This is a genomic window from Bradyrhizobium sp. CCBAU 53351 (assembly GCF_015291745.1).
Lineage (GTDB): Bacteria > Pseudomonadota > Alphaproteobacteria > Rhizobiales > Xanthobacteraceae > Bradyrhizobium.
This window is the reverse complement of the sequence record NZ_CP030059.1, coordinates 737608-795146: the sequence shown is the minus strand read 5'-3', so window position 1 is coordinate 795146 and position 57539 is coordinate 737608. Positions and strand designations below refer to the sequence as shown.

50 protein-coding genes (2 of these 50 only partly in view) are annotated in these 57539 nt (G+C 64.6%); 23 read left to right on the top strand and 27 right to left on the bottom strand.

All coding sequences use genetic code 11. From position 1 onward, the window contains the following. Both XH83_RS03755 and XH83_RS03750 read right to left on the bottom strand, forming a co-directional pair. A protein-coding gene (locus XH83_RS03755) for a phosphoenolpyruvate carboxykinase (RefSeq protein ID WP_194405741.1) crosses the window boundary here: on the bottom strand, positions 1–1228 show its 5' portion. It extends 389 nt beyond the left edge of the window; 1228 of the gene's 1617 nt are visible here — the first part of the coding sequence; the start codon lies at positions 1226–1228; its stop codon lies off the left edge, out of view. Positions 1229–1513: 285 nt separating this feature from the next. Beyond that, entirely contained in the window at positions 1514–4108 is a 2595-nt protein-coding gene (locus XH83_RS03750; RefSeq protein ID WP_194405740.1) for a CHAT domain-containing tetratricopeptide repeat protein, read from the bottom strand. 261 nt (positions 4109–4369) lie between these two features. Between XH83_RS03750 and XH83_RS03745 the strand changes: the two genes are divergently transcribed. Then, on the top strand, positions 4370–5722 hold the full coding sequence (locus tag XH83_RS03745; protein ID WP_194403708.1) for a transposase: 1353 nt from the start codon (positions 4370–4372) through the stop codon (positions 5720–5722). 165 nt (positions 5723–5887) lie between these two features. On the opposite strand, the gene XH83_RS03740 is transcribed toward XH83_RS03745, so the two are convergent. Next, positions 5888–7351, bottom strand: coding sequence for an adenylate/guanylate cyclase domain-containing protein (locus XH83_RS03740; protein ID WP_194405739.1), 1464 nt, complete (start codon positions 7349–7351; stop codon positions 5888–5890). A 405-nt stretch (positions 7352–7756) separates the two neighbouring features. Here XH83_RS03740 and XH83_RS03735 point away from each other — a divergent pair, with 405 nt between their 5' ends. Beyond that, positions 7757–9340, top strand: coding sequence for a hypothetical protein (locus XH83_RS03735; protein ID WP_194405738.1), 1584 nt, complete (start codon positions 7757–7759; stop codon positions 9338–9340). A gap of 16 nt (positions 9341–9356) precedes the next feature. After that, positions 9357–9749 (top strand): hypothetical protein, encoded by a 393-nt coding sequence (locus XH83_RS03730; RefSeq protein WP_194405737.1) that lies wholly within the window; start codon positions 9357–9359, stop codon positions 9747–9749. A gap of 362 nt (positions 9750–10111) precedes the next feature. Here the strand turns inward: XH83_RS03730 and XH83_RS03725 are convergent, their stop codons facing one another. Continuing rightward, a complete protein-coding gene (locus tag XH83_RS03725; RefSeq protein ID WP_194408154.1) occupies positions 10112–10849 on the bottom strand; it encodes a HugZ family protein in 738 nt (245 codons plus the stop codon). Between the two features lie 241 nt (positions 10850–11090). Here XH83_RS03725 and XH83_RS03720 point away from each other — a divergent pair, with 241 nt between their 5' ends. From XH83_RS03720 to XH83_RS03700, 5 genes are all read left to right on the top strand, one after another. Further along, on the top strand, positions 11091–11792 hold the full coding sequence (locus tag XH83_RS03720; RefSeq protein WP_008542552.1) for a response regulator transcription factor: 702 nt from the start codon (positions 11091–11093) through the stop codon (positions 11790–11792). Between the two features lie 202 nt (positions 11793–11994). Further along, positions 11995–13791 carry a sensor histidine kinase gene (locus tag XH83_RS03715; RefSeq protein WP_194405736.1) on the top strand — a complete coding sequence of 599 codons (1797 nt, stop codon included), beginning with the start codon at positions 11995–11997 and terminating at the stop codon, positions 13789–13791. 56 nt (positions 13792–13847) lie between these two features. Beyond that, complete coding sequence (locus tag XH83_RS03710) at positions 13848–14372, top strand: HPr kinase/phosphorylase (RefSeq protein WP_194408153.1); 525 nt, start codon at positions 13848–13850, stop codon at positions 14370–14372. A 133-nt stretch (positions 14373–14505) separates the two neighbouring features. After that, a complete protein-coding gene (locus tag XH83_RS03705) occupies positions 14506–14907 on the top strand; it encodes a PTS sugar transporter subunit IIA (protein WP_007597752.1) in 402 nt (133 codons plus the stop codon). Further along, a complete protein-coding gene (locus tag XH83_RS03700; RefSeq protein ID WP_097657200.1) occupies positions 14904–15221 on the top strand; it encodes an HPr family phosphocarrier protein in 318 nt (105 codons plus the stop codon). The genes XH83_RS03705 and XH83_RS03700 overlap by 4 nt, the downstream gene beginning before the upstream one ends. Before the next feature lie 76 nt (positions 15222–15297). On the opposite strand, the gene XH83_RS03695 is transcribed toward XH83_RS03700, so the two are convergent. The 3 genes from XH83_RS03695 to XH83_RS03685 all read right to left on the bottom strand — a co-directional run bounded on the left by XH83_RS03695 (position 15298) and on the right by XH83_RS03685 (position 19135). Next, on the bottom strand, positions 15298–16923 hold the full coding sequence (locus tag XH83_RS03695) for a glycosyltransferase family 39 protein (protein ID WP_194405735.1): 1626 nt from the start codon (positions 16921–16923) through the stop codon (positions 15298–15300). Between the two features lie 86 nt (positions 16924–17009). Continuing rightward, the gene (locus XH83_RS03690; protein ID WP_194405734.1) at positions 17010–17780 is read right to left on the bottom strand and encodes a M15 family metallopeptidase; all 771 of its coding nucleotides are present in this window, start codon (positions 17778–17780) and stop codon (positions 17010–17012) included. Continuing rightward, complete coding sequence (locus XH83_RS03685; protein ID WP_194405733.1) at positions 17777–19135, bottom strand: YARHG domain-containing protein; 1359 nt, start codon at positions 19133–19135, stop codon at positions 17777–17779. The genes XH83_RS03690 and XH83_RS03685 overlap by 4 nt, the downstream gene beginning before the upstream one ends. A gap of 218 nt (positions 19136–19353) precedes the next feature. Between XH83_RS03685 and lepA the strand changes: the two genes are divergently transcribed. Continuing rightward, entirely contained in the window at positions 19354–21165 is a 1812-nt protein-coding gene (gene lepA, locus XH83_RS03680) for a translation elongation factor 4 (protein WP_194405732.1), read from the top strand. A gap of 208 nt (positions 21166–21373) precedes the next feature. On the opposite strand, the gene XH83_RS03675 is transcribed toward lepA, so the two are convergent. From XH83_RS03675 to XH83_RS03660, 4 genes are all read right to left on the bottom strand, one after another. Next, positions 21374–21784, bottom strand: a complete 411-nt coding sequence (locus XH83_RS03675; protein WP_194405731.1) for an SRPBCC family protein — start codon at positions 21782–21784, stop codon at positions 21374–21376. A gap of 175 nt (positions 21785–21959) precedes the next feature. Further along, a complete protein-coding gene (locus XH83_RS03670; protein WP_194405730.1) occupies positions 21960–22490 on the bottom strand; it encodes a hypothetical protein in 531 nt (176 codons plus the stop codon). 58 nt (positions 22491–22548) lie between these two features. Next, the gene (locus XH83_RS03665) at positions 22549–23511 is read right to left on the bottom strand and encodes a tetratricopeptide repeat-containing protein (RefSeq protein ID WP_194405729.1); all 963 of its coding nucleotides are present in this window, start codon (positions 23509–23511) and stop codon (positions 22549–22551) included. Positions 23512–23624: 113 nt separating this feature from the next. Then, on the bottom strand, positions 23625–24878 hold the full coding sequence (locus tag XH83_RS03660) for a serine hydrolase (protein WP_246776411.1): 1254 nt from the start codon (positions 24876–24878) through the stop codon (positions 23625–23627). 233 nt (positions 24879–25111) lie between these two features. Here XH83_RS03660 and XH83_RS03655 point away from each other — a divergent pair, with 233 nt between their 5' ends. Next, on the top strand, positions 25112–26332 hold the full coding sequence (locus XH83_RS03655; RefSeq protein ID WP_194405727.1) for an MFS transporter: 1221 nt from the start codon (positions 25112–25114) through the stop codon (positions 26330–26332). A 26-nt stretch (positions 26333–26358) separates the two neighbouring features. On the opposite strand, the gene XH83_RS03650 is transcribed toward XH83_RS03655, so the two are convergent. The 3 genes from XH83_RS03650 to XH83_RS03640 all read right to left on the bottom strand — a co-directional run bounded on the left by XH83_RS03650 (position 26359) and on the right by XH83_RS03640 (position 29403). Beyond that, entirely contained in the window at positions 26359–27603 is a 1245-nt protein-coding gene (locus XH83_RS03650; protein ID WP_194405726.1) for an acyltransferase family protein, read from the bottom strand. 78 nt (positions 27604–27681) lie between these two features. Then, on the bottom strand, positions 27682–28818 hold the full coding sequence (locus XH83_RS03645) for a helix-turn-helix domain-containing protein (RefSeq protein WP_194408152.1): 1137 nt from the start codon (positions 28816–28818) through the stop codon (positions 27682–27684). Between the two features lie 60 nt (positions 28819–28878). Further along, the gene (locus XH83_RS03640) at positions 28879–29403 is read right to left on the bottom strand and encodes a GNAT family N-acetyltransferase (protein ID WP_371746257.1); all 525 of its coding nucleotides are present in this window, start codon (positions 29401–29403) and stop codon (positions 28879–28881) included. A 72-nt stretch (positions 29404–29475) separates the two neighbouring features. Here XH83_RS03640 and XH83_RS03635 point away from each other — a divergent pair, with 72 nt between their 5' ends. Further along, positions 29476–29904: an amidase family protein gene (locus tag XH83_RS03635; protein WP_194405724.1), complete on the top strand. Its 429-nt coding sequence runs from the start codon at positions 29476–29478 to the stop codon at positions 29902–29904. 70 nt (positions 29905–29974) lie between these two features. Here XH83_RS03635 and XH83_RS03630 read toward each other — a convergent pair whose 3' ends face one another. Continuing rightward, the gene (locus XH83_RS03630) at positions 29975–31756 is read right to left on the bottom strand and encodes an alkaline phosphatase D family protein (protein WP_194405723.1); all 1782 of its coding nucleotides are present in this window, start codon (positions 31754–31756) and stop codon (positions 29975–29977) included. Positions 31757–31791: 35 nt separating this feature from the next. Beyond that, entirely contained in the window at positions 31792–31929 is a 138-nt protein-coding gene (locus XH83_RS03625; protein ID WP_194405722.1) for a hypothetical protein, read from the bottom strand. Between the two features lie 45 nt (positions 31930–31974). On the opposite strand from XH83_RS03625, the gene XH83_RS03620 reads away from it, so the two are divergent. Further along, entirely contained in the window at positions 31975–33141 is a 1167-nt protein-coding gene (locus XH83_RS03620) for an acyl-CoA dehydrogenase family protein (protein ID WP_194405721.1), read from the top strand. Positions 33142–33147: 6 nt separating this feature from the next. Here XH83_RS03620 and XH83_RS03615 read toward each other — a convergent pair whose 3' ends face one another. Both XH83_RS03615 and XH83_RS03610 read right to left on the bottom strand, forming a co-directional pair. Then, the gene (locus tag XH83_RS03615) at positions 33148–33873 is read right to left on the bottom strand and encodes an RDD family protein (RefSeq protein WP_194405720.1); all 726 of its coding nucleotides are present in this window, start codon (positions 33871–33873) and stop codon (positions 33148–33150) included. Between the two features lie 77 nt (positions 33874–33950). Continuing rightward, entirely contained in the window at positions 33951–36113 is a 2163-nt protein-coding gene (locus XH83_RS03610) for a bifunctional diguanylate cyclase/phosphodiesterase (protein ID WP_194405719.1), read from the bottom strand. Positions 36114–36560: 447 nt separating this feature from the next. Here XH83_RS03610 and mepA point away from each other — a divergent pair, with 447 nt between their 5' ends. The 4 genes from mepA to modC all read left to right on the top strand — a co-directional run bounded on the left by mepA (position 36561) and on the right by modC (position 39851). After that, positions 36561–37505, top strand: coding sequence for a penicillin-insensitive murein endopeptidase (mepA, locus tag XH83_RS03605; protein ID WP_194405718.1), 945 nt, complete (start codon positions 36561–36563; stop codon positions 37503–37505). A 186-nt stretch (positions 37506–37691) separates the two neighbouring features. After that, positions 37692–38477 carry a molybdate ABC transporter substrate-binding protein gene (modA, locus tag XH83_RS03600; protein ID WP_194405717.1) on the top strand — a complete coding sequence of 262 codons (786 nt, stop codon included), beginning with the start codon at positions 37692–37694 and terminating at the stop codon, positions 38475–38477. Between the two features lie 13 nt (positions 38478–38490). After that, positions 38491–39186, top strand: a complete 696-nt coding sequence (modB, locus tag XH83_RS03595; protein ID WP_194405716.1) for a molybdate ABC transporter permease subunit — start codon at positions 38491–38493, stop codon at positions 39184–39186. A gap of 2 nt (positions 39187–39188) precedes the next feature. Then, on the top strand, positions 39189–39851 hold the full coding sequence (gene modC, locus XH83_RS03590; RefSeq protein WP_194405715.1) for a molybdenum ABC transporter ATP-binding protein: 663 nt from the start codon (positions 39189–39191) through the stop codon (positions 39849–39851). Between the two features lie 99 nt (positions 39852–39950). Here the strand turns inward: modC and XH83_RS03585 are convergent, their stop codons facing one another. Next, positions 39951–41744 carry a potassium/proton antiporter gene (locus XH83_RS03585; RefSeq protein ID WP_194405714.1) on the bottom strand — a complete coding sequence of 598 codons (1794 nt, stop codon included), beginning with the start codon at positions 41742–41744 and terminating at the stop codon, positions 39951–39953. Positions 41745–41950: 206 nt separating this feature from the next. Here XH83_RS03585 and XH83_RS03580 point away from each other — a divergent pair, with 206 nt between their 5' ends. Then, on the top strand, positions 41951–43267 hold the full coding sequence (locus XH83_RS03580; RefSeq protein WP_194405713.1) for a mechanosensitive ion channel family protein: 1317 nt from the start codon (positions 41951–41953) through the stop codon (positions 43265–43267). A gap of 122 nt (positions 43268–43389) precedes the next feature. Next, entirely contained in the window at positions 43390–44208 is an 819-nt protein-coding gene (map, locus tag XH83_RS03575; RefSeq protein WP_128920286.1) for a type I methionyl aminopeptidase, read from the top strand. A gap of 14 nt (positions 44209–44222) precedes the next feature. On the opposite strand, the gene XH83_RS03570 is transcribed toward map, so the two are convergent. Beyond that, on the bottom strand, positions 44223–44819 hold the full coding sequence (locus XH83_RS03570) for a bifunctional transcriptional activator/DNA repair enzyme AdaA (protein ID WP_194405712.1): 597 nt from the start codon (positions 44817–44819) through the stop codon (positions 44223–44225). A 128-nt stretch (positions 44820–44947) separates the two neighbouring features. Here XH83_RS03570 and XH83_RS03565 point away from each other — a divergent pair, with 128 nt between their 5' ends. Both XH83_RS03565 and radC read left to right on the top strand, forming a co-directional pair. Further along, positions 44948–45904 (top strand): DMT family transporter, encoded by a 957-nt coding sequence (locus tag XH83_RS03565; RefSeq protein ID WP_194405711.1) that lies wholly within the window; start codon positions 44948–44950, stop codon positions 45902–45904. Between the two features lie 40 nt (positions 45905–45944). Next, entirely contained in the window at positions 45945–46658 is a 714-nt protein-coding gene (radC, locus tag XH83_RS03560; RefSeq protein WP_194405710.1) for a DNA repair protein RadC, read from the top strand. A gap of 135 nt (positions 46659–46793) precedes the next feature. Here radC and XH83_RS03555 read toward each other — a convergent pair whose 3' ends face one another. The 6 genes from XH83_RS03555 to XH83_RS03530 all read right to left on the bottom strand — a co-directional run bounded on the left by XH83_RS03555 (position 46794) and on the right by XH83_RS03530 (position 51602). Further along, positions 46794–47168: a hypothetical protein gene (locus tag XH83_RS03555; RefSeq protein ID WP_194405709.1), complete on the bottom strand. Its 375-nt coding sequence runs from the start codon at positions 47166–47168 to the stop codon at positions 46794–46796. A 98-nt stretch (positions 47169–47266) separates the two neighbouring features. After that, positions 47267–47959, bottom strand: a complete 693-nt coding sequence (locus XH83_RS03550; protein ID WP_194405708.1) for an AprI/Inh family metalloprotease inhibitor — start codon at positions 47957–47959, stop codon at positions 47267–47269. Continuing rightward, positions 47959–48948: a 2-hydroxyacid dehydrogenase gene (locus XH83_RS03545; RefSeq protein WP_194405707.1), complete on the bottom strand. Its 990-nt coding sequence runs from the start codon at positions 48946–48948 to the stop codon at positions 47959–47961. Before XH83_RS03545 ends, XH83_RS03550 begins: the two co-directional genes overlap by 1 nt. Further along, complete coding sequence (locus XH83_RS03540; RefSeq protein ID WP_194405706.1) at positions 48948–49757, bottom strand: ABC transporter permease; 810 nt, start codon at positions 49755–49757, stop codon at positions 48948–48950. The genes XH83_RS03545 and XH83_RS03540 overlap by 1 nt, the downstream gene beginning before the upstream one ends. Next, the gene (locus tag XH83_RS03535; RefSeq protein WP_194405705.1) at positions 49754–50569 is read right to left on the bottom strand and encodes an ABC transporter ATP-binding protein; all 816 of its coding nucleotides are present in this window, start codon (positions 50567–50569) and stop codon (positions 49754–49756) included. The genes XH83_RS03540 and XH83_RS03535 overlap by 4 nt, the downstream gene beginning before the upstream one ends. Before the next feature lie 10 nt (positions 50570–50579). After that, positions 50580–51602 carry an ABC transporter substrate-binding protein gene (locus tag XH83_RS03530; protein ID WP_194405704.1) on the bottom strand — a complete coding sequence of 341 codons (1023 nt, stop codon included), beginning with the start codon at positions 51600–51602 and terminating at the stop codon, positions 50580–50582. A gap of 153 nt (positions 51603–51755) precedes the next feature. Between XH83_RS03530 and XH83_RS03525 the strand changes: the two genes are divergently transcribed. The 3 genes from XH83_RS03525 to XH83_RS03515 all read left to right on the top strand — a co-directional run bounded on the left by XH83_RS03525 (position 51756) and on the right by XH83_RS03515 (position 55335). Continuing rightward, on the top strand, positions 51756–52562 hold the full coding sequence (locus XH83_RS03525) for a creatininase family protein (RefSeq protein WP_194405703.1): 807 nt from the start codon (positions 51756–51758) through the stop codon (positions 52560–52562). A gap of 139 nt (positions 52563–52701) precedes the next feature. After that, positions 52702–52965, top strand: a complete 264-nt coding sequence (locus XH83_RS03520) for a hypothetical protein (protein WP_194405702.1) — start codon at positions 52702–52704, stop codon at positions 52963–52965. Between the two features lie 405 nt (positions 52966–53370). Continuing rightward, positions 53371–55335, top strand: coding sequence for a carbohydrate porin (locus XH83_RS03515; protein WP_194405701.1), 1965 nt, complete (start codon positions 53371–53373; stop codon positions 55333–55335). A 228-nt stretch (positions 55336–55563) separates the two neighbouring features. Here XH83_RS03515 and XH83_RS03510 read toward each other — a convergent pair whose 3' ends face one another. After that, positions 55564–57539, bottom strand: partial view of a methyl-accepting chemotaxis protein gene (locus XH83_RS03510; protein WP_194405700.1) — the 3' portion only. The gene runs 100 nt beyond the window's last position; only the last 1976 of its 2076 coding nucleotides appear in the window; the start codon falls outside the window, past its right edge; it ends in the stop codon at positions 55564–55566.

Here is a 57539-nt window from a genome sequence, read left to right as displayed (position 1 = left end):
CGCTGGGGTCGAGCGGCAGGAACGGCGAGCCGAAGCAGGTCGAGAATTCCGGCTGCGGCTCGTTGCCGAGGCCACGCTCGGTGCCGGCGACCTTGGCGGTGTAGCCGGACAGGAAGTGATACATCGCCTGCGCCGGCGAGAGCTTTGCGATCGGCGGCAGCACGCCGAACGCGTCGGCGGCGAGCATCACCACGTTCTTCGGCTGCGGCGCGCGGCCGGTTCGCGAAGCGTTCGGGATGAAGTCGAGCGGATAGGCCGAACGCGTGTTCTCGGTCTTGGAGCCGTCGTCGAAATCCACCACGCGGGTGTCTTCGTCGAGCACGCAATTCTCCAGCACCGCGCCGAAGCGGGTCGAGGCCGCGAAGATCTCGGGTTCGGCTTCCTGCGACAGCTTGATGCATTTGGCGTAGCAGCCGCCTTCGAAATTGAAGACGCCGTTCGGGCCCCAGCCATGCTCGTCGTCACCGATCAGCGTGCGGTTCGGATCGGCCGACAGCGTGGTCTTGCCGGTGCCTGACAGGCCGAAGAAGATCGCGGTGTCGCCCTTGGCGCCGACATTGGCCGAGCAGTGCATCGGCATCACGCCGCGCTCGGGCAGGTAATAGTTCAGCGTGGTGAAGACCGACTTCTTCATCTCGCCGGCATAATAAGACCCGCCGATCAGGACGATCTTGCGGGCGAAATCGATCGCGACGACGTTCTCCGAGCGGCAGCCGTGACGTTTGGGATCGGCGCGGAAGCTCGGCATGTCGATGATGGTGAGCTCCGGCACGAAGGTCGACAGCTCGATCGCCTCGGGACGGATCAGCAGCGTGCGGATGAACAGCGAGTGCCAGGCGAGCTCGGTGAAGACGCGCGTCTTGATCCGGTAGGCCGGATCGGCGCCACCGTAGAGGTCCTGCGCGAACAGCTTCTTGCCTTCGGCGTGCTTGAGGAAGTCCTGGTAGAGCGTCTCGAACTGCTCTGCGGTGATCGACTGGTTGCCGGCCCACCACATCTTCTTGTCGGTGGTGGCGTCACGCACCGTGAACTTGTCCTTCGGGCTGCGCCCGGTGAACTCGCCGGTGTCGGCGCAGAGCGCGCCGTCAGCCGACAGCACCGCTTCGCCCGCCGCGAGCGAATATTGATAGAGTTGCGGCGCACCCAGGTTCCAGTGAACCTGCTTGAGATTCTTTAAGCCGAATTTGTCGGCGCCGAAGGCACCGTTGCGCACGCCCGTCTCTTGCACGAAAAAATCCTCCTAGAACCCGCGACATTTAGCGGACCAAGCCTGGCGCCGTCGCAGTCACCGTGATGAATGGGCCATTCGGCCTCGGCTGAACGACCTAATAATCATGAACGCTGGCGTTGCCAAGCCGATCCCGCAGGATTTGGTTTATTCAAGGACCGCGCCAAACGTCGCGCATGTCAGCTCTGAACCGGCGCGACGAGAAAACGCAAATGATCGCGCAACCAAACGCGTGTTTGCGCGTTACATCAGGTTATTGCGCCGCACAATCCCTGTGTCGTCGGCTTATCTTACCTCACCTTCGCCGATCAGCGCGAACGGGCCCCACATTGCAGGGTAGGCGTTGCGTGGCGACGAGGCGTCGTCAACAAACGTTAACATCGCGCGGCGCAGGGCTTCGGCACGACCGATCTTTGGTTCGTTCTTGAGCAGCTCGAACGTCGATGTGGTCAAGCGGGTGGCGGCTTCCGAATCCACGGCCCAATGCGAGACCAGGAGCGCACGGGCCCCTGCGTAGAAGAACGAGCGCGCCAGCCCCGACAGCGCCTCGGCGCCGGGCTTGTCGCCGGCGATGGTGTTGCAGGCCGACAGCACCACCCAATCGGCATTGAGCTTGAGCTGCGCCACTTCGCTCGCGGTTAGAAGACCGTCGTCGAGCTCCGACGGCTGATCGGGAATGGACAACGCGAGCGAGGGCTCACCCAGTCCCTTGACGTCACCCGCAACGAGACCATGGGTGGCAAAGTAGATGATGCCGTATTGAGCAAGCGCTGCACGCTTCAGCGTCGTCTCGCTGGCATCACGTCCGAGATGGATGTCGGCTTCAGTGGCGCCGACGTCCCTCGCCACCGCGTTCAGCTCGTCGGCGGTGTCGGGCAGTTGCGGCAGCGCCTGTGCCAGCCGCGCGCGGTCGACGCCGGCGCCGCGCCAGAAATCGGTATAGGCGATCGTCGCGATGCTGCGCGCGGCGACCTTACCGCTTGCAGCGCGTCGGTCGGCCGGTCCTTCGGCTGCGGGATTGAAGACAGGATCGCCGAATCCGGTCATCGGCTTTGCGCCCTGATCCCTGCGCGCGAAGGCACGCAGCGATTTCAGGGAGATCACCGACGGCAGTACCGAGACGGCCTGACGCCGCAGCAGCCAGGCAGCATTGCGATAACCTTCGATCTTGTCCGGGATCGCAGCCCGCGGCGTCTCCGTCACCAGGAGGTGAAACGGCAATGCCGTCAGCGCCGCCGATGGCACCACCAGCAAATTGCGCTTGTCCTTCGTCAACGCCTCGACCGGGCCGAGCAGCGCGACATAGAGCTCGTTCGCGAGCGCGAGGTCGAACAGTCCCGATTTGCCGGAGGCATCGCGCGCCTTGCCGACATCCAGTCCCTTGCGGAAAGCCGCCACCTTCCGCGCCATCGCATCCGCGCCGAGCGGGATCTCCTTCCACTCAGCGCCATCGCGCGTGATCGCGACGACATAGCTCTGCTTGTCGACGACGGAATAGATCACCATCGCTTCGTCCGCCGACAGCAGCGGCTGGATGTCCTTCACTGCCAGCGGCAGCGGGTTGGAGAGCGAGGCGTAGTCGGGAAATTCGCGCACGAGCGTCTTCTGCAAGCCCGCACGCTCGCTCGCAATCGCAGCGATCCGGGCGCGGCTGCGCTGCTCGGCGGTGGCATCCCGCTGCGCCGACTGCTTCGACACCGCGGCGATGATCGCCTTGTCGAGCGCCTCGGCCTCGGCGGTAAGATCCTGGTCCCGGCGCACCAGCTCGGCGAGCCGATCGCTGCCGGCGGCCATCCGCACCGCGAGCTTGTTCACGGCGGAGGCGGCGGACGATTGCGTACCGCGCTGGATCGCGGCGAGCGCGTCATCGAGCGCCTTGTCGCTCGCCAGCAGCGCCTGCTGCCGCGCCGCGAACAGAACAGGCAGCACGACTCGCAGCTGCGCGCGATTGCCGGCAAGCGTCTTCTCCGCGAACGGCAAGGCGTCGGCGGTCCGGCCCGACATCTGAAGGAAGTTGGCGAGATTGCTGGTCGAGGTCGCGACATCGGGATGGTCGGGTCCGAGCGCACGCTCGCGGATCGACAGCGCGCGGCGATAGAGCGGCTCGGCCTCGGCATAGCGCTGCTGGTGCTCGTAGAGCCCGGCGAGATTGTTCAGCGAACGCGCCACGTCGGGATGATCAGGTCCCAGCACTTTTTCGCGGATTGCGAGCGAGCGCTTGATCGGCGCCTCGGCATCGGTGTCGCGGTTGAGGTCGCGATCGACCTGGCCGATATTGTTGAGGACGGTGGCGACCGCGGGATGCTCGGGCCCGGCGATCTTCTGATAGATCGCCAGCGCCCGCTGGAACAGCGGCTCGGCGTCGGCAAAGTGCTCCTGCTTCACGTAGAGCGTGGCGAGGTTGTTCAGGGCACGGCCGACATCGGGATGCTCGCGCGACAGGCCCTTTTCGCTGACGGCCAGCGCGCGCTTGAAGAGCGGCTCGGCCTCGGCGAAGCGGCCCTGCCGCTGATAGAGCGCCGCCAGATTGTTCAGGAGCGGCGCGATCTCGACGGTGCCCTGACCGGTGCCCTTCTCCATCAGCGCAATGGCACGCTTGTAGAGCGGCTCGGCCTGGTCGTCGTGGCCCTGGTCGGCGTGGATCTGCCCGAGATTGTTGAGCGCGGCGGCGAGATCGCGGTTGTTGCTGGTGTTCTCGAGAGAGGCCACCATGGCCTGCGCCAGCGGCAGCGCCTCCGCATATCTGCCGGCGCTGCGGAGCGCATTGATGCGCGCGCTTTGTGCTGACAGATCGCCCTTCTGGGCAAGGCCGGGCGTGGCAAGCGACGTGGTAATCGCGAGTGCCAGACCCGCAGCCAATGCCAAACGACGACGCGTCATAAACCCTCTCGCTGCGAGCCTTACAGACCTATCGTCTTGGGTCGCAGCGACGGGTCGCTACGTTCAAACGTTGCGTTCTAGGTTGTACTCATAATCCGGCGCTGGGTTTGAGCGCTCTCGGGTGTCCGCTTCCCCCTCAACAGCGGTATAGAGCCGGCCATCGCCGGACGTCGCTGATGGGCCGATTCTGTTGAAAAAGGCGGCGGTTGCGACGCAGAGGGATCAATGATTCAGTCAGTCTAATTGGCAGGACTGAAGATCATGATGGGACATCGGCAAGTCGAGCAGGCCGCGTTGTTCTATGAGTTCTCGCTGGAAAGGCATATCCCGGCCGACCACTTGCTCCGGTCGATCGATAGATTTGTCGACCTTGAAGAGGTCAGACAGGACCTGGCGCCTTTCTACAGTAGTATCGGTCGACCTTCGATCGATCCCGAGCTGATGATCCGGATGCTGCTGATCGGTTACTGCTTCGGCATTCGATCGGAGCGGCGCCTGTGCGATGAGGTCCACCTTAACTTGGCCTACCGATGGTTCTGCCGGCTTGGTCTAGATGGCGCAGTACCTGATCACTCGACGTTCTCCAAGAACAGGCATGGCCGCTTCCGACAGAGCGACCTCTTCCGGTGCGTGTTCGAGAGCGTTTTGCGTCGCTGTATCGAGGAGCGGCTGGTCGGTGGTGAAGGATTCGCCGTCGATGCGAGCCTGATCAAGGCCGATGCCAATCGGCAGAAGGGGATCGAAGGCGACAAGGGACTTCCACCGGAGGCTGCCGGCCGAGCGATCGACGAGTATCTGGCTGTCCTCGATGATGCCGCGTTCGGAGCAGCCACCGAAGTGACCCCGAAGTTCGTGTCGCCCTCCGACCCAGCGGCGCGCTGGACGGGAGCGCACGGCGGCCAAGCCTTCTTTGCCTACTCGACGAACTACCTGATCGACATCGAGAACGCGATCATCGTCGATGTTGAGGCGACGACGGCAATCCGGCAGGCGGAGGTATTGGCTGCCAAGCGCATGATTGAGCGCTCGCTGGAGCGGTTTGATCTCTATCCGAGCCGGCTCCTCGGCGACAGCGGCTATGGCTCGGCCGAGATGCTCGCCTGGCTGGTCTATGAGCATGGCATCGAGCCGCACGTTACAGTCTTCGACAAGTCGGCTCGCACAGACGGGATCTTCTCGCGCGACGACTTCACCTATGACCACGCCGGGGACGTTTATCGTTGCCCCGGCGGCAAAGTTCTTACCACGACCGGAACGCTGGTGAATGATGGCGCCACCATGCTTTACCTTGCCAGCAAGCACGATTGTGATCGCTGCGCATTGAAGTCCCGATGCTGCCCCAAGCAGCCATCACGGAGGGTGCCACGCTCGATCTACGAGGGCGCTCGCGACATGGCGCGCCAGATCGCAAGATCATGGGAGGGCCGCACCTCGCGTCGGCTCCGCAAGAAGATCGAGATGCTGTTCGCGCACCTCAAGCGCATCCTCAAACTCGACCGTCTACGCTTACGAGGTCCAAACGGTGCGCATGACGAGTTCATCCTGGCGGCCACCGCCCAGAACCTAAGAAAGATGGCCAAGCTGATCCCGATGTCCACCCCGAGGCTCGCATAGCGATCGGTAGAGCAGTTCGGCCACATCGCGACCGAGCCATTACAAGGAAATACTGCCCGCCTTTTTCAACGGAATCGGCCACAAGGCGACATTTGCACGGTTGAGAGGCCCCCTCTCTTTGACGCTCGCAACACCGCTGTCCTTTGAGCAAGGCGGGTAGCTAAGCTACGATCGGCCAGTGACCCGATAGACTCGCGCCTCGCCCTCGACGCCACGCAGCGGGGCGTCGAACTCTTCGACACCGTACCCCGTCAGGAGCTGGCGAACGGCGGGGGCCGTATGGAGCGCTTCCGTGAGACAGATTTCGCCGGCACCGGCGAATGATTGCACCCGAGCTGCGATATTCACGGTCTGGCCGAAATAGTCGAGGTTCTCATTGAGGGTCACGGCGATAGACGGCCCGCAATGGGCGCCCATCTTGAGAATGATCGCCGGCTGGCCATGATCCCGGTTGAACCGTTCGATGTCTTGCAGAATTTGGAGCGCCGCCGCCACGGCATCCGCCGGTTGGAAGAACGCAGCCATGACGGCGTCGCCGATGGTCTTCACAATGGCACCGGCATGCTGATGAGCGATTGCATCTAGGAGAGCGAAATGTTCGCGAACCAAGGCATAGGCATTGAGATCCCCGAGACGTTCGTAGAGCGCGGTCGACCCCTTCAAGTCCGTGAACAGGAACGTCACCTGCCGGACGCCGAGGCCCTCCTCTTCATCGACGCGCTCCGAACGGAAGAGCTTGCGGAACGTCTGGCGCGTCAGCAGCATGCCACCGGAGACGTAGGGATCGAATTGGAGCGTCGGCTTTTTAGGCATCGCCAGGATTTCAGGCGGCCAGTTGATCAGGAGCAGCGAACCGCGCCTGGGACCGGTGTTGCTGATCTCGAAGACCACGGAGCCCGAAGGGAGGGCCGAAACAGCTGGCGTGAACCGTTGCCCGTCATAGGCGATGCGAACGATCGTCTGAGTCTTCGGAACCTGCTCGGCAGAGGGAGCGAGCATGACCGGAAGCATGAAGCCCGCCTGCGTCTGGACGTTGACGCCGGAGAGGGCGCCCGGCTCGATCTCGGCCTGCAGCGTCGTCGTCAGGCCGGATGGCAGATAAGTCATTCCGCGGAGGAGGCCGCGCAGGAAATCGACAAATCGGGTTTGCCCGCCAGGCAGACGCCCGCTGTTGGCGAACTTGAGCTTCCAGTGCAGATCTTCAATCGAAAGATTATCGATGTCATACAAAGCGAGGGGTCGGACTTGCGGCGAGACAGAGAAGGAAACCTCGATGAAGTCGTCCAGCTCCGTCTCGCCCTCGATATCGCACAGCCCGCAGACAAAATGGCTCCGAAGCGCACGGAGCCTCCCAAAACTCTCCAGCACCAGGCCCGAGTGGGGGCAGAGAATGTCCCAATGCATGTCGACCAGCCCGACACGAGCGGCGTGGAGAAATAGATCGATCGACTCCGGCTCAGCCACGCTGCGGTCGCGGGCGAACGCGAGCGGATTGGCACGGTACAGGCTGACCTCATCACCGCTACGGATCAGCGTTTCGAACTTGGAGATGACGCGCGGGCTCCAACTGCGGGCCTGCTCGATCTGGGTCATCTTGCTTTCGAGAAGCCGTTCGTCAATCAATGTCATTGATCGGCTCCTGGCGATGCAATCTGCGCTGGGCCGTCTTGAGCAACCGCTGCCCACAGGACATTGTATGGCAAGACTTTTGATCCTTCCATGTCGCTTATGGGTCAAAATGCGAAGAACTCAGATTGAGCAAATCTAGTCCGCCGAGCACCAATGAGCGGACCTCCATTAGATGAGGCGCGACTTCGCTGATGGGCCACCTTCGGTCGTGGCGCGGCGGAGGCGCTAATATCGGTCTTGATCGTCTCGGCTTCTGAGCACAACAAGCGTAAATCTCGCTGACATGCCTTGGAGTCCAAGTAGACATGGAGAGTGCCAAATAGAAAAGGGTAGCTGGCCTCATGAAATCGGCATAACCTTTCAGTTCGCTCTGTTGGAATTCGAATGCTGCCATGGAGCTGGATCATGAAAAACAAATCATTCGCGGTTGCCGCCATAGCGGCGGCTGGACTTTCGCTCCCGCAACCAGCAATGGGACAATCGGACGACAAGCTCGGTACGGTGAATTTCGAAACATCGTGCAAACCGGAAGCGCAGAAGCTTTTTAGCCAGGGAATGTTGTACCAGCACTCGTTCTGGTACCGCGCCTCGCAAAAGGTTTTCGAAGATGCACTTAAGGCCGATCCCGAATGCGGCATTGCCTATTGGGGCATCGCGCTCAGCCTGTTGTGGAATCCGCATGTGCCGACGCCTGCGAAGAACCTCGCCGAGGGCGGGGCCATAATCGCGAAAGGAAAGAGTGTCGGCGCCAAGACTCAGCGCGAGCGCGACTACCTCGATGCGCTGGGCGTTATGTATGCCGACTACGACAAGGTCGATCACCGTACGCGCATGCAAGCTTACGCCAAGGCCATGGAGCAATTAGCACAGCGCTACCCCAATGATGACGAAGTGCAGATCTACTATGCGCTTGCCCTAAACACCTCGGCTTCGCCGGCCGACAAAACCTACGCCAACCAGCTCAAGGGCGCGGCAATCCTGGAGCCGATCGCAATACGCCAGCCGCAACATCCCGGCGTGGCGCATTACTTGATTCACCTTTACGACTATCCGCCGATCGCCGAGAAAGGCCTTGATGCCGCCCGACGCTACGCCAAGGTCGCGCCAGCGTCAGCTCATGCCCAGCACATGCCATCACACATCTTTACGCGCGTCGGTTACTGGAAGGAGTCGATTGCCTCCAACGTCGAATCATCGCGTGTCGCCAGCGCGGACAACGAGGGCCATGATCAGCTGCACGCTATGGATTATTTGGTCTACGCCTATCTACAACTTGGGCAGGATGAGAAAGCCGCAGCCATTATCGACGAGATGAACGCGGTCACCGGCTTCACCGAGACTTTCATCGCCGGGCCATACGCGCAGGCCGCTTCGCCGGCACGCTACGCAGTGGAGCGCGGCGATTGGAAGGCTGCGGCGGCGCTTCAGGTTCGCCCTAGTCCGCTGGCTCACGTCCAGGCGATCACTCATTTCGCGCGAGCGCTAGGCGCAGCCCGGTCGGGCAATCCTGAAGCCGCCAAGGCTGACATCGCAAAGCTCGCTGAGCTGCGCGATAAGTTGCGCGATGCCAAGGACGCATATTGGTCGCAGCAAGTCGACATTCAGCGGCAGGTGGCCACCGCCTGGCTGCTCTACGCCGAAGGCAACCGCGACGATGCGCTGAAGGCGATGAGTGCCGCTGCTGATGCCGAGGACAAGACCGAGAAGCATCCAGTGACGCCAGGCGTGCTCAGACCGGCGCGCGAACTCTATGGAGTCATGCTGCTCGAGAGCGGCAATGCCAATGAAGCACTTGCCGCCTTTGAGGCAACCCTGAGGAAGGAGCCAAACCGACTCGGCGCCTATGTGGGCGCGGCCAAGGCCGCAGAAAAGTCCGGTGACTCCGCCAAGGCTCGGGACTACTACGGCCAGGTCGTTGCGATCGCCGATGCTGCCGATAGCACCCGGATCGAGCTTGCCGAGGCGCGTGCGTTCCTGACGAAGCGCTGAGAAGCCGGCGAAAGCCATGGAACACACCGTGAGAGCAGCCTTTCTGCCGATCGTTCTGGGCATCCTTGCGAGCCCGGCCAGCGCTCAATCGCTTCAGGTCGTAGGATATTCTGGCCATTTGGGCGAGTGGGAGTTGACCGCCACCGTCACCGAAACGGTTTCCGGCCATACGAAGGAATACTCCGGGCCATTAACGATGAAGCACATCGGGGTGTGCACTCAGGATGGCCCGGAGGAGAAGACCGGTGAAATGCGTTTTCGGGTATCGGACTCATCATCCCAATTGAACGCGACATTCTCGGTTGCCGGCGTCGAATGCACCTACAGTGGACGACTGTCAGACTCCTATACGGGCACCATGAAATGCCCCGATCGTCAGGCGGTTCCCCTCAAGCTGTGGCTGAGATAATTGCCTGCCAAGAAACATTCTCCTGGATAACAAGCGCCGAGAGCTGCGGATCATAAGCGAGCCAAACGAGATCTTGTGGGCGCCGGGTCCGTTCAGTCCGCATCAGCGGATACGGGCTAACGTTGGCACGTCAGTTTGCCGCCTGTCGCAGACAATTGCAGCGCGGCTCCGGCGGGGCGGATGACAGGAACGGTCGCGCGTTTAACGGCGCTCTCGCGCAGTCCCGTCCACATGGCGAATGACGGCGTCACATGTTGCGAGCGCTGCGACTTCCGGTCCGGGTCATCAGCAGTACTGCTCCACCCAATCAGAAAACTTCCGCTCGGCGCTCAGAGCCGACCTCGATTTCGGGAGTACACGCCCTAGTCGCCCACCTTGCTGCGCGCTTCGCCAGCGAGACGCACCAGCATCTTGCGCAGCGAGGTGCCGTCCGTGACCCGCTCCGGAAAGTCCAGCCGCAGCGCGATCTGGCCGTCCTGCATGTCGAGACCATCAGGATCGCAGCCGGTGCAGCGCCAGTCGCCCGCGGCCGCGCCCAGCAGCTTCGTCGCGTAGAGGCCCATGGCCTCGCGATGGTCGGCATTCATGTGGTCGACAGCGCCCTCCTCCGCCGCCAGCAGATCCTCGGCGCCGGTGAGGTCCGTGAGGAATCGCTCGGGCTTGAGGTCGACGATCCGGCCGAAGCCGGCTACCAGATGGGTTCCCGTGGGGCGGATCCGGAAAAAGGAGAAATCCTTAAAAGAAACAAAGCCTTCCGCAGACGGATGCGCATTGAGATACCGCCGCTGCAGCAGTTCCCTTTCGGAATCCGCCTGCTCCGCCCGGCCGGACAGCATGATCCGCGCGCCTTCCAGCGGATCGCCTGCCGCCCGCTCATCCAGCATCAGCGAGACCCGGCTGTCCGCCAGAATGTTCCTGGTGTGCACGGCGAGGCCCGAGATCAGCAAAATGGGCGAGCCGTCGGGGTGGCTGGCCAGATTGACCAGGGAACAATAGGGGTCGCCGCTGCCGGCCATGAGGGTTGCCAGCGCCCCCTGCCGCGATCGCCGCAGCAGGGATTTGGCGAGCTTTGAGGGGTCGAAATCAGGGGTCGGTTGCATCGGCTTTCTCGGCTCAGGTGGTTGCAAGGGGGGCCTTTTTTCGGGTAAACGGGGGCCTGGTTATGGGTCGACATGCGGCGAATCTGCTGCATTTCGTGGAACTTGGTCACACTTCAGCCCAGCTTGCATTGCTCGGTGACAAGGTTCGAACGCCGACTTCGGCACCCATGTATGCGGCGCATCAGTGGATTGCTCGCCGTTTCAAGCCACGACCCAAACGGACAGCAGAAAGCAGAGGCTCATGCCCACAATCGCTTTGGTCGACGACGACCGCAACATTCTCACATCCGTCTCGATCGCGCTGGAAGCCGAAGGCTACCGCATCATGACCTACACCGACGGCGCCAGCGCGCTTGACGGTTTCCGTACCACCCAGCCCGACCTCGCCATCCTCGACATCAAGATGCCGCGCATGGACGGCATGGAGACGCTGCGCCGCCTCAGGCAGAAGTCCGACCTGCCGGTGATCTTCCTGACCTCCAAGGACGAGGAGATCGACGAGCTGTTCGGCCTCAAGATGGGCGCCGACGACTTCATCCGCAAACCGTTCTCACAGCGCCTTTTGGTCGAGCGCGTCAAAGCGGTGCTGCGCCGCTCGGCACCGAAGGACCCGACCGTCGCGCCGAAGGAGAACGACGCCAAGGCGCTCGACCGCGGCCTGCTGCGCATGGATCCGGAACGGCATACCTGCACCTGGAAGAACGAGCCGGTGACGCTGACCGTCACCGAATTCCTGATCCTGCAGGCGCTGGCGACCCGTCCCGGCGTGGTGAAGAGCCGCAACGCGCTGATGGACGCCGCCTATGACGACCAGGTCTATGTCGACGACCGCACCATCGACAGCCACATCAAGCGGCTGCGCAAGAAGTTCAAGGTGGTCGACAACGAGTTCGAGATGATCGAGACGCTCTACGGCGTCGGCTACCGTTTCAAGGAAGCCTGAGGCGGCGGGCGCCTTCGCAAACACTTACGAGCATCTCCGGTTCTCGTTCCATGGGGACCGGGATTGCTCCAAGCGCGATGAGATCATCGCACGTTCGATTATTTCTTGAGCATGATCCTTCGGAAAACCGCTGCACACTTTTCCGGATCATGCTCTAGGATGCAGGGACCCTCAACGAGCTGTCCTAACGCAGGCGTAAGCATTGCTGGACCGAACGCAGCCTGATCCAAACCGGAGCGCCGGGGATGTCACATCCGACGGCGTTCAGCAGCAATTTGCCGAAGACAAGCCACAGGGCTTCCGGCCGCTGAACTGGCTGAAGCGCGCCGGTCAGTTCTTCTTCGCGCTGTCCTTCTCCAGCCTGACCCGCCGTATCGTCTCGCTCAACCTTGCCGGCCTCGTCGCGCTGGTCGCCAGCATCCTCTATCTGTCGCAATTCCGCGCCGGCCTGATCGACGCGCGGGCGCAGAGCCTGTTGGTTCAGGCCGAGATCATCGCCGGCGCGATCGCGGCCTCCGCCACGGTTCAGACCAACGCCATCACCATCGATCCCGACCGGCTGCTCGACCTCAAGCCGGGCGAGACCTATGGCGGCTCGGACGAATATTCGCCGCTGGACTTCCCGATCAATCCGGAGCGGGTCGCGCCGGTGCTGCGCACGCTGATCTCGCCGACCAAGACGCGCGCCCGCATCTACGATCCGAACGGCAGCCTGCTGGTGGACAGCCGCAACCTCGAAAACGTGCTGCGCTACAATCTGCCGCCGCCGGCCGAAAAGCCCGGCATCGTCGAACGCGGCATGGTCGCGGTGCGCACCTGGCTGAACCGCGGCGACCTGCCGCTCTATCGCGAGCTCGGGCCCGAGAACGGCAACGGCTATGCCGAGGTGAGCGATGCGCTGCAGGGCCAGAAGCGCTCGATGGTGCGGGTCAACGTGCGCGGCGAGGTGATCGTCTCGGTCGCGGTCCCCGTGCTGCGCTCGCGCGCGATCCATGGCGCCTTGATGCTGTCGACGCAAGGCGACGACATCGACCAGATGGTCACCGCCGAACGCCTCGCCATCCTGAAGGTCGGCGGCGTCGCGGCCACCGTCATGATCATGCTGTCGCTGCTGCTCGCGAGCACGATCGCCGGGCCCGTGCGCCGGCTCGCCGACAGCGCCGAGCGCGTCCGCCGCCGCATCAAGGCCCGCATCGAGATTCCCGATTTCACCCGCCGCCGCGACGAGATCGGCCATCTCTCGGGCGCATTGCGTGACATGACGAGCGCGCTCTACAGCCGCATCGAGGCGATCGAGATGTTCGCCGCCGACGTTGCGCATGAGCTGAAGAACCCGCTGACCTCGCTGCGCTCGGCGGTCGAGACGCTGCCGCTGGCGCGCAACGAAAACAGCCGCGCCCGCCTGCTCGAGGTGATCGAGCACGACGTCAAGCGGCTCGACCGCCTGATCTCCGACATCTCCGACGCCAGCCGCCTCGATGCCGAATTGCAGCGCCAGGATGCGATCCCGGTCGATCTGCGCCGCCTGCTGACGACGCTGGTGTCCGTTGCCAATGAAACCAAGCTCGGCCACGACGTCGCGGTCGAGACCCGCCTCGAAGGCCGCAGCCCGACCGACACCTTCGCCGTGACCGGCCACGATTCACGGCTCGGGCAGGTGGTCTCCAACCTGCTCTCCAACGCGCAGTCGTTTTCCGAGCGCGGCAACAAGGTGCGCCTCACCTGCCGCCGCGTGCGCGGAGAGATCGAGATCGTGGTCGACGATGACGGCCCCGGCATTCGCGACGACGCGCTGGAGCGCATCTTCGAGCGCTTCTACACCGATCGTCCGCATCAGGGCTTTGGCCAGAACTCCGGCCTCGGCCTCTCGATCTCCAAGCAGATCATCGACGCCCATGGCGGACGGATCTGGGCCGAGAACCGCGCAGGCCCGCCGGATGACGAGGGCGTGCCCACAGTTGCCGGCGCGCGCTTCGTGGTGCGACTGCCGGCGCTATGAGCCAAGATAGCTTGAACGAAGGTAGCTTGAACGAAGGCAGCTTGAACGAAGGCAGCTTGAACGATGGCTCGCCCAGCGTGCACGCCACCGCGGTCAAGGTCGGGCCTCTGGCGGTGCTGATCCGCGGGCCCTCGGGCTCCGGCAAGTCGCGCCTTGCCTTTGATTTGATCATGGCGGGACGTTCGGGCGTGGTCGACAGGGCCGTTCTGGTCGGGGATGACCGTGTCCATCTGGCGACAGTCGGCGATGAAATTGAGGTCCGCCCCGCGCCCCGCCTTGAGGGCCTGATCGAGATCCGGGGTCTCGGGATCCGCCGCTGCGACTTCGTGGAGCATGCGACCGTCGGTCTCGTGGTCGATCTCGACGCCGCGGACGCCGAGCGCCTGCCGCCGCCGGAAGCCCTGAAAACCAGCATTTCCGGTGTCGAAATACCGCGAATCCCCGTCGGCCGCGACACTTCACCCCTCCCCCTGGTTGTTGCGGCCTTGACCACTACCAAGAGTTCATCTTCCGTTAACCCTTCAGGCGATTGTTTGAAGGGAAATGGTAACCATATGAACCCCACTATCGCGACCGAATAGACCGGCGCAGCTCCCCTCATCCATCCGTCTAGATTCAGGGAGATACGCAACATCCCCTCTTGCGCAGGGGCTCTGGATGGTCAAAGTGGCGCGTTCGTGCGGTGCACCAAAAGCGCCCGCGAGGAGTTTTCCGATGATTGGTCTAGTACTTGTGACCCACGGGCGCCTTGCCGACGAATTCAAGGCAGCGCTTGAACATGTCATGGGCCCACAAAAGCAAATCGAAGCGATCACGATCGGCGCCGAAGATGATTCCGATCTCTGTCGAAGCGACATCATCGAGGCGGTTAACCGCGTCGATTCCGGCGATGGCGTTGCGATCCTCACCGACATGTTCGGCGGCACGCCGTCGAACCTTGCAATATCCTGCATGAGCCGGCCCAAGGTCGAAGTGCTCGCAGGCATCAACCTTCCCATGCTGGTGAAGCTCGCCAAGGTCCGCGAGGAGCGTCCGCTGCCGGACGCGATCGCGATGGCTCAGGAAGCGGGCCGCAAATACGTCACCATCGCCAGCCGGGTGCTCGCCGGCAAATGAGCGACGACGCGCCACAAGCGGGGACAGGCGTGCCCGCGGGCGCGATCTCCAAGGATCTCCTGATCATCAACAAGCGCGGCCTGCATGCGCGCGCCTCGGCGAAGTTCGTCCAGGCCGTCGAGCGCTTCGACGCGCAAGTCTGGGTGACGCGCGGCGGCGAGACCGTCGGCGGCACCTCGATCATGGGCCTGATGATGCTCGCCGCGGGACCCGGCACCACCATCACCGTCGCCGCCGCCGGCACCGACGCCGAAGCCGCGCTCGCGGCGATCACCGAGCTCGTTGAAAGCAAGTTCAACGAGGAAGGGATTTAGCTGCCCGTTGTCATTTCGGGGCGATGCGCAGCATCGAACCCTTTCACGCTTGGCGTGCCCCGGAACGACGACAACCTCACTTCCCCGGCGGCGCGATGTAGATGTTCCAGCTCATCGACGGGCCGGCTTTGCCGTGGGTGAAGCGGCGGGTCGTCATCACGATGCGTTCGGCGTTGGGCGCGGTCTCCGACACCCATTTCTCGAACGCAGGCAGACGGCCGTCGGTCGGATCGAACACGCCGATGAAACCGTACTTCTTGGCATCGTCGCGCGAGGTCAATCCGGAATCCCAGGCCTCCAGCGGCAGCAATGCCGAGGGATGATCAGGACTGTAGAAGACCAGCGGCTGAATCTGCTCCATCGTGCCGGCAACGACGGCCCAGCGCGAGGCGAAGCGGCTGTGCCAGGCTTGCGTCAATTCGCGCGCGAGCTCCGAGCGCGCGCCGTAAATCTGCGCGTTGCCGGCATTGGCCGCCATCTCGCGCGCGGCGATCCAGGGCGAGGCGGCGAGCGTCGCGACGCTGAGCACGAGCCAGATCGCGGTGATGTTGAACAACACTGCGCTCTGCACCCGCAGCGCCGGAATCGCGACCAGCGCCAAGGGCACCAGGAAGAACAGCGAGATGCCCCAATCCGTCTTCATGTAGATGCTGAAAGCGAGTGCACCGAGCGGCGGGCCGACCGCAACGATGACCTGCACGATCCAGACATTCAGCGCCTGCGAAAGGTTGACGCCCGGATTGGCGCCGCGCGCCCAGGCGCGCGTGACGATGCGCGAGGGCGCGCGCAGCAGCAGGTTGAACCACGGCGGCACCCACGCCATCGCCAGCGCGGCGAGCGCCACCGGCAACGCCAGCAGCGCAATGTTATGCAGGGCATAGCCGGCCACGAGCTGATGCAGAAGACGGTCGTCATGGAGACTATAGGTGTCGCCGGCATAGGTCAGCGGCACGAAATGCGCATCCGCCAGCCAGACGATGTGCGGGATCATCGCCGCGACCATCGTCGCGATCGCCACCCACGGCGCCGGCGAGGCGAGGAATTTCATCCGCTCCGGATGGATCAGCGCGGCAAGGCCGATGGCGCCGATCATGGTCAGCACCCAATATTTGGTCATCAGCGCCAGCGCGCCGGCAAGGCCGAGCCAGAGGCCCGATTGCCAGCTGCGCTTCTCGAACGCGTTGAGATAGGCGAGCACGAGCAGCGGCAGCGTGACGAGCTGCAGCAGGTCCGGATTGTACTTGAAGCCCTTGAAGTTGAAGATCGGGTAGAGCGCGACCATCACCACGGCCAGGAACGCGCGCCGCGCATCCACGACGCGCAAGGCCACCAGCCAGCAGATCACCATGCCGAGGCCGACGGTCGCCATCGCCAGCGCGTAGGTCGCCCAATCCGTCGCCGGGAACGCCGTGAACCAGAGGCCGGCGACCCAGCCCGACAGCGGCGGGTGCTTGCCGTAACCCCAGAGGAATTTCTGGCCCCAGCCCCAGGCTTCCGCGACGTCCATGTGAACGTCCTGCGCGGCCTTGAGATTGATCAGGATGAAGGTCCAGAGCACCGCATGCAGGATGGCGAGCTGGATCACCAGCCACAATCTCGCCTCCGGGCGGATTGCGCAGGCGACCAGCCAGGCCCGGAAGCGGTCGAAGCTCAGGCGGGTTTTCGCGCGTGGTCGGGCGGACGAGATCGACGTCGTGGACATGGGCGCCTGCGTAGCGCGTTTTGCGCCCGAGTGAAATCAGCTTGACGTGAATGCATGACCGCCCGGCCCGCAAAAACGATGCGAGATCACCGCGCCAGCATTTCGGGGCGATACTCAAAATGCATCGTGTCGTAGTGATACCATTTGCCGCCCCAGATGAAGCCGTGACGCTCGAAGATATCGACGATCTCCCGCGGCATCCTGTTCTTGTAGGGAATGGACTTTCCGCGGCCCGCCCATAGCCAATAGTCGGAATATTTCAAGTTCAGATCGATCGCGACGGCATAGCCATGCATGCTCATCTTGCCGGTGTCCGCGACCGGCCGGCACGACAGCACTCCGGCAATCGGATAGGCCGCAGCCTTCAGCTCCGGTTCGAGCTGGTCGATCTCCGCGGACACCTCCTTGAGCCGGTCGGCCACACCATTGATCCGCGTCACCCGGACCGCCTTCCCCCACGAACGCGGCAGCCAGGTGATGGTGACGAGATTGCGCTGCACCGCTCCGTTGCGGCAGTCGCCATACATCTTCGTGAAGAACGGTTCGTTCCGGAACCGTCCGGGGTCGGCGTTCACCGCGGGCGGCCCGGACGCACCGACGGGATACGGCAATCGGAGCTGGTCCAGGATCGAGGCATCGCGCAGGCGCTGATCGAACGTCTTGTCATCAAGGCCATCGTCCACCGGCATCGCAGTGCCGTCGCGCCACAGGATCTGCTTGCCGTCGTGACTGGCGAGGAAGTCGGGATAGGCACGCACCAGCCGGTCGAGAAGCTCGGTCCTGGTTTGGGCGCCTGCCGGCACGGACGCAGCCACGAGCGCGGCAAGGATTTGCATCGCTCGAAACGCAGCCTTCATCGACGCTTGCCAGCCTGATCGAGCAGCGCGACATTCGCTTCCTCGATCGCATTGAGTTTTGAATTCCATGTGCTCGGCGAATACCACGGGAAACGTTCGAAGCGGGCCTTGAGGTCCGCCGCTTCGAAATATCGTCCCCGCCGCGCAAAGATCTCGTTGCGCGCGATACGGAGCTCGTCTTGGGACAGTCCGCGCAGGTCTGCGACCGTGAGCAGCCGTCGATCCGAATCGGGAAAGATGAAGCCGCCTGGCGCAGGACCGCCGGATTCATAACGATCGATCAGGGCCACATTCGCCTTCTCGACGGCGTTCAACTGCGGATCCCAGGTGTGGGGCACGTACCAGGCGAACCTGCTGAACCGCGCCGTCAGATCGGGCGAGTTGAAGTAGCGGCCTCGCCGCGCAAAGATTTCGTTTCGCGCGAGGCGCAGCTCATCCTTGCTCAGCGCCCTCAAATCGCCATCGGCAAGAAGCCGGCTGTCGGAATCCGGAAACAGAAGATCCGATTGGGTTCGAGCGGCCGCAGCCGCGGACGGCGTGGAATTCGCAGGAGGCGTTGAGATCGGCGCCGGCACGTTGACCGCGGCGACCTGGCCGGCCGGCGTGCCCGAAAAGTAAAATGATCCGTCGATCGGCGAGGAGGAGACCCAGGGCTGCTGGTTGCTGCCGGTGGCGCGCTTGACGAGAAGTCCCACCTGATTGAACGTTTGAAGCACGTCGAGGCCCGGACGCTGCATCGTCTCGACCAGCGCGCGCGTGTAAGGGCTGTGTCCGTCGGATCCGTCGAGCGCGACGTTGCCGGGTTGCGTCGCATAGGAGAGCAGCGTTCCCTCCGGCGCCCGGATCTGCGCGAGACCGCTGTCGGAGCCACGCAGGCCGCGTCCGCCAAACGGATTGTTCCTGCACGCATCGAGAATGACGATGTTCAGCTTGGTTCCTGCGCCGTCCATCTGCCGAAGCACCAATGCGGCGTCGACCATCTGGAAATCGACGTCGGTCTCACGCGTCGGATTGGCGGAAATCGGCACGAGGTAATTGGTCCCGCGGACCTGGATGCCGTGGCCAGCGTAATAGAACAGGGCGACGTCCGCGCCGATCAACTGGTTACCGAAGCGCTGGACCGCTGCGTCGAAGCTGGGCTTGTCCAGCTCGACCTGGGCACCGCCGCCGACCAGCGTGAAGCCGAGCTTCTGCAACGTATCGGCCACCAGCACCGCGTCGTTCCGGGGATTTTCCAGCCGTGACACGCTCTGGTAGGCGGAATTGCCGATGACGAGGGCGACGCGCCTTTCAGCAGCGGCCGGGTGGGCAAAACACACTGCAAACAGCAAGGCGAAAAGAAACTTCCAACACATTGCCCATTTCCGTGACAGAAAGCCGGAAAGCTAGCAGAGCCGGCCCCTGAAATCGATGGCTGCAGGCCGGATTGCAGCGGCATGGCGGATCGATCTCCGCCCCTTCCCGGACCGCCGCAAGCCCGGGCGGCTAAACCCCTCCAGAGGCTCCTCCGTGCGGACGCGGGAAGACCAAGTGAATGGTTGCCGCACGGGGATGTGAGTGGTATCCCGCGCCCATGACGACCGTCCCCATTTCGAACATCCGCAATTTCTCCATCGTCGCCCATATCGACCATGGCAAATCGACGCTGGCCGACCGCCTGATCCAGATGACCGGCGGCCTCTCCGACCGCGAAATGGCGGGCAAGGAGCAGGTGCTCGATTCCATGGACATCGAGCGCGAGCGCGGCATCACGATCAAGGCGCAGACGGTGCGCCTCGCCTACCGCGCCAAGGACGGCAAGGACTACATCTTCAACCTGATGGACACGCCCGGCCATGTCGACTTCGCCTACGAAGTCTCGCGGTCGCTGGCGGCCTGCGAGGGTTCCCTGCTGGTGGTCGACGCCAGCCAGGGCGTCGAGGCGCAGACGCTCGCCAACGTCTACCAGGCGCTCGACAACAATCACGAGATCGTCCCGGTCCTGAACAAGGTCGACCTGCCCGCGGCCGAGCCCGAGAAGATCAGGCAGCAGATCGAGGACGTCATCGGTATCGACGCTTCCGACGCGGTGATGATCTCGGCCAAGACCGGTCTCGGCATCCCAGACGTGCTGGAAGCCATCGTCACCCGCCTGCCGCCGCCGAAGGGCGACCGCGACGCGACCTTGAAGGCGCTGCTGGTCGACAGCTGGTATGACGTCTATCTCGGCGTCGTCGTTCTCATCCGCGTCGTCGACGGCGTCATGAAGAAGGGCAGCCGCGTGCGCATGATGGGCACGGGCGCTGCCTACGACGTCGAGCGCGTCGGCTTCTTCACGCCGAAGATGCAGCAGGTCGACGAGCTCGGCCCCGGCGAGATCGGCTTCATCACAGCCGCGATCAAGGAAGTCGCCGACACCCGCGTCGGCGACACCATCACCGACGACAGGAAGCCGGTCACCGAAATGCTGCCGGGCTTCAAGCCGGCGATCCCCGTGGTGTTCTGCGGCCTGTTCCCGGTCGACGCCGACGACTTCGAGACGCTGCGTGCCGCGATGGGCAAGCTGCGGCTCAACGACGCCAGCTTCTCCTTCGAGATGGAGACCTCCGCCGCACTCGGCTTCGGCTTCCGCTGCGGCTTCCTCGGACTTCTGCACCTCGAGATCATCCAGGAACGGCTGTCGCGCGAGTTCGACCTCAATTTGATCGCGACCGCGCCGAGCGTCATCTACAAGATGAAGCTCACCGACGGCACCGAGCTCGAGATCCACAATCCCGTCGACATGCCTGACGTGGTCAAGATCGAGGAGATCCAGGAGCCCTGGATCGAGGCGACGATCATGACGCCCGACGAATATCTCGGCAGCGTGTTGAAGCTGTGCCAGGACCGCCGCGGCTCACAGAAGGAGCTCACCTATGTCGGCTCCCGCGCCATGGTGAAATACGATCTGCCGCTCAACGAGGTCGTGTTCGACTTCTATGACCGCCTGAAATCGGTCTCCAAGGGCTATGCCTCGTTCGACTATCATCTGACCGACTACAAGCCGGCCGATCTCGTCAAGATGCAGATCCTCGTCAATGCCGAGCCGGTCGATGCGCTCTCCATGCTCGTGCATCGCACCCGCGCGGAAGGGCGCGGCCGCGCGATGGTCGAGAAGATGAAGGAGCTGATTCCGCCGCACATGTTCCAGATCCCGATCCAGGCGGCGATCGGCGGCAAGGTGATCGCGCGCGAGACGGTGCGCGCCCTGCGCAAGGACGTCACCGCGAAATGCTACGGCGGCGACATCACGCGCAAGCGCAAGCTTCTGGAGAAGCAGAAGGAAGGCAAGAAGAAGATGCGGCAGTTCGGCAAGGTCGACATCCCGCAGGAAGCTTTCATTGCCGCGCTGAAGGTGGATAGCTGAGGCGGGGGCTGGCGACGCGCCGGCCCGACCTCAGTACCCGGCCAAACAAAAAACGCGAAAACAACCCCATGCACAGTAGCCGCCCCCTTGGCGGCATTGCGTTTTTTGGGAGCTTACGAAGCCGGTTTGCTCCGTCGGGCAAAACAGGGCTACCGTGAGAGCATCGCGGAAGGCGTGATGCAAGCGATCACGTCCGATCCCTGACCGATCACGCTTTCTTCGCCGCGACGTACCGCGCGAAATTGTCGAGGATCGCCTGCCAGCCGCCCCGCTGCTGCTCCTCCGAGTGCGTGGTTTCGCCATCGAACGCGACGCGGACGACAACGCCGTTCGGACCGGGCACGAACTCCACCTCGGCCTTGCGATCGCCGAAAGCGTATTCGATCCGCTTGTGCTCGACGATCTTGGTGTAGGTGCCGGCGAAGTCGAAGCCCATGCTGCCGTCCTTGGCTTCCATCCGCGACGAGAAGGCGCCGCCTTCGCGCAAATCGACCGTCGCCTTGGTCGTGTGCCAGTCGTCGGACGCCGCATTCCACTTCACGATGTCGGCGGGCGTCGTATAGGCCTGCCAGACCTGGTCGATGGGGGCGGCGACGCTGGTTTCAACGGTGATCCTCATGGGCATTGCTCCAGTTCATTCCTGCAGTCGAGGTGCGACATCACGTCCCGCGTGCCGCCATGGGCGGCACTTTTCGGGACTTGTCACCCAAGGACGATTGAAACCCGTCGGCGCCGACATGGTCGAGCGAAAAAAAATCGTCGGGAGACGCGTCCACCTGCGCGCAATCAGCGCGTCAGCAGATCTTTTGAAAACGGTCGCGCCAGCGCGATACCTTGACCGGCGGCAGCACGTAGCTCTTGCCTTCGGCTGCGACCCTCAGGGGCTGGCCCGCCCCCAAAAGATCCAGGACGCGGTTTTCCAGCATGCGCCATTGATCGTCGGCGAGCCCGGGATGACCAAGGTCCGCCTGGTTGAACATCGAGGTGTTCGGCGGGAAGGACTGAGGGCCCGCGTATGCGAAGCCGGCGAACTCCATCTGCGTCTTGCCGTTGCCGATCGTGATCGAGGCTTCGGTGTGGTCCTTTGTCGGCGCGTTCCCCGGATAGACCGCATCCAGCTCAAAATGCGAACCGCAGCCGATGCGGAACACGGTCTTGCCGCGCGGGTCGGAAGAGGCGAGCCATGGCCGATCCTGGCGGTCCATTTCGAACGTCCATGCACCGCTCCACATGTCCTTCGAGGGGCCGCCGGCCGCCGTTGCCGCAGACAATCCGAGCCACATCAGGGCGAGGGCAAGTTGGAGCCGTCTTGCACGCTTCGTCATGGTCCCCTCAACGCGAACCGCGATGAACATTTCACAAAGGACTTCTCGACTGGCCTGCTCAGATCGGCCTTGTCTTCCCTCGAATGGCCATCGACCGTTTCAGGACTTGGTCAGCATCGGCAGTGCGACCTTGATTCCTGTAGATGCCGGCGAGGTTGTCCAGGACACCAGCAAGATCCGGATGATTGGAGCCGAAGGTTTTCTCGAAAGTCGCCACCGACCGCTTGAACAGCCGCTCGGCCTCGCTGTTTCGCCCCTGACGCGCATAGAGTGCACCGAGATTGTTCAGCGCCTGAGCGACGTCGGGATGATCGGGACCGAAGGCCTTCTCGGCCACCACCATGGACCGCTTCAGAAGCCGCTCTGCATCGGGATAGCGATGCTGCTGGATGTAGGTATCTGCCAAATTGTTCATCAGCACCGTCGCTTCGGGATCGTCGGGGCCGAGTGCTTTCCGCACCACGGCGAGGCCCCGCTTGAACAGCGGCTCGGCCTGATCGTATCGGCCCTGGCTGCTGTAGACGGCGCCGAGATTGCACAATGGCGACACGATCAAGGGGTCATTGGCGCCGAGCACTTTCTCGTCGATGGCGATCGATCGCTTCAGGAGCGGCTCCGCTTCCGCGAAGCGCCCTTCCGCGCGATAGAGATCGCCGAGATTGTTCAGCACCATGGCGACTTCCGGATGATCCGGGCCTAGCGTCTTCTCGCGGATGGCCAGCGCCCGCTTGTACAGCGGCTCGGCAACGGCGAATTCGCCGAGATTGTGATGGATCGTGCCGAGGTCGCTCAGCGGCATCGCGACGCGCGCGTCGTCCGGGCCGAACTGCTCCTCGTGAAGGGCCAGGGCCTTCTGGGCCAGTGGCAGCGCTTCCGCGTACTTCCCTGCCTGATAAAGCACCTTCATCTGCCGCGTGAGCGCGCCTGTCTCGCCCTCCTCGCCGTAGGAGGGCGAGCCGAACGACAGGCTCAAAGCCAGCGCGGCGACTGCAACGCGGATCGATGCTGTCAGGGTCTTCATCGCGTCTTTCTCTCGTCCCGGCAAAAGGGGACCAACACGCCGTTGGTGCTCCCAAAAGCCGGACAGGTTCAAGGCGGCGGCAGCTGTGCGCAGCCGCGAGAACAATCACATCGTCATTGTCCGAGCTGCTGAAGCACGGCGAACCACAATGCGAGCGGCTCCCTGAGGGCGCCCGGCTCGGACGGCTTCTGGCGAACGGCGGTGTGCACCATGACGAGCTTGGAGGCTGGATCGACCAGTATGACCTGACCGCGGATGCCGAGTAGCGCAAATCTGCGCGGCTCGCCCGGCAGGAGCCACACCTGATAGCCGTAGCCGAAATAGGATGTGGCGACGCCCGGAGCGAGATGACCATCGCCTGGTCTGACGGTCGTGGCATCGAGCAGCCACTGCCGCGGGATTAATTGGCGGCCTTCCCAGGCGCCGTCGTGTGCGAGCAACCGGGCCAGGCGCGCATAATCGCGCAAGGTCGCGTTGAAGCAGCAAAAGGCAATCTCCTGCCCGCTGCCGTCGATCGCCCACGACGCATCGGCCTCTGCGCCGATGGGGTCCCAGATCCGGTCGTGAAGATAGTCGGCAACCGGCGTGCCCGTGGCGGCGCGCAGGACCAGGCCAAGGATCTCGGTTTCAACGCTTGCATAGTGCCATTTGGTCCCCGGCGGCGCGCTTCGGGTGTTGAATTGCGCGACGATTGCCGCGGGGTCTTTCGGCTCATCGACGAACAGCGCCCGCCCAAGCCGGGCGATGTCGTCGTTGCCATCGTAGACTTCCGAGAATTCGACGCCCGACGACATGTTCAGCAAGGCCCGGATGGACGTGTTGCCATATTCCGTTCCTGCAAGCGCGGGGACGTAGGTCGAGACGAGGTCGTCAATCGACTTGATCCGTCCCTCCGAGACCGCGATGCCGACCAGCATGGCAACCAGCGTCTTCGCCATGGACTGCGAGACAAAGCGGTCGCGGTCGGTCCGCGCATATTGATAGTGCTCGTACAGGATGGTGTCGTCCCTGGCGATCAGGAGTCCCGTCGCCGGGTTGCGCTTGAGGTAATCCGCGATGCTCAGTCGCTCGTTACCAAAACTGTAGGCAATCGACGGCTCCGTCGCGCGCTTGAATTGCCATGGCGCCGCCGCGCGACCGATCGCGCGCGAGCGGTATAGCTCGTCGAAATGGCTGTAGACCCCGACCAGCTTGTCGATCTGGGGGGCGCCGCCCCGCGTGCCGACCGGGTAACCCTGAGCCGCGCCATAGAGTTCGGCATCGGGGCCGCTCTCGGAAAAGACCGGCCCCGGATCGCCGGAGGAGGTTTTGCCGTCCTGTGCGTATGCTGGAGGTGCCGCGACCGCGGCAGCAAAAATGATGGGCATGACAAGCCAGCGGCAACCGCGTGGCCTGCAGACTGCTCCCCATGTCATTGAACTTGCCTCCTCACACGTTCCTGTGTGTGCGCTTGCGAACGCGGGCCAGTGACGGGCGTCATGCTATCATGACGGGCAGACGGTGTCAGCGTGCGGTCGCAGCCTGCCTTGCCCTTCACCGCCCAATGGGCCACCATCGCCGCGCGCAGCATCAACAAAACCAAGAGCGCCGAGGAAACGCAATGAGCAAGCCATCACGCTTCGACTATGGCTGGGTCGTCGTCGCAGCGGGAGCGCTGATGACCTGTGTCGGGTTCGGCACGATGCTGTCGCTGGCGGTGTTCCTGCAGCCGATCTCGGATGCGATGGGCTGGTCGCGCGCCGGCGTGTCGGCGGCGGCGACACTGGATTTCCTCTGCATGGGATTTGCCGCGTTCCTCTGGGGCGCGCTGTCGGACCGGTTCGGCACCCGCATCGTGGTGCTCGCGGGAAGCCTCTTGCTGGGCCTCGGCCTGGTCACCGCGAGCCAGGCGACGAGCCTGTGGCAATTCCAGCTTTGCTTCGGCGTGCTGATCGGCATTGCCGCCGGCAGTTTCTACGCACCGATGATGGCGCTGGCGAGCGCCTGGATCGAAAAGAACCGCAGCCTTGCGGTGGCGCTGGTCTCGGCCGGCATGGGCGTCTCGCCGGTGACGATCGCGCCGACCGCGAGCTGGCTGATCACGGCCTATGACTGGCGCACCGCAATGCTCGTGATCGGCATCGCTGCATGGGCGCTGCTGATTCCCGCCTGCTTCCTGGTACGGCCGGCGCCGGCAGCGGCAGGCGCCGCGACCGCGAACGCGGCACCAGAAGCCGAGCTGACCGCGGCGCAGGCGTTGCGCACGCCGCAATTCGTCGCGCTGGCGGCGGCGCATTTCGCCTGCTGCGCCGCGCATTCCGGCCCAATCTTCCACATGGTGTCCTATGCCATGGTGTGCGGCATCGCCCCGCTCACGGCGGTGACGGTCTACAGCGTCGCCGGCGTTTCGGGCCTCGGCGGCCGCCTGCTGCTGGGTGCGCTCGCCGACCGTATCGGTGCAAAACCCGTGCTGGTCGGCGGCCTGTTCGTGCAGGCGATGTGCATCGCGACCTATCTTGCCGTCGCCCAGCTCGGCGAATTCTACGCGCTCTCGGTCGTGTTCGGCCTCGCCTATGGCGGTGTGATGCCGCTCTATGCGGTGCTGGTCCGCGAGTTCTTCGGCGCGCGCATCATGGGCACCGTGTTCGGCGCGGTGTCGGCCTTTGCCAGCCTCGGTATGGCACTCGGGCCGTGGGCCGGCGGGCTCGTGTTCGACAATTTCCAGCAATACACCTGGCTGCACGCCGGCTCCTTCGCCATCGGCCTCGCCGCCGTCGCGGTGGCACTGAGCTTTCCGACGAAGCGCAGGCCCTCGCTCGACTTTGGCCGCGCTGCGGCGTGACGAGGGAGCGGGCCGGCAGCCGGGCATCACGGCACGGCCGCGCCGGTGACCGCGGTGGTGGGCGCCGTCTCGCGCGGCGCGCGACGCCCGTTCAGCAACACGCCGATGAAGGTGAAGCGCACCCGGAGTTGATAGCTCGCCAGCATCGGAACGAGCGCCGCGACGAGGATGATCGTGAACTTCAACGGCCCGGGCCAGGCACGCTGCGACACCGCGACCTGCAGCGCCATCACGATCGGCATGTGGATCAGATAGAGCCAATAGGAGGCATCGGCGAGGTAACGCCTGATCGGGCTGAAGCCGGACATGAAGCGGAGCGCGAGGCCGATGAAGGCGAAGGTCGAAATCCAGATCGCCGGAGCATACGGGATGGCGGCCACGAGCCTGAGCGTCTCGGCGCGGACCGGCGGCTTCGGCGCACCCGGCGCTGAACTCATCACGCCTGACAGCACGAAGCTGGTCAGGATCAGGCCAAGCGCCAGCACGAGATTCCACAGCCAACGCCGCTCCAGGGTCCGCAGCAGCTCGATCTGCCGGTGCAGCAGCCAGCCGACACCGAAGGCGGTGCCGAAGCCGATCCAGGCCTGCGCGTTGGTGACGAAGGATTGATCCGGCGTCCTCACGCCGACCGCGCCAGCCCATCTCGGGTCGAGGCTGAAGGCGATGCCGATCGGGATCGCCAGAACCAGCGAGGCCAGCGGGTTTTGCATGATCCCCGCGAAGAGACGGTCCAGCGCCGTTCGCAAAGCGCCTGACGCATCGAGCCAAACGACGAGGCTGCGCAGCAGGAGGGCGGCGGCATAGAGCTCCAGCAGCACGTAGAGAAACCAAAAATGGGCGAGCGGGAAATCCGGCAGCACCGGCCAGTTGCGCATACCGGCCGTCGGACCGCCATTCGGAAACTGTGATGCCCAGTTCACGGCCAACGCCATGACCGGAAACACCATGGGCCAGAAGATCACCAGCGGCAGCCCGATGCGCTGCAACCGGTCCCTGACGAAGCCCCCAATCCCCCGGCGATGAAAGCTCATCCGAGCAAAGAAGCCCGCCATCAGGAAGAAGGTCGTCATCCGGAACACGTGGATAGAGAAAGACAGGAAGCCCACGGAAAGGCTTGGATGGGTGTCCTGGATGAACCAGAACCGGGGCGAGACGGGCACGAACGATAACGCCGCGTGCAGGACAATGCCAAGCAGCAGGGCAAAGGCCCTGACTGCATCGAGGGCGTGCAATCGTTCGGACGCAGAATTGGCGGCGATCGGAGGGGGCATGGTCAGGCTCGCTGATGAGGACTAGGCTCCCAGCCTGCCCAATCACGCCCGCGCCTTCTCGCCGAATCCGGAAATCGGCTAACCGATGTCGCGGCGCCACTGGCCGATTTCCTGATCGCGCGCCGAGCCCGGCGCCGTTTGGACCAGGGCGTCGCGCCGAAATTCGCTCGGGGTCATGCCCGTCTCGGCCTTGAAGGCGCGGTTGAACGGACCGATCGACTGAAAGCCGGCATCCATCGCAATGGTCAGCACCGGCACCTCGCGCTGGGCCGGATCGGACAGCGCCGTCTTGGCATCTTCGATGCGATAGCGATTGAGGAAGGCATTGAAGTTGCGATAGCCGAGGCCTTCGTTGATCGCCTGCCTGAGCCGATACTCGGGAACGTCGAACCGCGCGGCGAGCGCCCCGATTGCAAGTCCTTCCTGCCGGTAGACCCGCTCGACGGTCATGACATGATCGAGCCGCCGGAGCAGGAGGGGATCGACCGCTACTCCGCCGGTCGTGGCACGATCGGCCCTTCGGGCCTGCGGGCTGATGTCACCAGGCGCAATCGCTGCCGTGGCGTCGTTGGCCGTGACGGCCGTCGGCATGCCAAAAGTCCCCACGCCGGCCAACATAGCCACCACGAACAGGCACAGCGCGGTCGGAAAGCTCCCGGCGCCACCGGGGACGACGACGGGAATCGCCGCAAAGCCAGCACCGGCCACCACCGCAATGAGCCCGACATTGATCGCGAGCATCGCCAGCCGCAGCCGGCGTCGCCGCGCTACAAGGTCGACGCGCCAGGTCTTGACGGTCTGGACCGCGGCTGCGACCGCCAGCCCCAGAGTGACCAATGACAGAACCCGACCACCGGCCCCGGCCAAGGCAGGCCAGTTCGCCCAACCCAGTGTGAGCGCGAATCCGAAGGCGACCATGGCAAGCCAGACCGCGCCGTGCCATCGCTTCAGCACGAAATCGTCGTCGAACGCCGCGCGCGCCCACAGCCAGAACACGGCGGGTTGCGCCGACAGGATCGGCAACACCCACCACCAGAACGCCTTGGGAAAGTATGGCGCGGTCGTGATGGCGTAGAACACGCCACCGGCCGACATGGCCATGCCCAACAACGTGTGCTGATCGGTGGCTCGACGCAGCAGCGCCACGATAATGATCAGCAGGAACACCCCGCTCACCGCGCCGCGCAGCCCGAGATCGACAGCCGTGAGCCCCATCGCGGTCACACCTTGTGCCATGCACTTCCCCTCGAAGACGGCGGCCGATCCGAACCGGATCTATGGCGCGTCATCGAGCTCGCGCTCCATGACGATCGTGCGTTCATCACCATGGTAGCTGTCGCGCACCACCCTGAACCCGAGCCTGGCATAGAATATCTCCGCGGTGACCGAGGACGAGAGTGTCAAGGCAGGAATGTTTCGCTCGCGTGCGACACGCTCGACCTCCGCCATCAGCCGCTTGCCGATACCGCGGGCCTGGGCATCGGGTGCCACGAAGACGGTACGGACGACGCTGCCATCGAGGCCTGCCGTTCCAACGACGCGGCTGCCGATGGCGGCAACGAAGATCGTGCGCTGCCCGATCAGCTGCCTGACTGAGTCCGGGTCAAAACTGCACTCGATCCTTTCAATGATCGCGTCCGTGTAGTCCTTGGCATTGGTCTCGCGCAGCGCACGCACGATGACCTCACTGATGCCATCGGCGTCGTCTTCGCGCGCGGGCCGGATCGTGCACTCCATGGATCGCTTGTCTGAAACCGCTGGAAGGACTGGAAGCTTACCCTGCACTGCACGACCGGTCATCGGCTTGTCGCGCGAGCAAGCCCAATGCTACCATTGGTAGCATACTCGTAGCAAGCCCACCGAGAGGACGCGATGGACCAGCCGATCCGCGGCGATGCGAAGGCGCCGGCCATGCCGACGCCGCAGCAAGCGTCGATGAGCGAGATCATCGACGCCCTGGCCGGCGGACGGATCACCGCCACGCTGCTGACCGAGCTCTATCTCGCGCGTATCGAGGCCTATGACCGCAACGGGCCCGCGCTCAATTCGGTTCGCGCGCTCAATCCCAATGCGCGCGCGATCGCGGGCGAGCGCGACGGCATCAGGCCATCGGTGGAGCGGCCGCTGGCCGGCGTGCCGATTCTGCTCAAGGACAACATCGCCACCGGCGACAAGCCGCAGACCACGGCGGGCTCGCTGGCGCTGGAAGGGGCGCGCGCCTGGAGCGAGCACAAGCTGCTGCGGCTGGCACACGCCTTCGAGCAGGCAACGCGGGCGCGCAAGCCGCCGCCGGAGCGCTGAGTCTTCCGGTCGAGCGACGCCCCCTCTATCTCGGCCGCAGCGCGGCGGTCACAAGGGGGCTTTCTCACGGCTAAGTCCAGGGCTCCAGTTGCAAGTCGGTCTCCAGCGGAACGTTCTTGCCCGACGCGACCTCGGTGTTCACGACCGGTTTGCCGTTGCGATCGAACACGCGAACCTTGAGCTGCGATTTCGTCCTGTCGATCTCGAGGCGCGCGAAATTGTCGTCCTGGGTAAAGCCCCATGACTTGTAATGCATGCGCGTCTTGCCGTCCTTGAGCGGAAACGCGTCCCATTGCTCGGGCAATCGGGAATTGTGCACGTACCCATTCGGGTCTCCATCGGCGAACGGAAATGGCCAATAGAACGCCGATGACGTGACCGCGAATGCCCTGAGAGGCAGGGCTCTCTTCCTCTGACCCTGATCCCGCTCGAAGGAGATTTCGGCGACATTTGAGCAGTGAATGTCGCCGGAGAGGAAGACGACATTCTGGATGGCTTCGTCGACGATGTGGTCGAGCAGTTCCTTACGCGTCTGCGGGAATGCCGGCCAGCTATCACTGTCGTCGCGATTGTTTCCGTTGACGTCGAACAGCAGGGTATCGAGACCTTTCTTCGTCCGGTCGTCGATCCGTTCGTCCATCGCATTCGGAACGAACACGCTGGATGAGACGATGAACTTCGGGACGTTGTTGCGATCCTTCTGCATCTGCGAAAGCCAGTCTTTCAGCCTGCGCATTTGTCCGGGATGATGCTCGTCGATGGTGGGATAGCCGAGCATGTAATTGTCGCGCAGTCCGTTATCCAACGCGCGGTCGTTGTTGTTCTTGTAACGCTGCGTGCGGGTGTCGAGAACGAAGAACGGGTAGCCGCCGCAATCGAACGTATAGTACAGCAGACGCCCCCAGGTGCGCGGACTGTGGCTCCATTGGTAGTTCATGTAGGCGGTGACCGCGTAGTTGAACACCATGTGCTTGCCGGGATCGCCTTTCAGCCGGTCCTGGGTCCAGTTGTCCTCGATCTCGTGGTCGTCGAGGATCATGTAGGTGCTCGATCGCTGCAGCAGATTGCGCAGGTTCTGCGCCGAATAGGCCGTCGTATAGCGCTCCTGAAATTCGTCGTACCGCTCGGCCCGCAGGATCGGAACGAAGCGATTGAGCATGTCGGCATAGATCTGATCGCCGCACATCATGGTGAAGGAAGCCGCCGGGCCGATCGGGCTGTCCTTGAAGTGCTGGGACATCGGCCCGAAGATCTGGTCGGCCTCCTTGATCTTCCAAAGCAGCCCCGGATAGCGGCACGATCCGAGCAGGAATGCGAGAGTGTCGGCGATCTGCCCCGCAGGCGGGAAGGTGCGGAACGTCGCTTCGCATTTCGATGGATCGAGCCCCAACAGATCGTTCTTGATGATGTTGATGTCAGGCAAGATCGCGATGAGTTGCAGATCCGACGTCCGGGACGTGTTCGGCGTGGGATCGTCGACCGTGAGGACGCCGACCCGAACGGTGTATGCCGTATTCGGCATGAGCGGCTTTGCCGGCACGTTCTTGTTCAGGTTTACCGCGACTGCGACTTCTTCCACGCTGTCGAGGTCGATCGAGTCATAGTAGCCGAGCTGGACGTCAGAGCCGAGGACGAAGGTCCCCGTGCGGTCAAATTCGCGGTTGAGCCGGAAGTACCAAGCGAAATTGATCTTGCCGTCTTCCACGATCCCGATCACGCCAATGGTGCGGCGATTTTCGTCGAGCTGCGCCCTGTCATCCGCGGGGTCCGCAGCGCGGACCCAAATCCTGGCTGTCGTATCAGTGGTGTGACCGACAATCGGTCCAAGTCCCGGCTCGCGCAAACTGACCATGAAAATCTCCCCGTGTTGAAAACGGTCAGTAAAGTTCAGAACGGATGATAATGCAACCGGAAGGTGTTTGCGACGGTGAGGCCGGATGCCGCGATGGCGCTCGCATCCTGCACGCGGCTGATTTTCGCCGCGGGCGCGGAATTCTTGATCGGACCCGACGAATGGGTCACCATCCGCCCGCCCACCGAACAGCAATCAAGAGGGGCACGGGAAGAGACATGACAAAGGCCTCGACCATCGACCTCGTCGAACGGGCCCGCGCCATTGCGCCGCTGATCGCGCGCGAGGCGGACGAGATCGAGCGGACGCGGCGGCTGACGCCGGCGGTCGTCGCCGCGCTGATCGAGAACGGGCTCTATCGCGCCCTCCTCCCGCAAAGTCTCGGCGGCACCGAGGCCCCGATCGAGATCTTCATGCAGATGCTGGAGGAGATCGCGAAGGCTGACGCCTCGACCGCCTGGTGTCTCGGCCAGTGCAGCGTCTGCGCGATGATCGCGGCCTGGCTCGACCGCGACACCGCGCAGGAGATCTTCAATACACCGCCCGGCATCCTGGCCTGGGGCGCGATCGCGCATGAGGCGCGCAGCGTCGGGGGCGGCTATCGCGTCACGGCGCGGTGGGATTTCGCCTCGGGCTCGCGGCAGGCGAGCTGGCTCGGGGCCCATGTGCGCATCGTCGGGGCCGACGGCAGCCCGCGGAAAAATGCCGACGGCTCGGCGGAGGTGCGCACCATCCTGTTCCCCGCCACGAGCGCGGTGTTGCACGACGTGTGGCAGGCGATCGGCCTTGCCGGCACCGGCACGGATTCCTACGAGGTGGCCGACCTCTTCATCCCCGAGCGCTTCACGGCGTTTCGCGACGTGGCCTCGGCGCTTCGCGAGACGGGCCCGCTCTACAAAATCGGCACCGGCTCTGCCTTCAGCCTCGGCTTTGCCGCGGTCTCGCTCGGCGTCGCACGCGCCACGCTGAATGCCGCCATCGCGCTGGCGCGCGCAAAGCACCCCTCATTGGCAGGCAGCGCCATGCGCGACAATCAGGCCGTCCAGGGGCTGATCGGCCGCACCGAAGGCGATTTGCGCGCGGCCCGCGCCTATCTGTACGCCACCGCGCATGCGATGTGGCACGACCTCTGCCTCACGGGCGAATTCAGCGCGGCCCATCGCAGCGCGGTCCGCTTGGCGGCGACCTGGACCATCCATCAATCGGGACGCGTGGTCGACGCCGCCTATCACATGGCGGGCGCGACCGCGGTGTTCCGAAAGCATCCGTTCGAGCGACGGTTTCGCGACATGCACGCCATCGCGCAGCAGATCCAGGCGCGGGACAGCCATTATGAAGACGTGGGCAAGGCGATCCTGGCGGAGGGCTCCGGCGCCAAGAACTGAATTCGCCTACGCCTTGCGAGCACCGAGCAGCCGGCCGCGCCAGCCCATGACGATAACCAGGGCAATCATCAGCACGAGGGCCACAGCGGCGGCGGAGTCGACGATGTGGTCGCTTCCGTTGCAAACGTCCTGGTAGAGGCACGCCCGCGACAGGACGCCGGCGCGGACCAGGACCGCGAGCACACCGAGATAGAGGAAGACACCGAGCGCCAGATACACCATTGTCACGAGCGCACGCCGCAGGCGCGAGGGCATGGTTGGATCGTCCTCGCGCCGCTCCGTGATGAACTGGCCGGGCTTCGCCTTGGCGGGATCGCGGATCTGGACGGTCGAATGCGTCAGCAGATCGTGCACCGCCTGGTTGCGGCGCGTGGCAGCCAGGATCACGAACGAATACCAGCCCAGAATGCTCTTGACGGCAAAGCGCGCCAACGCCTTGGCGAAGCTCAGATTGCCGCCGTGGTCGTCGACGACGCGCAAATTGGTCCAGATATGCCCGAGCGTGCCGCCGGCGCGCCAGACCAGCACCGGCTCGTAGAGCAGCAGGATGACGACGACCGCGACGCCGAGACTGCGGCTGAGTCCATCGCTCGCGACATTGCTGGCAACCGCCAGGGCGCCGAACAGCAGGGCCGTCGCCAGCATCCAGTCCAGCAGAACGGCCTTGAACCGGCGCGAGAAGCGGGCATAGCGCGGGCCAGGCAGCGGCAGCGGAGGCGCATCAGAAATCATGGGGCCGCATCCGTTCGATCGATCCAATCATGAGACGCCGGCAGCGCGCGGCAGGTTCGATTGCCCCGCGGCAGCGCCTACGCCACCAGCGCAGCCTCGCCGCCGTCGATGCCGCGCTGGGCGACGAGCAGGCTGACGATCTCGATATTGGGCCGGGCCTTGCTGAACAGAAAGCCCTGGCCTTCGTCGCAGCCTTCGGCCCTGAGGCAGCTGAGCTCGGCTTCGGTCTCGACGCCTTCGGCGGTGATGGTGACCCCCAAGCCCTTGCCGAGGCTGACGATGGAGCGGATGATCGCCTGCGCCTCGCGGTTGGCGCCGAGATCGCGGACGAAGGACTGGTCGATCTTGATCTTGTCGAAGGGGAAGCTGCGCAAATAGCTGAGGCTGGAATAGCCGGTGCCGAAATCGTCCATCGAGATGCGCACACCCAGCGCGCGCAAGGCATGCAGCGTCGCCAGCACCTGCGCGCTCTTCTCCAGCAGCAGCGTCTCGGTGATCTCGAGCTCGAGCCGGCGCGGCGGCAGGCCGGAAGCTTTAAGCGCCTCCGTCACCATCGAGAGCAGATTGCCGCTGCGAAACTGCAGCGGCGACAAATTGACGGCGACGCGGACGTCGTCCGGCCAGGTCGCGGCATCGAGGCAGGCCCGGCGCAGCATCAGCCGGCCGAGCGGATTGATCAGGCCGGTGTCCTCGGCCACCGGAATGAACTCGGCCGGCGAGACCATGCCGCGCTCGGCGTGCGGCCAGCGCACCAGCGCTTCGAAGCCGGTAATGCGGCCGCTCTGGAGATCGATCAGCGGCTGGTAATACGGACGCAGCACGTCGTGCTGGATCGCATCGCGCAGCTCGACCTCGATCTTGCGGCGGCTCTGCGCCCTGGCGTCGAGCGCGGCCTCGAAGAACGCGAAGCTGCCGCGCGCATCCTGCTTGGCGCGCGACAACGCCATGTCGGCGCTCTTGAGCAGCTTCTCGGACTCATCGCCGTCGCCCGGCGCCATGGCGATGCCGATCGAGGCGCCGATCACCACGGAATGGCCGTCGAGCAGATAGGGATCGGCGATGGCCTCGAGCAGGCGCTTTGCCAGGCCCACCGCGTCCTCGGGCCGCGTCAAGCCGCTCTGCAGGATCGCGAATTCGTCGGAATTGAGCCGCGCCAGCGCGTCTTCCTCGCGCAGCGTCGAGCGCAGCCGCTTGGCGACGCCGCGCAGCAGCTTGTCGCCGACCGCGTGCCCCAGCGTGTCGTTGACCGCCTTGAAGTTGTCGAGCCCCAGCATCAGCAGCGCGACCTTCTCGGCGCTGCGCCGCGTGTGCAGCAGCATCTCGTCCATCTGCTGGCGCAGCAGGGTGCGGTTGGGCAGGCCGGTCAGGGCGTCATGCTGGGCCATGAAGGCGAGGCGCGCCTCGGCACGCTTGCGCTCGGTGATGTCCATCAGCGCAAGCAGCACCGCCGGCCGCTCGGCATAGGTCAGTTCGCGGAAATAGATCGCAAGGTCGATCAGCGCACCATCGGCCTTGACGTGCTTCCAGGTGCGGCCGGCCTGTTCCTCGCTCGAACGGTCGGCGATCCAGGGCGGCTCGCTGTCGAAGGCCTGCAGGGCGCGGATCGTCAGCCGCTCGAACTCGGCGCGGCTGTAACCGTAATGTGCGACCGCGGCATCGTTGACACCGAGGATGCGCTCATCGTCCAGCGCGCAGACGATCATGGGGACGGGATTGCCGTCGAACAGCAGGCGGAACGAGGCCTCGCGCTGCTTCAATTCGGTGATGTCGACGCGGAGGCCAACCACGCCGCCATCATCGGTCAGGCGCTCGTCGATCAGGATGACGCGGCCGTCCGACAGCTTCTGTTCGTGGCGCGCGCCGGGCTGATAGAGCCTTCGCAGGCGCTCGGCGATCCACTCGTCCTCGTGGCCCGCGGCCTCCGGGTAGTCGCCGCGGGCAACACCGATGCGCAGCGTGTCTTCGAGGCGCGCGCCCTCTTCGAACAGATCGGCGGTCTTGCTGTAGATCTCGGCGTATTTCTTGTTCCAGAGCACGTAGCGGCCTTCGGCATCGAGAAACACGATGCCCTGCGGCAGGATGTCGACGGCCTGGCGCAGGCGCTCATGGGATTTGCGCGCGTCCGCGATCGCGGCTTCCGCCTCGGCGCGACTGCGCAGGACTTCGTCGCGTCCGGAGAGGGCCCGCTGCGTGCGCGCGAAGCGCAGCTTGCGCGGCGATCGGCCGGTCCGGACACGCACGCCTCTGTTTCGTTTTGTTGCTTTTCGAGACTTCAAACCCAACTTCACTCGTCCCAATCGCGCCCCGCGGCGCAAGTCTTGAGGCAAGTGTCTGAAAGAAAAGTAATCTTGGGCGGCCGCGGTCCGCGCCCGGCGGAGCTTGCTGCCTGTTTGCGTGGCGCCGTTGCGGCGACAGGCGCCATCAGACTGGGTCCAGCGCCGCAATCGATGATCGACTTGCCGCAAAATTGCGCGCACGCTTGAATCCGTTCCGAAATCTCGCGCGATTGCATGCGACCCGCGGATTTATCTCACTCTGCGCACGAATTTTGGTCAATGCAGGATACGGTTATTGCCCCCTTAAGAAACGCCGTTCGAGACACGATTTGGCGAGCCGCGGTGAGCCGGTGGCCGGGCCCAGGCCTCATTCTTAACCCTGATGCAGCATTGGGCTATAAGGACATCTTCATGAGTCGCCGCTGCATTGTCCCCCTCCTGCTTGTCATGACGTTCCTGTCCGCCGGCGACGCGCCGGCCCAGGACAAGGGCAGCGTGAATCCGAAGCCGCTGCCGCCGCTCGCCAACCCGAACGACCCGGACCTCGCCGCGAAGGAACTATTCGCGCGAAAACTGCTGCCGTCGAAGGGACCGGCGCATGTCATCGGCTCCTACACCAAGGGCTGCATCGGCGGCGCGGATCAGATGCCGGTCAACGGCGATCATTGGCAGGTGATGCGGCTGTCGCGCAACCGCAGCTATGGCCATCCCGACATGATCGCGCTGATCAAGCGGCTCGCGGCCAAGGCGCACAAGGACGCGGGATGGCCGGGCATCCTGGTCGGCGACATCGCCCAGCCGCGCGGCGGCCCGGCGCTGTCGGGCCATGCCAGCCACCAGATCGGTCTCGATGCCGACATCTGGCTGACGCCGATGCCGGACCGCCGCCTCTCGCGCGAGGAGCGCGAGGACATGTCGGCGGTGATGATGGTGCGCCAGGACCGGCTCGACATCGACCCCCGCGTGTTCACGCCCGGCCATGTGCTGGTGCTGCGCGATGCGGCGCGGGAGCCGGCGGTGCAGCGCATCTTCGTCAACGCCGCGATCAAGAAGGCGCTGTGCCGCGAGGCCAAGGGCGACCGCGCCTGGCTCTCGAAGATCCGCCCCTGGTGGGGCCACGACTACCATTTTCACATCCGCATGCGCTGCCCGGCCGGTGCCGGCGAGTGCGAGGGCCAGCCGTCGCAGTCCGAGGACGAAGGCTGCAAGCCCGCCGATCTCGCCTATTGGTTCTCCGATGCGGTGCTGCACCCCAAGCCGCCGCCGGAGCCGCCAAAGCCAAAGCCGCCGATGACGCTGGCGCAGATGCCGGCGGCCTGTAAAGCGGTGCTGCATGCGGGCGATGCGAAGCCGTAAGGCTCGGTCAGCACGCCGCCCTTTGACCTCCGGCGTCAGCCTGCTATCTTCGCGCTTGCGATATCCCGGCCGGCCGTAAGCCGCCGCCGGGTCCCGTGGAGCAGCGCTTCCACCCGTCGCTAACGACCCCACCAACGCCAGTCCTGCGCGCATCCTGCGCGCGCGGATTCGCAGGGAGCGCTGCCCATGTTACGCATTTCAGGACTTTTCGCCGCCTTCGTGATCCTCGCGGGCGCAAGCCTTTCGCCGGCCGCCGCCGAGGACAAGACCATCACCGTGTTCGCCGCCGCCTCGATGAAGAACGCGCTCGACGAGGTCGACGCGGCCTACACCGCCAAGACCGGCATCGGGTTCTCGGTCAGCTATGCCGCGAGCTCCGTGCTGGCGAGGCAGATCGAGCAGGGCGCGCCGGCCGACGTGTTCGTCTCGGCCGACACCGACTGGATGGACTATGCGATCGCCAAGAAGACCATCTACGATGCGTCCAGGGTCAACCTGCTCGGCAACAGCATCGTGCTGATCGCGCCGAAGGATTCCAAGGTCGACAACGTCACCATCGCGCAAGGTTTTGACCTCGCCAAGCTCGCCGGCGACGGCAGGGTCGCGACCGGTGACGTCAAGTCGGTCCCCGTCGGCAAATACGCCAAGGCGGCGCTGGAGAAGCTTGGGGCCTGGCAGGCAGCGGAGCCGAAATTCGCCATGGCCGAGAGCGTGCGCGCCGCGCTGACGCTGGTCGCCCGCGGCGAGGCCGCGCTCGGCATCGTCTATTCCACCGACGCCAAGGTCGATCCTTCCGTCAAGATCGTCGGCACTTTCCCGGCGGACTCGCATCCGGCGATCATCTATCCGGTTGCGGCGACTACGACCGCCAAGGCCGGGACCAGCGACTATCTCGCCTTCCTGCGCTCCTCGGCCGCCAAGACCATCTTTGAAAAATACGGCTTCAAGTTCCTGGTCAGCCCGACAATCTGATATTGACGACTTGATGTTCGAGATCTCTCCCGCCGAATGGACGGCGATCCTGCTTTCGCTCAGGGTCGCGATCATCGCAACGCTGGTGGCGACGCCGTTCGGCATCGCGCTGGCGTGGCTGCTGGCGCGGCGCGATTTCTGGGGCAAGTCGGTGCTAGATGCCGTCGTACATCTTCCGCTGGTGCTGCCGCCGGTCGTCACCGGCTATCTGCTGCTCCTCAGCTTCGGCCGGCGCGGCCTCGTCGGAGGATTTCTCGCCGATTATCTCGGCATCGTCTTCTCGTTTCGCTGGACCGGCGCGGCGCTCGCTTGCGGGGTGATGGCGTTTCCGCTTTTGGTGCGGCCGATGCGGCTGTCGATCGAGGTGATCGACCGCCGGCTTGAGCAGGCCGCCGAGACGCTTGGCGCAGCACCGTGGAAAGTATTCTTCACGGTGACGCTGCCGCTGGCGCTGCCCGGCGTGCTCGCCGGCATGGTCCTGGGCTTTGCCAAGGCGATCGGCGAGTTCGGCGCGACCATCACCTTCGTCTCCAACATTCCCGGCGAGACCCAGACGATTTCGTCGGCGATCTACTCGCTGATCCAGACGCCGGATGGCGATGCCGCGGCCGGCCGGCTCGTGATCGTCTCGATCGTGCTGGCGCTGGGCGCGCTGATCGCTGCCGAATGGTTCGTCCGCCGCGCCACGCAGCGCCTGCACGGGAACTGACCATGCTGCGGGTCGACATCGAAAAGCAGCTCGGCGAGTTCTCGCTGTCCGCGTCCTTCGCCAGCGAGGGTCGCGTCATCGGCCTGTTCGGCGCGTCGGGCGCCGGCAAGACGTCGCTGGTCAACATGATCGCGGGCCTGTTGCGGCCCGACCGCGGCACCATCGTGATCGACGGCGAGACCGTCGACGACATTGCGGCCGGCATTCACGTGCCGACGTATCGCCGCCGCATCGGCTATGTGTTCCAGGACGCGCGGCTATTCCCGCATTTCAACGTCGCGCAGAACCTGGACTATGGACGGCGGATGAACAGCCTTGCGCCCGATCCGGCGCAACACAAGCGCGTCATCGATCTGCTCGATATCGGCGCCCTGCTCGACCGCCGCCCCGGAAAGCTATCCGGCGGCGAGCGTCAGCGCGTCGCGCTCGGACGCGCGCTGCTGTCACGGCCGCGCCTGTTGCTGCTCGACGAGCCGCTCGGCGCGCTCGACGAAGGCCGCAAGCTCGAGATCCTGCCCTATCTGGTGCGCTTACGCGACGAAGCCAATGTCCCCATGGTCTATGTCAGCCACGACGCCGCCGAGCTGCGCCAGCTCGCCACGCAGATCGTGATGCTGAAGCAGGGCCGCGTGACGAGTTTTGGTGGGGTGAAGGTGCTGGCGTGAGGTGGGGCGCGACTTGCTTTCGCCCCACCACCGCTGTCATGCGCCGGCTTGGGCGATGACAGCGAGATTGTGGCGGTGATCGTCGGGCGATAGTGAGCGCTAAACCCCAGCCACCGAGCCCCACACATCCGCGAGCTTCTTGCGCAGCGCCTGCGCGCGGGTCAGCGGCGGCGGGGTCTCGTCGTCTTCCGGCAGGCGGAGGCCGACGACGTTGACGCGGCCGCCGGAGATGCTGCGTGCGACCAGCACGATCTCGTCGAGGGCAAGCTCGGCGCCCTCCTTCGGCGCGCGGTCGAGATGGACGTCGAAATAATCTGCGAGCGTCAGCTTGCTCTCGTCCTCGCCGACCTTGACGCCGTAGACCTCGGCGAGCTCGGCGAGCGTGTGCTCGCCGGAGACCATGAAATCGCCGAGCAGATGCGGATCCGGCGCCGAGCTCGGCTGCATGTCGACGAAGAAGCGGTCGAGCGATTCGGCCTTTTCCGGCGGCGCCAGCAGATAGATGTAGTCGCCGGGCGCGATCGGATCGGCCTCCAGCGGCGTCAGGATGTTCTCGTTGCGGATCACCAGCGTCGGCTTGGACCAGGACGGGATCAGGCCGCGGCGAAAATAAAGGCTCTTGGGCCGCACCGGATAACCGACCAGCTGCTGCTCGAGCTGGCCGGGCAGATCCAGCTCGACACGGCGCGGGCCGCGCTCGGCGCGCGGCAGCGCCACATGCAGTTTTCGCGCGGCCGGTGCCAGGGTCCAGCCCTGCAGCAGCAGCGAGATGATGACGACGACGAAGGCGACATCGAAATAGAGATAGGCCTTGGACAGGCCGACCAGCATCGGGATCGACGCCAGGAAGATCGCGACCGCGCCGCGCAGGCCGGTCCAGGCGATGAAGATCTTCTCACGCCAGTTGAAGCGGAACGGCGCCAGGCACACGAAGACGGCGATCGGCCGTGCCACCAGCATCAGCACGAAGGCAACGCCGACCGCCGGCAGCACGCTGGTGCCGAGCCGGCTCGGCGAGACCAGGAGGCCGAGCAGCACGAACATCACGATCTGCGCCAGCCAGGTCGCGGCATCGAGGAAGGCCACCACCTGGTTATGCGCGCGCGTCGGCCGGTTGCCGATGATGATGCCGGCGAGATAGACCGCGAGGAAGCCGGAGGCGTGCATCATCTGCGAGCCGCCGAAGATCACCAGCGCGGCCGTGGTCACGAACGGCGCGTGCAGGCCCTGCGGCAGCGCCACCTTGTTGAGCGCCATGACGACGAGGCGCCCGCCGATAACGCCGACGATGGCGCCCAGCACCGATTCCTGCACGAACTCCATCAGCACGTGGCCGGGCGAGCTCGAGCCGATCGAGATGTACTCGACCAGCATCAAGGTGAGGAAGATCGCGAAGGGGTCGTTGGTGCCGGATTCCGCCTCCAGCGTCGCGCCGACGCGCGGGCGCAGGCGCAGGCCCTGGGTGTGCACCAAGAGGAACACGGCGGCCGCATCGGTCGAGGCCACCACGGCGCCGACCAGCAGCGATTCCGTCCAATTGAGGTCGAGCGCATATTTGGCGAACGGCGCCGTGATCAGCGCGGTCAGGAGCACGCCGGCGGTCGCGAGCACCACGGACGGCGCAAGCACGGTGCGGATGCTGGCAAAGCGTGTCCTGAGGCCGCCATCGAACAGGATCAGGGCCAGCGCCACCGAGCCGACCAGATAGGTGGTGCGGACGTCGTCGAACTGGAGCTGGCCGGGACCGGAATCGCCGGCGAGCATGCCGACCGCAAGGAAGACGAGCAGCAGGGGCGCACCGAAGCGGAGCGCAAGCAGGCTCGACAGGATGCCGGCCATGACGAGGACGGCGCCGAGCAATATGGCGAGGCTGACGGAGTCGAGAGAGGCCATCCACCTTCCGGGTCAAAGCAGCGGGAAAGGCATCCTTATCGTCGGCAGACTCGCGCGCCAACCCATTTTCGCCTCTCGCGGCAATCTGCCCGTATTATACGGCCTTAACCTCCATCACTTAGCGGTGTATCGATGACCCGGCCGCGTCCCTTGTGGGATTCTGCGGCTCCCTCGAATCAATTCCTCCCCGCTTGCCGACGAGACCGATGGACATGGACCTCAAGGACTTCATGGAGTTCGTGCAGACCACCGCGCGCAGCGTCGGGGCGGAAATCTCCTCGCCCTGGTTCTACCTGCAATTCGGCCTCATTCTGGCCGCGGCCGGCATCGCCTATGCGGCGGAGGCCGCCGTCCGCAACCGGGTCGACATGACCTCGCTGGCGATGCGTTGGCCGCTGCCGCTCCGGCACTTCGCCCGGGTGATGGTCTCCAGCGCCTCGACGGCGGTGTTCACGCTGTCGGTGATCGTCTCGCGCGTGGTGATGTACCATGCGACCTGGCCGAGCCGCTCCTACCTGCTGATGGTCGCCGCCAAGCTCGGGCTGGCCTGGCTCGCGATCCGGCTCGTGACCTCGGTGCTGCGTAATGCCTTCATCGTCAAGCTGGTGTCGATCACGGCGTGGTTCGTCGCCGCGCTGTCCATCCTCGGCCAGCTCGATGCGACCGTCGACCTGCTCGATGCCTACGCGATCGTGCTCGGCGGCCTCCGCCTGACCCCGCTGCTGGCGCTCAAGGCCGGTGCGCTCCTCCTCATCGCGCTCTGGGCGACCAACATCGCCAGCAATTTCGCCGAGAGCCGGATCAACGCGACCAGCGACCTGACGCCGTCGGTGCAGGTGCTGCTGGTCAAGATCATCCGCATCGGGCTTCTCGCCGTCGCCATCGTGATCGCGCTCGGCGCGGTCGGCATCGACCTGTCGGCGCTCGCGGTGTTCTCCGGCGCGGTCGGCGTCGGCATCGGTATCGGCCTGCAGAAGATCGTCGCCAATTTCATCTCGGGCATCATCCTGCTCGCCGACAAGTCGGTGAAGCCCGGCGACCTCGTCACCATCGGCGACAATACCGGCCGCATCAGCGCGATGAAGACGCGCTATATTTCCGTCGCCGCCGGCGACGGCCGCGAGTTCCTGGTGCCGAACGAGGATCTGGTGACGCAGAAGGTCGTCAACTGGACCTATACCGACAAGAACACGCTGGTGAAGATCGCCTTCGGCACCAATTACGACGCCGACCCGAAACTGGTCTGCAAGCTCGCGGCGGAGACCGCGGAAGCCCATCCGCGCGCGCAGAAGGGCAAGCCGCCGACCTGCATCCTGACCGAGTTCGCCGAAGCCGGGATGAAGTTCTCGCTGACCTTCTGGATCGCCGATCCTGACGGCATGGACAAGGTCAAGAGCGACGTGATGCTGGCGCTGTGGGACGCCTTCAAGCGGGAGGGCATCCGGGTTCCCTACCCCGTCCGCGAAATCCGCATCCGCGGCGGCGCGCTGCCGGTGGAAACCACCGTAGAAGTCCCGAATTAGGCCGCTTTCGGACACGAGGGCGGAAGGCTCGGCTTGCATGAATGCCGGCAATCATTAAATTAGGGCCTGAAATCAAGCCTTTCCGCCGACAATCGCGATCAGCCCGAAAAGACCGCACAAGCATGAGCTACGTCGAAGCCACCGATACCTCGCTGCGCAAGACCGGACAGATCAAGCTGCATGGGCCGGCCGCCTTCGCCGGCATGCGCAAGGCGGGCGCGCTGGTGGCGAAGTGCCTGGACGAGCTCACCGACATCGTCGGACCGGGCGTGCCGACCGAGCGCATCGACCAGTTCGTCCGCGACTTCGCCTTCAGCCATGGCGCCTATCCGGCGACGCTGATGTATCGCGGCTATCGCTATTCGACCTGCACCTCGCTCAACCACGTGGTCTGCCACGGCATGCCCGGCGACCGTCCGCTGAAGGAAGGCGACATCGTCAATATCGACGTCACCTTCATCGTCGACGGCTGGTACGGCGATTCCAGCCGCATGTATGCGATCGGCCCGATCGCCCGCAAGGCGGAGCGGCTGATCGAGGTGACGTATGAAGCGATGATGCGCGGCATCGCCGCAGTGAAGCCCGGCGCCACCACCGGCGACATCGGTCACGCCATCCAGAGCTTCGTCGAGCCGCAGGGCATGAGCGTGGTGCGCGATTTCTGCGGCCATGGGTTGGGCCGCATGTTCCACGACGAGCCGAACATCATCCATATTGGCCGCCCCGGCGAAGGCGTGCAGCTCAAGCCCGGCATGTTCTTCACCATCGAGCCGATGATCAATCTCGGCAAGCCGCATGTGAAGATCCTCTCCGACGGCTGGACCGCCGTCACCCGCGACCGCTCGCTCTCGGCACAGTTCGAGCACTCCGTCGGCGTCACCGCCACGGGTGTCGAGATTTTCACGCTGTCGGAACGGCACGGCGAGAAGCAGATCGGGTGAGCCGGTCGCGTCCTCTATCGACGGCGGCGGAATGACGACGGCGCCCTCTTGTAGGTAGCGGCAAACGCGTCGTTGAATCTGCGCACGCTGCCGAAGCCCGCCGCAAACGCAATCTCCGCCAAATTCATGTCGGTCTGATCGATCAGACGCTTGGCTTCCTGCACGCGCCGGGTTGCCGCGATCTCGCTCGGGCTCGCGCCGGCATGGCGCATGAACAGGCGCAGCAGATGACGCGGCCCGACGCCAAGCGCTTCCGCAAGCTCGGTCATCGATGCCCCGTCCAGAAAGCCGTCGTGGATCAAGCGCATGCCGCGCGCGACGGTGGTGGCCGTCCCCATCCAGGCGGGCGAACCCGGCGCCGATTCAGGGCGGCAACGCAGGCAGGGGCGAAAGCCGGCCCGCTCGGCCGCAGCCGCGGTCGCATAGAAGGTGACGTTCTCCGAGCGTGCCGGGCGAACCGGGCAGACCGGCCGGCAATAAATGCGCGTCGAGCGCACCCCGGAAAAGAACAGGCCGTCGAACCCGCGGGCGCGCGAAAGGCGTGCCCGATCGCAGGTCTCCCGGTCGAGATGCGGTGGCAACGTTTGCCGCTCGGCTGAAGTCTTCACCATTACCAAATCATAGTTTCGACGCAGCGCACCGAGTAGCCGAAATCGGACACCATCGGGCGATGAGGTCCGAATTCAGCCAGCCCGCGCCGCAGCCCTGGATCATGGTGCCGATCCCAGGAGCAGATCGCATGAGCACACAGGAACGACACACGACGTCGGGACAGATCAGTCTCCCAATCGAGGCCGGGCTGCTGCTGCTGCTCTCGCTGATCTGGGGCTCCTCATTCACGCTTATCAAGCTCGCTGTTGCCACGATCCCGCCGTTCACGATGGTCGCCGCTCGCGTGACCATCGCAGCGATTCTCCTGATCCTGATTGCGACCGCGCAGGGGCACTCCCTTCCTCGCCAGACATCAGTTTGGGCCGCCTTCGTCGTGCAGGGGCTGCTGCAGAGCGCGCTGCCGTTCACCCTGATCAGTTGGGGTGAGACGCATATCACGAGCGGGCTCGCCGGCGTGCTCAATGCAACGCCGCCGATGTTTGTGCTGGCGATCGCTGTCATGACCGGGCGCGGACGGCAGGCGATCTGCGGGCGCAAGATCGCCGGCGTCGTTCTCGGCCTTGCGGGCGTCGCCCTGACCATGGGGATCGATGCGCTGTCTGGGATCGGCACGGCGTCGCCATTGGCCCAGACGGCGGTGCTCGGCGCGAGCTTCAGTTACGCGCTCGCACCGATCTGGGGGCAGCGGTTTTCGGGTCTGCCCACGGTCGTCACCGCGGCAGGGGCGATGAGCTGCGCTGCGGTGCTGATGCTCCCGACCGCCGCGGCTCTCGAACAGCCCTGGAGGCTGGAACAGCCACCCGCGCAGGCGATTGCGGCGGTGATCGCGCTCGGGGTGGTCTGCACGGCCCTGGCGATGGTGATCTATTTCCGCCTGATACATACGCTCGGCACGCTCGCCACGACCAGCGGGAGCTATCTGCGCGCTGGATTCGCCGTAGCGTTAGGTACCGCCATTCTCGGCGAGCACTTGACCTGGGCCAGTCTTGCCGGAATGGCGCTCATTCTCGCCGGGGTAGTGGCGGTCACGGTGCCCGCGCTCGCACCGACCGCCGGGACGCCGGCCGGCGCGCCCCGCAATTGACGGTTGCAAAAGCGCTAGGCCCCGGCGATGCTGGTGGCCGATGCCCGCCAAGCCGGACCACGACAAGAGCAAGCCTGACGAGGTGCCGCACTATCACGGCCATCGCGAACGGCTGCGCGAGCGCTTCTACAATGCCGGCGCCGATGCGCTCAGCGACTACGAACTCTTGGAGATGGCGCTGTTTCCGGCGCTGCCGCGACGGGACACGAAACCTCTCGCAAAGACGCTGATCAAGATTTTCGGCTCGTTCGCCGAGGTCGTGCATGCGCCGGTGGCGCGGCTGCGCGAGGTCGACGGCATCGGCGAAGCCGCGATCAACCAGCTTAAGCTGATCGCGGCCGCCGCGAGCCGCGTGACCAGGGGCGAGGTCAACAGCCGCAACGCGCTGTCGTCCTGGAACGAGGTGATCGACTATTGCCGCTCCAGCATGGCGTTCGCCGACAAGGAGCAATTTCGCCTGCTCTTTCTCGACAAGCGCAACCAGCTCATCGCCGACGAGGTGCAGCAGACCGGCACGGTCGACCACACTCCGGTCTATCCGCGCGAGGTGATCAAGCGCGCGCTGGAATTATCGGCGACCGCGTTGATCCTGGTGCACAACCACCCCTCCGGCGATCCCTCGCCCTCGCAGGCCGACATCCAGATGACGAAGGCCATCATCGACATCGCAAAACCGCTCGGGATTGCGGTGCACGACCACATTATCGTGGGCAAAGGCGGACATGCGAGCCTGCGCGGGATGCGGTTGATTTAGGCCACGCCGCTGATACCCACGACCATGCTTGCGGCGCGCAGCGGCTCATTGCGGGAAAAGGATGCGATGTATCGCAAAGCGTTGGTTCAAGCCTTTCAGACCACGGGCTGACTCGCTATCCGGGTCAGCCGGCCGTCACGGCTCCACCCAGCGCTGCACCGCTTCGGCGGTGTCGGCGGGCGTGGTGTTGAAGCAGATCGCGGCATCCGGCGCGAGGCGGTGGACGAGGTTGAGCACCTTCTCGAACAGCAGCAGGCGCTCCCTCGGCTCGCGCAGGCCGGCGCCGATCACGATGCAGTCGAAGTGCTCGTCGCGGAAGGCCGCGGTGACGGCGGCCTCGGCCGTCGCATCGAGATCGATCAGGCAGCTCGTGACCTCGAAGCCGAGGCCGCGCAGACGCAGCAGCTGGGCCTCGATGTAGCTGCGGACATGTTCGGGCGTGAGCTGCGGGAACGCGCTGTAATCGGCATTGCCGGGCTCGATGCCGATTGCGAGGATGCGCTTGGCCATGCCGGACCTCCAGAATCACCTCATCCGTCAACGGAATGCCCTGTCGGCGGGTTCCGCCTGGGAGCGTCGCCGTTCGGCCGCGGTGACGGCGGGGATGCCTATTGACGCAGCATGATCAGGGGATCGGCAGTGTCGGGGACGCGCCGCCACTGCGCGTTGTCGTCGGCCTCGAACTGCCAGGCCGCGCCCGATTTCGACATCAGGACGATCTGGCCGCGTTCGAGCCGCCATTGCGTCGGGTTGAACTGCGCGATGGTCGCGTCGCATTTCGGCTTGAGGAAGACCTGGAAATTGTCGGGGCTCGCCTCGGTGTTGGTCAGCGTCAGCGCACACACCGGCTGGCCGTTGCCGCGCACCATCGACCAATCGCCGATCATCTGGTCCATCGACTTCGCCATCGAGCGGGCGGCGGCGAGATCCTGCAGGATGTAGACGCCCTCACCCTGGCGCAGGCCTTCGAAGATGCCGGCCTCGACCTCGGTGAAGTCGATCACGGCTTCACCGGTCGCGTCCTGCAGACGAACGATATCGAGGCCCCTGACGCTCCAGGCGACGATATCCTTGGTGAAGGGCAGCGCCGTCTTGCAGGCCGGCTCCAGCTCCAGCTTGAAGGCCTGGCCCGCGGCGTTGGCCTTCATCGTGACGACGCAGGTCTTGCTGCGCTCGGTGGTCGAGAGCTCCCACTGGCCAGGCATCGACTTCTTCAGGCTCGTTGCATCCTGCGCATGCGCAGCGCCGATCGCGGCCAGCGAGGCCGCGATCGCGAATGCAACGACCTGAAGGCTTCTCATCAGCGCCCCCTGAACGGCGTTTCGGCAACCGGCGTCAACGGCGCCTTGCCTGAGAACCACGATTTGAGGTTGTCGACCACGAGCTGGTCCATCGCGTTGCGCGTCACCACCGAGGCCGAGCCGATATGCGGCAGCAGCACGACGTTCTGCATGGTCTTGAGCTCGTCCGGCACCGTCGGCTCGGCCGCGAACACGTCGAGGCCGGCGGCGAGGATCGTGCCGGATTTCAGCGCCTGCACCAAAGCCGGCTCGTCGACCACCGAGCCACGCGCCACGTTGATCAACACGCCGCGCGGGCCGAGGGCCTTGAAGACCTCGGCATTGATCATCTTGTTGGTCGAGGCACCGCCGGGCACGATCACCATCAGCGTGTCCACCGCCTTCGCCATCTCGATCAGGTCAGGATAGTGCTTGTAGGAGACGTCCTTGGACGGATTGCGCGAGTGATAGACCACGGGCACCAGCGAGGCATCGAGCCGGCGCGCGATGGCCTGGCCGATCCGGCCCATGCCGACGATGCCGACCTTGCGGTCGCGCAGCGAGCCGACGCTGAGCGGATAGTTCTGGGTCTGCCAGAGCCCGGAGCGCACATAGCGGTCGGCCTTGATGAACTCGCGCAGCGTGGAGATCAGAAGGCCCATCGCGACGTCGGCGACCTCCTCGGTCAGCACGTCGGGCGTGTTGGTGACGATGATGTTGTGCTCGGCGGCATATTTGGCGTCGATATGGTCGTAGCCGACGCCGAAACTCGCCACCATCTCGATCTTGGGCAGCTGCGACAGCGAGTCCTTGTCGGCGCGCACCGTGTGATAGGTCACCGCGACGCCGCGAATCTTCTCGCGGATCGCCGGCGTCAGCCGCTCGAGGTCGCCGCGCGTCTCGGCCTTGTGCACGACGAAATGATCGGAAAACCCGTTCTCGAGGATCGGCCGCACCGGCCCATAGATCAGAAGGTCGATCTTCTCGGACGAAATCGAACCGGCAGCCATCAGTTTTCCTTTCCAAGCGCGCTCTCGTGCCAGCGCCGTAAAACGAGGTGCGAAACTAGCGCCAGCACCCCATAGATGACAATCCCGGCGAGCGACAACAAAAGCAGCGCTGCGAACATGCGGGGTATGTTCAATCGATAGCCTGATTCCGCGATCCTGTAGGCGAGCCCGGAGCCGGCGCCCGCCGTTCCCGCAGCGATCTCGGCCACGACCGCGCCGATCAGCGACAGGCCGCCGGCGATGCGCAGGCCGCCGAGAATGTAGGGCAGTGCGGCGGGCAGCTTGAGAAACCGCAGGGTCTGGGGCTTTGATGCGCCATAGAGCTGGAACAGGCCGGTGAGGTTGCGATCGACCGAATTGAGCCCGAGCGTGGTGTTGGACAGCACCGGGAAAAAGGCGACGATGAAGGCACAGACCACGACCGCGGTCTGCTGTTCCAAATAGATCAGCAGGAGCGGCGCAATTGCGATCACCGGGGTGACCTGAAGGACGATCGCGTAGGGAAAGAGAGAATATTCCACCCATTTCGACTGGTTGAACAACAGCGCCAGCGCGATGCCGCCGATGCTGGCCGCGATAAAACCTTCGAGTGTGGTCAGGAGCGTGGTGACGAGCGATTGCGACAGCACGGCCCAGTCCTTGAACAGTGTCAGGACGATGATCGAGGGCGCCGGCAGCACGTAGGGCGGGATCTCCTTGAGGCGGACCACCAGTTCCCAGGCGATGAGACCGGCGGCGAACACGATGACGGGAAGCATCAGGCGCAGCGCGCCTTGCGGCTGCGCGGTGACGGGGGCTTGCGCGCTCATAGCAGCGACTGCCCCGAATAGGACGGCGCCAGCGCGCCCGAGACCTTGCGGCAGTAGTCGCCGTAAGCGGTCGACGTGCGAAACTCTTCGCCCCGCGGCTCGACCGTCTCGATGCGGATGTCGGCCTGGATGCGGCCCGGCCGTGCCGTCATCACCACCACGCGCTGCGACAGGTAGACGGATTCGAACACCGAATGGGTGACGAAGATGACGGTCTTGCCGAGGGCTCGCCACAGCGCGAGCAGGTCGTTGTTGAGGCGGAAGCGCGTGATCTCGTCGAGCGCGGCGAACGGCTCGTCCATCAGCAGGATGTCGGGATCGGTGACGAGCGCGCGCGCCAGCGACAGCCGCATCTTCATGCCGCCGGAGAGCTCGCGCGGAAAGCTATCTGCGAAATCGGCGAGCCCGACGCTGGCCAGCGCAGCGTCCGCACGCGCGCGTCCCTCGGACTTCGGCACACCGCCAAGCCTCAGCGGCAGCCGCACGTTCTCGCGCACGCTGGCCCAGGGCATCAGGGTCGGCTCCTGAAACACGAAGCCGATGCCGTGCCCCGGCTGCGCCTCGCCCTCGTGGCGCGCCACCCGCACGATCCCGGAGGACGGCGCGCTGAGCTCCGCGATCAGCCGCAGCACCGTCGACTTGCCGCAACCGGACGGGCCCAGCAGCGAGATGAACTCGCCCTTGCGGACCGTGAGGTCGAACGGGCCGAGCGCCGTGATGCCGTTGTCATAGGTCTTCGTCACGCCGCGCAGGCTGACGGCGAGATGCGACAGGCCGGTCTCGACGGCGGACGAGGTCTTGACTGCAGACATCGACCTTGCGCTACGGCTTGTTCGGACGCAGCTCGACGCCGACGCCCTTGTTGACGAAGCGCAGCGTGTAGGACTTGCGGAAGTCGAGATCCGCCTTCACGACGCCGGCCTTGACCATCTTGTTGAAGAAGGAGGAGTAGCGCTCGTCGCTCATCGCACCGATGCCGTTCTTCAAGCTGTCGCCGGAATCGACGATGCCGTGCTCCTTCATCTTGGCGACGGAATAGGCCAGCAGATCGTCGGTCATCTCCGGATTGAGCTTCTTGATCATGGCGTTGCCGGCGGAATTGTCGCGATAGATGTAGTTGTACCAGCCGACCATGGAGGCATCGACGAAGCGCTGGACGAGATCGGGCTTCTTCTCGACGATGTCGCGGCGCGTCTCGATCAGGGTCGAATAGGTGTTGAAGCCATAGTCGGCCAGCAGCAGCACGTTGGGCTTGAAGCCCGCCGCCTTTTCCACCGCGAACGGCTCGGAGGTGACATAGCCCTGCATGGCGCTCTTGGGATTGGCGATGAAGGGCTGCGGATTGAAATTATAGGGGCGGACGTTCTTCTCGCTGAAGCCGTATTCGGACTTCAGCCACTGGAAATAGCTGCCCATGCCCTCCTTGGAGACGAACAGCGTCAGCGGCTTGAGGTCCTCGAGCTTCGCAACCTTGGCATCCGGCTGCGTCAGCATCACCTGCGGATCCTTCTGGAAGATCGCGGCGATGGTCACGACGGGAACGTTGTTGGCGACCGCGTCGAACGACATCAGCGTGTTCGCGGCCATGAAGAAATCGATCTTGCCGGCGATCAGCAGCATCCGGTTGTTCTCGTTGGGGCCGCCGGGGACGATGGTGACGTCGAGCCCGTATTTCTTGTAGGTGCCGTCGGCCACCGCCTGGAAGAAGCCGCCGTGCTCGGCCTCGGCGACCCAATTGGTGCCGAAGGTGACCTTGTCGAGCGTCTCCGCGCGCGCCGGGATGCTGCAGACGAAAGCGGCCAAGAGGCCCGCAATGAGCGTTCGCCGCATGTGAATGGGGGGCATAATGGCACTCCGTCGATCGCTTAAAACCCAATCGCATCTGGCTCATATGAACGCAACGCGATAGAACCGCATGACATCAGGGGACGCGAACCAGCCGGGTCCGCATCCCCTGATAGCGCAAATTACGTGACAAATTCGGGCAAAGAAACCTTGATGACGCCGTCCCACGACTGGACCGCAATCCGCTGGGCCGATGCGCCCGCCGCGGAGACGGCGCGCTGGATCGCGGTGCTGCCGCTGGCGGCGACCGAACAGCATGGCCCCCATCTGCCGCTCACGACAGACGTGCTAATCGCTGACGCCTATCTGGCCCGCGTGCGCGAACTGTTGCCGGGAAGCGTTCCAGCGACGTTCCTGCCGGTTGAACCGATCGGGATCTCCACCGAGCATATCGACTATCCGGGCACGCAGACGCTGCCGAACGAAGCGGCGCTGAAGCGGTGGACCGGGATCGGCGAGGACATCGCGCGGCGCGGCGTGAAGAAGCTCGTCATCATCACCAGCCATGGCGGCAACAGCGCGGCGATGATGCTGGTCGCGCAGGACCTGCGCGCGCATCACAAGCTGTTCGTGGTGACGACATCGTGGTCACGGCTGTCGGGCGCGGATCAATTGTTCCCGGCCGAGGAAGTGCGTCACGGCATCCACGGCGGCGCGATCGAGACCTCGATCATGCTGGCGCGCTATCCCGATCAGGTGCGGAAAGATGCGGTCGCGGATTTTCCCGCGAGCAGTGTCGCGATGGCGAAGCAATATCGCTGGCTGTCGACGCAGCGGCCCGCGCCCTTTGCCTGGCAGGCGCAGGATCTCAACGCCAGCGGCGCAGTCGGCAACGCGACATTGGCTGAGCCTGCGAAAGGCGAGCGGCTGCTCGACCAGGGCGCGAGGGCCTTTTGCGAATTGCTTGAAGAGGTCGATAACTTCGACGTGAACAGGCTCGCCAAGGGGCCTCTGGGCTAGCCCATATCCTGCTGGAATCATTCGAGAAAGTTCACAGGTCCGGCAGCGGCTTTGCCGCATTCGAACCGGACGCGTGGAGCCTCCGTCAAACTGGGCACGCGGGCCACAACGGACCGCCTCAACCCGGATGGAGTTTCACATGTCGATCAAGACCAAGATTGCCGCCGTCGCCCTCGCTGCCCTCGCCGTCACCGGCAGCATCGTGTCCACCACCTCCTCGGCCGAAGCCAAGCAGCCCGGTTGGGTCTGGGGTGTCGGTGCCGGCATCGCCACTGCCGCCGTCGTCGGCTCTGCGATCGCCGCCAGCAACGACCCCTATTACTACGGCTATCACCGCTGCGGCTGGGTCGCCCAGTACAACGCCTTCGGCCAGTACGTCGGCCGCGTTCGTACCTGCTACTGATTTGAGTACCTGAGGCCGATCTCTCGTGGATCCTGCGTCCGACACGGGCGCCTCATCCACCCCGTGTCGTGCCCCCGACCCCGCCCGGCTGTCCCCCCCGGGCGGGGTCTTCTTTTCGGCCCCCTCGAATTTGTTGCCGTCCCGTCACACAGCGATGCGAAACACTCCATGTGACAATCCACGCCAGTTGCTATTGCGAATTAATCGCAATAATGTTCGTGCCAAGATCTGGAACCTTGGAAGAAATCGCGCCGAACCGAGATCATCTCGACAGATCGCGTGAACAAGCCAAGGACCTGATGACAGGATCGTCGCGAATCGGCAGGGATGTCGGCTGCGGCGAATGGGGACCATTCGTGTGTTGGGGGCGGCGTTGTGACGTTGAGGGGCTATCGCTTCAGGTACTTGCGGACAGCTGCGGCAATCGCCTCGGGCGTGCTGGCCGTTCCCGCCGCCAGCCGTGCCGCCGATCTGCCGCTGAAGGCGCCGGCGCTGAAAGCGGTCTATGACTGGACTGGCCTCTATATCGGCGCGCATGTCGGCGTCACCCGCGGCACCTCATCGGCGACGCTGACCGATCCCTTGTTCGCAACCGACAACAACGTCTTCACCGGCGCGACCGGCGGCGTGCAGGCCGGCTACAATTGGCGCCTCAATTCGGGCCTGCTGCTCGGCGTCGAAGGCGACATTTCCTTTCCGAACTATCTGCCCTCCAACCACGTGGTGTCGTCGACGGGGACCGCGCTGTCGTTCGCGGAGGAACGCTGGGACTATGTCGCTAGCCTGCGCGCGCGGCTCGGCTACACCAGCGGCAATTGGCTGTTTTACGCCACCGGCGGCGCAGCCTTCACCGGCGAGCGCTTTCTCTCGACGCCGAACGGCGGCGTCGAAGAGAAGGTGCTGCACACACGGCTCGGTTGGACCGCGGGCGGCGGCGCCGAATATGCCTTCGCCCCGCATTGGACCGCGCGGCTCGAATATCTCTACAGCAAGTTCGACAACGCCAACGTCACCTTCCCCTCCGGCGCGCAATATGCCTCGTCGATGGATTTTCACAGCCTGCGGATCGGTCTCAATCGCAAGATCGACTGGCCGGGCGTGCCGACCTACAATCCGAAGTCGGACGTCACCGACACAGAGTCGAACCGCTGGGAGATCCACGGCCAGTCGACCGCGCTGGGGCAGGGCTACCCGGCGTTCCGCGCGCCCTATACCGGGCCCAACAGCCTGCTGCCGTCCCCGGATTTCCAGCAGACCTGGAGCAACTCGCTCTATCTGAATGCGCGGCTGTGGGACGGCGGCGAGGTCTATTTCAATCCCGAGCTACTCCAGGGCTTCGGTTTCAACAACACGACGGGCGCCGCGGGCTTCACCAATGGCGAAGCGCAGAAGTCGGGCTTCCCCTATCCGCATTTCAACGCCTCGCGGCTGTTCGTGCGCCACACCTTCGGCTTCGGCGGCGAGCAGGAGGAGCTTGCCAGCGGTCAGTTTCAACTCGCGAGCAAGGTCGACGTCTCACGCCTGACCCTGCAGGTCGGCAAATTCTCCGTGGTCGACGTATTCGACGGCAATTCCTACGCGCATGATCCGCGCAAGGACTTCATGAACTGGTCGATCTGGGCGTCGGGCGCCTTCGACTATGCCGCCGACAAGCTCGGCCTGGGCTATGGCGCCACCGCGGAATTGAATCAGAAGCAGTGGGCGCTGCGCGCCGGCTACTTCCTGGTGGGCGCTGTTTCCAATTCGAACAATTTCGACATGAATGTCGGCCGCCGCGGCGAATATGTCATGGAGCTCGAGACGCGCTATTCACTATTCGGCATGCCCGGCAAGCTGCGCACGCTCGGCTTCGTCAACAGCGCGTTCTCCGGCAGCTATCGCGAGACGCTGGACAATCCGGCATTCGGCGTCGACATCACCCAGACCCGTCGCGGCCGTATCAAATATGGCTACGCCTTCAACGTCGAGCAGGCGATCACCGACGATTTCGGCGTGTTCGGCCGCTGGAGCTGGAACGACGGCCGCAACGAGATCATGGCCTTCACGGACATCGACCGCAGCCTGTCCGGCGGCGTCTCGGTGAAAGGAACGAGATGGGGCCGGCCCGACGACGTCGTCGCACTTGCGGGCGCCGTCAACGCGCTGTCGCAGGACCATCGCGACTTCATCGCCGCCGGCGGCCTCGGCCCCTTGATTGGCGATGGCCGGCTCAACTACCGCAGGGAACGCGTGCTGGAGACCTACTACGCCTACGCGCTGAACAAGGCGCTGACCTTCACGGCCGACTACCAGCTCATCGTCAACCCCGCCTACAATGCCGACCGCGGCCCGGTGTCGGTGTTCTCAGGACGGCTGCACGGCGAGTTCTGAGCGACGACTGACGGCGCCGTCCGGGCGCGCGCCTCGTCCTTCGAGACGCCCGCTTGCGCGGGCTCCTCAGGATCAGGCTCAGCAGCGTCAGCGCCCGTTGAAGCTGCAGCCGCACACTCCGTCCTCATCCTGAGGAGCGCGCATTTGCGCGCGTCTCGAAGGATGGGCCGCGGGCACGTCGCTTTTCAAATGTGATTGTCTCTCTGAGCGGAGAGAGACGCTCGAGCTCTACGCCGCGCGGATGGCGTCCAGGAATTTTCCGACCTCGATCTTGAGGCGCGTGCTCTCGCCGGACAGCGATCTCGCGGAATTGAGCACGTTGGCGGACGCCGAGCCGGTCTGGCTGGCGCCGCGCTGGACGTCGACGATGCTGGCGGAGACCTGCTGGGTGCCGCGCGCGGCCTGCTGCACGTTGCGGGAAATCTCCCGCGTGGCCGCGCCCTGCTCCTCGACCGCCGAGGCGATCGCGGACGCGATCTCCGACATGCGGGTGATGGTGTCGCCGATCGCCTTGATGGCGCCGACGGATTCGTCCGTCGCGGCCTGAATTCCCGAGATCTGCTGGCTGATCTCGCCGGTGGCCTTGGCGGTCTGCTCGGCGAGCGCCTTGACCTCGGAGGCGACGACCGCGAAGCCGCGCCCGGCCTCGCCGGCGCGCGCCGCCTCGATGGTGGCGTTGAGGGCGAGAAGATTGGTCTGGCCCGCGATCTGGCTGATGAGCTCGACGACGTCGCCGATCCGCCCCGCGGCCCTGGCGAGTTCGCCGACATGGTCGTTGGTCCGCCCGGCCTGCTGCACCGCCTCACCGGCGATCCGCGCGGAGTCCTGCACCTGGCGGCTGATCTCGTCGACCGAGGAGGCCATCTCCTCGGCCGCCGCGGCCACGGTCTGCACGTTGGTGGAAGCCTGTTCGGAGGCGGCCGCGACGGTTGCGGTGACCTTCTCCGATTGATCGGCCGTGCTGGTCAACGTGCCCGCGGACACTTCCAGCTCGGACGAGGCCGACGACACCGTGTTGATGACGTCACCGATCATGGCTTCGAATTCGCGCGCGATCTGGTCCATGCGCTGGCTGCGCCGCAGCTTCGCCTCGGCCTCGACCGCGGCCGCCTCGTCGGCTTGCTTCTTGGCGAGCAAGGAATTCTTGAAGTGCTGCAGCGAGCCCGCCACCTGGCCGATCTCGTCATTGCGGCCCGTCGCGGGAATCTCGACGTCGTGCTGTCCAGCGGCGAGCGTTCCGATCACGTCCGCGATCCGGCCGAGCGGCGTCACCACGCGGCTGCGCAGCATCATGGTCACGCCACCGAGGGTTCCGAGCAGGGCAAGCACGGCAACGCCGGCCAACGCCAGCATCGCCAGGGCGCCGTTGCGCGCAGCAATGGCACGCTCGGCCGCTTCGGCCAGCGCGGCGTCGCGCACGCCGTAGAACATCTGGATGGCGGGGACGATGACGTTCGCCAGCTCCTCGGCGTTGGTGCCATACTTGCCGTCGCCTCTTGCCGCGGGCATCTCCTTGTCCACGATCGGAGCTGCTTTGCCAAAATAGGATTCCGTCGCAGCCTTCAGTGCGGAGGCGATGCGGGGCGGATTGCCGAGCTGCTGCATGCCGGCTTCGATGCGCTCGCGGTCGGCTTCGACACGCCCCTGCATGCGGTCCATCAGCGAGAATTCGGCCGCTACGAGCGGGCGACGCGCGGACAGCGCCGGCGACAGTGTGGCGGCGCGGCTGCCGGCCGAGACACGCAGATCCTGTGCGGTCCGCGCCAGGCTCAAGAGCGCCGCGAGCGAGGAATCGGCATTGACGACCTGCCCTTCGAGCCGGTTCATGATGGGCTCGATGTTGCTGATGACTTCGGCAACGGCGGGCAGGAAGCCCTTGACCACGGCACTGTCGCGTGCCGCCAGGGGAACGCTCATCGCGCGGTCTGCCGCAGTATAGATATCCTTCAGCCGTCGGGCGGTGCGATCCAGGGTTTCGATCATCGCTGCGCTGTCATCGAGCACCAGGACGGCGCGCCTTGCGGCCTCGAATCCGGCATCGGCCGCTTTCGCAGCCTTCCCGGCCGCTTCGCTCTGCGCCTGCGTCGCAACGCCTTCCTGGAAGATCGGCGAGATGTAGGGCGCACGAAGTCCGGCGACATGCTGGCTGACCGTCAGCATCGCACCAAAGGCATCGACCGTCTTGATGGCGTCGGAGCGGTTCG

Coding starts and splice junctions, on each gene's coding strand:
- XH83_RS03525 (WP_194405703.1), top strand. CDS start 51,756: ATGACGCCGTCCCACGACTGGACCGCAATCCGCTGGGCCGATGCGCCC.
- lepA (WP_194405732.1), top strand. CDS start 19,354: ATGACGACCGTCCCCATTTCGAACATCCGCAATTTCTCCATCGTCGCC.
- XH83_RS03730 (WP_194405737.1), top strand. CDS start 9,357: ATGGAACACACCGTGAGAGCAGCCTTTCTGCCGATCGTTCTGGGCATC.
- XH83_RS03700 (WP_097657200.1), top strand. CDS start 14,904: ATGAGCGACGACGCGCCACAAGCGGGGACAGGCGTGCCCGCGGGCGCG.
- XH83_RS03625 (WP_194405722.1), bottom strand. CDS start 31,929: ATGGTGACCCATTCGTCGGGTCCGATCAAGAATTCCGCGCCCGCGGCG.
- XH83_RS03705 (WP_007597752.1), top strand. CDS start 14,506: ATGATTGGTCTAGTACTTGTGACCCACGGGCGCCTTGCCGACGAATTC.
- XH83_RS03620 (WP_194405721.1), top strand. CDS start 31,975: ATGACAAAGGCCTCGACCATCGACCTCGTCGAACGGGCCCGCGCCATT.
- map (WP_128920286.1), top strand. CDS start 43,390: ATGAGCTACGTCGAAGCCACCGATACCTCGCTGCGCAAGACCGGACAG.
- radC (WP_194405710.1), top strand. CDS start 45,945: ATGCCCGCCAAGCCGGACCACGACAAGAGCAAGCCTGACGAGGTGCCG.
- XH83_RS03555 (WP_194405709.1), bottom strand. CDS start 47,168: ATGGCCAAGCGCATCCTCGCAATCGGCATCGAGCCCGGCAATGCCGAT.
- XH83_RS03690 (WP_194405734.1), bottom strand. CDS start 17,780: ATGAAGGCTGCGTTTCGAGCGATGCAAATCCTTGCCGCGCTCGTGGCT.
- XH83_RS03520 (WP_194405702.1), top strand. CDS start 52,702: ATGTCGATCAAGACCAAGATTGCCGCCGTCGCCCTCGCTGCCCTCGCC.
- XH83_RS03645 (WP_194408152.1), bottom strand. CDS start 28,818: ATGGGGCTCACGGCTGTCGATCTCGGGCTGCGCGGCGCGGTGAGCGGG.
- XH83_RS03685 (WP_194405733.1), bottom strand. CDS start 19,135: ATGTGTTGGAAGTTTCTTTTCGCCTTGCTGTTTGCAGTGTGTTTTGCC.
- XH83_RS03660 (WP_246776411.1), bottom strand. CDS start 24,878: ATGCCCATCATTTTTGCTGCCGCGGTCGCGGCACCTCCAGCATACGCA.
- XH83_RS03540 (WP_194405706.1), bottom strand. CDS start 49,757: ATGAGCGCGCAAGCCCCCGTCACCGCGCAGCCGCAAGGCGCGCTGCGC.
- XH83_RS03650 (WP_194405726.1), bottom strand. CDS start 27,603: ATGCCCCCTCCGATCGCCGCCAATTCTGCGTCCGAACGATTGCACGCC.
- XH83_RS03740 (WP_194405739.1), bottom strand. CDS start 7,351: ATGACATTGATTGACGAACGGCTTCTCGAAAGCAAGATGACCCAGATC.
- XH83_RS03550 (WP_194405708.1), bottom strand. CDS start 47,959: ATGAGAAGCCTTCAGGTCGTTGCATTCGCGATCGCGGCCTCGCTGGCC.
- XH83_RS03640 (WP_371746257.1), bottom strand. CDS start 29,403: ATGACCGGTCGTGCAGTGCAGGGTAAGCTTCCAGTCCTTCCAGCGGTT.
- modA (WP_194405717.1), top strand. CDS start 37,692: ATGTTACGCATTTCAGGACTTTTCGCCGCCTTCGTGATCCTCGCGGGC.
- XH83_RS03530 (WP_194405704.1), bottom strand. CDS start 51,602: ATGCCCCCCATTCACATGCGGCGAACGCTCATTGCGGGCCTCTTGGCC.
- XH83_RS03745 (WP_194403708.1), top strand. CDS start 4,370: ATGATGGGACATCGGCAAGTCGAGCAGGCCGCGTTGTTCTATGAGTTC.
- XH83_RS03670 (WP_194405730.1), bottom strand. CDS start 22,490: ATGACGAAGCGTGCAAGACGGCTCCAACTTGCCCTCGCCCTGATGTGG.
- XH83_RS03580 (WP_194405713.1), top strand. CDS start 41,951: ATGGACATGGACCTCAAGGACTTCATGGAGTTCGTGCAGACCACCGCG.
- XH83_RS03720 (WP_008542552.1), top strand. CDS start 11,091: ATGCCCACAATCGCTTTGGTCGACGACGACCGCAACATTCTCACATCC.
- XH83_RS03665 (WP_194405729.1), bottom strand. CDS start 23,511: ATGAAGACCCTGACAGCATCGATCCGCGTTGCAGTCGCCGCGCTGGCT.
- XH83_RS03675 (WP_194405731.1), bottom strand. CDS start 21,784: ATGAGGATCACCGTTGAAACCAGCGTCGCCGCCCCCATCGACCAGGTC.
- XH83_RS03615 (WP_194405720.1), bottom strand. CDS start 33,873: ATGATTTCTGATGCGCCTCCGCTGCCGCTGCCTGGCCCGCGCTATGCC.
- XH83_RS03735 (WP_194405738.1), top strand. CDS start 7,757: ATGAAAAACAAATCATTCGCGGTTGCCGCCATAGCGGCGGCTGGACTT.
- XH83_RS03655 (WP_194405727.1), top strand. CDS start 25,112: ATGAGCAAGCCATCACGCTTCGACTATGGCTGGGTCGTCGTCGCAGCG.
- modB (WP_194405716.1), top strand. CDS start 38,491: ATGTTCGAGATCTCTCCCGCCGAATGGACGGCGATCCTGCTTTCGCTC.
- XH83_RS03630 (WP_194405723.1), bottom strand. CDS start 31,756: ATGGTCAGTTTGCGCGAGCCGGGACTTGGACCGATTGTCGGTCACACC.
- XH83_RS03535 (WP_194405705.1), bottom strand. CDS start 50,569: ATGTCTGCAGTCAAGACCTCGTCCGCCGTCGAGACCGGCCTGTCGCAT.
- XH83_RS03635 (WP_194405724.1), top strand. CDS start 29,476: ATGGACCAGCCGATCCGCGGCGATGCGAAGGCGCCGGCCATGCCGACG.
- mepA (WP_194405718.1), top strand. CDS start 36,561: ATGAGTCGCCGCTGCATTGTCCCCCTCCTGCTTGTCATGACGTTCCTG.
- XH83_RS03570 (WP_194405712.1), bottom strand. CDS start 44,819: ATGGTGAAGACTTCAGCCGAGCGGCAAACGTTGCCACCGCATCTCGAC.
- XH83_RS03565 (WP_194405711.1), top strand. CDS start 44,948: ATGAGCACACAGGAACGACACACGACGTCGGGACAGATCAGTCTCCCA.
- XH83_RS03695 (WP_194405735.1), bottom strand. CDS start 16,923: ATGTCCACGACGTCGATCTCGTCCGCCCGACCACGCGCGAAAACCCGC.
- XH83_RS03585 (WP_194405714.1), bottom strand. CDS start 41,744: ATGGCCTCTCTCGACTCCGTCAGCCTCGCCATATTGCTCGGCGCCGTC.
- XH83_RS03545 (WP_194405707.1), bottom strand. CDS start 48,948: ATGGCTGCCGGTTCGATTTCGTCCGAGAAGATCGACCTTCTGATCTAT.
- XH83_RS03725 (WP_194408154.1), bottom strand. CDS start 10,849: ATGCAACCGACCCCTGATTTCGACCCCTCAAAGCTCGCCAAATCCCTG.
- XH83_RS03750 (WP_194405740.1), bottom strand. CDS start 4,108: ATGACGCGTCGTCGTTTGGCATTGGCTGCGGGTCTGGCACTCGCGATT.
- modC (WP_194405715.1), top strand. CDS start 39,189: ATGCTGCGGGTCGACATCGAAAAGCAGCTCGGCGAGTTCTCGCTGTCC.